A 57,671-nucleotide genomic window follows, 5' to 3' on the forward strand; every position below is an offset into this window, starting at 1 on the left:
ACCGACGCCAGCCGCTACCTTGGAAATTACAACCTTAGGGGAGAGTGAAACAGAAATTGTCCAATACCAACTCGGTGAAGACTCGAGAGCGGCTGGGCGACGTTTGTCTCAAATGGCGCTCCCCGATGGCTGTGTAGTGGCAATGATTTCTCGTGGCACGAAAGTGATTCCCCCACGAGGTTCAACTTTGCTGTTAGCGGGTGATCACCTATTCATTATGATGGCACCCAATATGCGCGACTTTGTCGATATCGCTTGTGCGAGCATTAATGATGCGCAGGACCCGACACTTTATAACACCGAATTACTGTTAAAAGGTTTTACTAAAATTAGTGATATTCAACATTCTTATGGCATCAGTTTACCGGCAACAGCACATTTATCTTTAGCCGAATTCTTACATCAATTATTTGAGGGTGAACCACAACAAGATGTCGCCAAAGAGTTTGAACAAGTCACTTTATATGTTCGTGATATAGTAGATAACCGAATTACTACCGTTGGCATCGTCATAAATGCTAACCCAAGAGACTAATCGATTGCTCGAATGAGCCAACCATTAAATATTCAACTTAGGAGAGATTTTGCTCACGATTTTAATTACCCAATTTGTGGTGTTATGGGCCGTTATTGACCCAGTTGGTACTGTTCCTATTTACTTATCTCAAACTCAGGGCTTATCCACCAAACAAAAACGTTTAGTCGCTCTAAAAGCGGTCGCGATTGCGACAGGGGTATTATTATTCTTCTTAATCATGGGGCAAATATTACTTGAAGCAATGCAAATCCCTCTGCCCGCGTTTCAAGCCGCAGGTGGCTTAGTATTATTGTTATTTGCGCTTAGTATGATTTTTGGTGAAGGCAAACCGGCTCAAGAAGCCAAGATGGGTGAAGAATTAGGTCGTTCTGATCTTGCCAATCTAGCCGTATACCCATTAGCGATTCCATCTATCGCCTCACCGGGTGCCATGATGGCGATTGTGCTACTTACCGATAATCACCGTAACTCGATCATCGACCAAAGCTTAACCGCTGGCGTAATGGTACTCGTGTTGTTGTCGACACTGGCGTTATTGCTTGGTGCCACAGGTATCCATAAACTGATAGGCAATGTCGGTGCGGCGATTATTAGCCGTGTGATGGGGCTTATCTTAGCGGCAGTGGCTGTGAATAACTTATTGATGGGTATCCGAGATTTCTATTTTTAACCCTGTGATTTAAATCACTTCAACGTTCCCTATTAGACCTTAGCCTAACCTTATTAGACCTTAGCCTAGCCCTTACTCAGAGCTAGGCTAAATTATTCCAACCGACCTCACAAAAAAGCCGCTAAGGTCTTAATTCTTCGACATTCTTGCCCGACTAAAGTTGAAAAGCTGCTTTCAAATACTACTGCTATTGTTTTCTCGTAACGTTTTATTAACAAAAGAGTTCACTGTTTATTGCAGTGAAAATAATTAAGTAAAACAAAGGAGAATGGCCATGGCGTTTGAATCTGACAAACATGCCCAAGCCTACTGGAAGGAAAACCTAGGCATTATGGCGACTCTACTGACCATTTGGTTTGTGGTGTCTTATTGTGCGGGCATTTTATTTGTCGATGCACTTAATACCATCCAATTTGCAGGATTTAAATTGGGATTTTGGTTTGCACAGCAAGGATCAATTTATACCTTCGTTGCGCTGATCTTCGTGTATGTCGCGCGCATGAATGCGCTTGATAAAAAATATAATGTACAGGAAGACTAAGAGGCTTATATGGATATTCAAACTTGGACGTTTATTCTCGTCGGTATCACCTTTGCGTTGTATATCGGCATTGCTATTTGGGCTCGCGCTGGATCCACCAGTGAGTTCTATGTCGCAGGGGGCGGGGTTCACCCAGTCGCCAATGGCATGGCAACCGCTGCCGACTGGATGTCAGCGGCATCTTTCATTTCAATGGCAGGTATCATTTCTTTTGCCGGCTACGATGGCTCGGTTTACTTAATGGGTTGGACTGGCGGTTACGTATTATTAGCACTTTGTTTAGCCCCTTATCTACGTAAATTCGGCAAGTTCACGGTTCCTGATTTCATTGGTGACCGTTACTATTCTCGTACCGCACGCTTAGTGGCGATCTTCTGTGCCATCTTCATTTCTTTCACTTATGTGGCAGGCCAAATGCGTGGCGTGGGCGTGGTATTTGCTCGCTTCTTAGAAGTCGACATCAACCTCGGCATCATCATTGGTATGGCGATAGTGTTCTTCTACGCTGTCCTTGGTGGCATGAAAGGCATTACTTATACTCAGGTTGCTCAATTCTGCGTACTGATTTTCGCTTTCTTAGTGCCGGCGATTTTTACCTCTATCATGATGACTGGTAATGTGTTCCCACAAATTGGTATGGGTTCCACCATTTCAGGTTCGGATGTGTACTTGATGGACCGTTTAGAAGGCTTAACTCAAGAACTTGGGTTCACCTCCTACATTAATGGCTCGAAAAGTACCGTAGATGTGTTCTTCATTACCGCCGCGTTAATGGTGGGTACTGCAGGTCTACCACACGTGATCATCCGTTTCTTCACCGTGCCTAAAGTAAAAGATGCGCGTATTTCTGCAGGTTGGGCATTACTGTTCATTTCTCTGCTTTACACCACAGCACCTGCTGTTGCGTCATTTGCTCGCGTAAACCTAATCGAGACCATTAATGGTCCAGATCAACAAGGTGTTATGGCTGAGAACGCACCAAGCTGGTACCACAACTGGGAAAGCACTGGCCTTGTTTCTTGGGAAGATAAGAACGGCGATGGTAAAATGTTCTACTCAGGTGATGAACGTAATGAGATGAGCATCAACCGCGATATCATCGTACTGGCCTCTCCAGAACTTGCAAAATTACCTAACTGGGTAGTGGCGCTGCTGGCAGCAGGTGGTTTAGCGGCCGCACTATCGACCGCCGCAGGCTTATTATTGGTTATCTCGACCTCAATCTCTCATGATTTATTGAAGAAAGAGTTCAAGCCCAATATGACCGATAAGCAGGAACTGCTATTTGCTCGGGGAGCCGCCGCATTAGCGATTATCGGGGCTGGTTATCTAGGTATCAACCCTCCAGGCTTTGTGGCGCAAGTAGTGGCCTTTGCCTTCGGCTTAGCCGCCGCCTCCTTCTTCCCTGCCATCATCTTAGGTATTTTCTATAAGAAGATGAACAAAGAAGGTGCGATTGCTGGTATGGTGACCGGTATCGTATTTACCGCTGCGTACATTATTTACTTTAAATTTGTTAACCCAGCGGCTAGCACACCAGATAATTGGTTCTTCGGTATCAGCCCAGAAGGCATTGGTACTCTAGGCATGTGCTTAAACTTTGTGGTCTCAATTGTGGTGAATAAATTTACCGCAGAGGTACCGCAAGATGTACAAGATATGGTTGAGTCAATCCGCTTCCCGAAAGGCGCAGGCACAGCACACGACCACTAATAAGTTAGGATAAACATCCTTAAATAAACAAAGCCCGAAGCGTTTAAATGCTTCGGGCTTTTTGCATTGCTCGTTGCTCGTTGTTCGTTGTTCGTTGTTCGTTGTTCGTTGTTCGTTGTTCGTTGTTCGTTGTTCGTTGTTCGTTGTTCGAAAATAGGTTAAAGATACCTGTCGTCCTGTCAACAAACACAAACTGCTTTTTCGATAAACGAGAAGCGAAGCGCCCAAGCCACAAGAAACGCTACACCTAGAAACTAGGGACTATAACCCCCTTAACCTTTCTCAACCTCAAGATCCAACACTTGCGCGACGGCTTCAAGTTCAACTAAATCTTCCACAAACAACAAGGCATTTGAATCATCCACCGCAAGATAAAAGCTCCCTTTGCCATCAGGCGTATTAATAGCAATCGCGTGAATATTCTCCACTTTATCCGCGACCACTAAACCGCCCATCGCAATGCGCACTTGCCCCTGGAAAATCTCAACTAACACACCTTGTTTGGTTTGGTATTCACCCATCATATTCGTACATCCTTTTATTATTCATTTTGCGCACAGTACCAAGATCTATAAACGATTCAATACCGCTCTTAATTTCAATGGTTTGACTGGTTTAGCTAAGAACTGAAAACCGCCGGATTGAATAGCTTGATTCACTTCTTCTGAGCGATCAGCACTGATCACAACCCCAGCAAAACTATCACCAATTTGCTCTCTTATTGCCAGCAACACCTCTAACCCTGTACGACCATTATCTAGATGGTAATCAGAAAAGACCACTTCTGGGCTCCAATCTTGTTCTAGTGCACTCAAACTTTGTTTTAAATCGAGCGCAGTACGAACTTCACATCCCCAACGCTCTAGTAAGGTTTTCATGCCCAATAAAATCTCTGGCTCATTGTCAACGCACAAAACTTTTATATTCGCCAGAGGCTCGTGCTCTACCGCTTTTGCTTTCGCTTCAACCACCGGAAGTTGATGGCAGCGCTTCAAGCTTACTGAAAAGACGGTGCCTTGTTGTGGCCATGAACGTAACTCTAAAGCATGCCCTAGTAAACGAGTGATCCCGCGAGCTATCGCCAAGCCAAGCCCCAACCCTTGATCGGCGCGGTTTTCATCGACACGGGTAAATTCATCAAAAATTTCACCTTGTTTCTCAAGCGGAATGCCAATGCCGTTATCCCACACTTCAATCCGAATATCGTCCTTAGTTCGCCTCACACCAAGCAACACTTTGCCTCTGCGCCCTTCTTGTTGACTATAACGAAACGCGTTAGTGAGAAGATTTTGTAGTACCCGTCTTAGCAGCTTAGGGTCGGATTCAACCATCAATTGCGTCGGTACTCGTTCAAATTCAATATTTTGCTCTGCGGCCAGTACACTGAATTCCGCATCCAATTTATCGAGCACTTCTCGCAATTCAAAACAACGAACATCGGTCGGCACTTTGCCGGATTCTAAACGAGAAATATCCAATAAATCGCCGATCAGATCTTCTGCCGCGCCCAAGGCACTTTCAATGTGTGCTGAAAATTGTTTGGTATTGGTATCATTGGCGGTTTCACTGAGCGATGAGGCAAATAAGCGGGCCGCATTGAGTGGCTGCATTAAGTCATGGCTCACCGCGGCGAGTAATCGACTTTTCGATTGAGAAGCATGTTGCGCATCTTGAGTCGCCGCCACCAATTTGGTGTTCAATTTTTCTAACTCATGAGTTCGTTCTTGCACTCGATCTTCTAAGGTTTCATTGGCTTCTTTTAATGCCTGTTCAGCGCGACGGAACGCGGTAATATCAGAAAAGCTCATCACGAACCCACCACCGGGCATTGGGTTGCCTTGCACTTCAATCACTTGCCCGTCATCACGGATTCGAGAAGAGGTATGCTTAGTACCGCGTTCCAAATGTTCGACTCGACGGCGTACGTGCAATTCAGGATCGCCCGGTCCACATAAACCTTGTTGAGCATTATGACGAATCACATCGGCAATCGGCCGTCCCACTTGAATCAAGCCTGGAGGAAAATCGAATAGCTCTAAATAGCGTTGATTCCATGCCACCAGCCGCAGTTGTTTATCGACGACCGCAATCCCTTGGCTCACATGCTCTATCGCCCCTTGCAGTAAACCACGACTAAAGTCATACAACTCTGACGCTTCATCGACGATCGCCGCCACTTCTTCCAACTGCATATTGCGACCTTGCAGCGCAGAAGTAAGCACTAAACGAGAAGACGATGCCCCAAATACCCCCGCCAACACCCGTTCGGTATGACGAATCAAAGAAGCCGAAGCTTGTTGTTGCGGCAATAAGGTTTCGCTTTGTTGTGACCAAAAAAGTTGGAAAGCATGGCGAGCCCGCTTACGCCCAACAAACCTAGAAGCCAACATTTCAAGCTCAGCCACACTCACTCGGCTTTGATATAAACTGACATCTTCACTTTCTGGAAAAGGTGTACCAACAAAAGAAGCGGCTTGCAGGCGATCGCTTAAGCTTGAACGAGTGATCAATGATACCAAAAGATACGCGGCACTATTCACGACTAAGCTCAATGCCATTCCCCAATCGGAAGACTTCAAATTTAAACTTTGCAACCATTCTGGTGGGGTTAAGAACCAGACCAAAAAGTTGGTTTCTTCACTGCCCGCCAACATATTGGTTTGCAGCATTAAGGTGGCCAGCCATACCACAAAACCAAGGATCAGGCCGACATACACCCCTTGCCGATTACCTTTACGCCAATACAAACCACCCAATAATGCTGGGGCAAATTGGGCTATGGCCGCAAAAGATAATAAACCTATCACCGATAATGACGGCACTCGATCCAGTATTTGATAAAAGCCCCACGCGCCCGCTAGCAACAAAGCAATTAAAGCGCGGCGAACATTGAGTAATAAACCTGAAATTTGCTTTGGCTTGGCATTGGATAAACGCATGCGACGCAACAGCATCGGCCATACCAAATCATTGGACACCATAATCGTCAACGCAATCGTCGAGACAATCACCATGCCACTGGCCGCCGAAGTGCCCCCTAGATACGCAAGCAAAGCGATGGTGTCTGCGTCGGCGGAAAGCGGCACACTAATCACATAAGCGTCGGCACTCGAACCTCCTAATAAATATTGCCCCGCCCATGCAACCGGCAATACAAATAACCCCATGAGTAATAAGTAAACAGGAAAGACTCGCCTTGCGACATGCAAATCACGAGCTTGGTCATTTTCAACAATGGTGGTATGGAATTGGCGAGGCAAACAGATGATCGCCGCCATGGTCAGCACCATATGAATGACTAAAGTAGGAATATTGGGGGCTTGATAATATTGCTGCGTCAGATCCGACATGCTGATGTCAGGCGCTTGGTAAATCAGGTAAACCACAAACACGCCAACCACGAGAAAGGCAAATAACTTCACTACCGATTCAAACGCCACCGCCATCATAATGCCACGATGGTGTTCCGTGCTGTCGATATGGCGCGTACCAAATAGCATGGTAAATACCGCCAACACCCCGACCACAAACCATGACACTTGCATATCTTGATAGCCAAGTTGCTGCATTAAATTAGGGGCAACCAGTTCCAGCCCCATGGTAATGCCTCGTAATTGCAAAGCGATATAAGGCAACACGCCAATCACCGCAATGAGTGTCACGGTAATGGCGAGCCCTTGAGATTTACCATAACGCGCGGCGATAAAATCCGCGATAGAGGTAATGTGCTCACGCTTAGTGATCAGAATTAAGCGTGCAAGAATGCGCCAGCCAAAAGTAAAGACAATGATTGGTGCGAGATAAATCGGTAAGAAGGACCACATATCAGCACTGGCTTGGCCAACCGTGCCGTAAAAGGTCCAAGAGGTACAATAGACCGCAATGGATAAACTATAGATCCAAGGTCGCCAGCGAAATAACCAGCTTTTTTGCCTATCGCCATACCAGGCAATTAAAAACAGTATCCCTAAATACGCCAGTGATACTGGGATCACTATCCATCCTTGCATATCGCCCTCAAATCATACATCCATGTATTTACAAGGATTGTGCTACGAGGGCGAGTGACTCTCAATCAATTTGATGTTGAAGTGTGGGCCAAGTGCAAAAACAACTTAGCGCAAAACAAATTAGTGCAAAAACAGATTCGTACCAAAGCGAGCTCAAGTACAACCTTAGACCACTAGCGTTAAAAATATCGTTGAGCTGATTTAGCGAGCCCGTTCATCCAATTTAACCAATAGCGCCAATACACCCATCGCAGCCATCACCCAAAAGATCCCAGCGTGTAAATATTCATAGCCCCATCCACTCAATGCTGTCATTGCCGCGACAAATGCCCCCAAAGGAATCGCGTTATACAGCGATTGTAATGGCACCATTTGGTTGTCATCGGCTTGTTGAATATAGCGAATAGTCGCAAAATGTGTCAGAGCAAAAGTGAGGCCGTGCAACGTCTGTAAACCCGCCAGCATCCAAACCTCATGGGTTAACGCTAAACCACTCCAGCGCACAATCACAGCCAATGACGCCAATAAAAACATGCTTCTTAATGACCAACGAGCAAACAAACGAGCACTAAACGCAAATAACAGCACTTCAGATACGACTGAAAAGCTCCACAAATAACCTATGGTCGACTCAGCAATGCCAGCTTCTTTCCAATAAATCGAACTAAAACTGTAATAAGCCGCATGTGAACCTTGCAACAAGGCCACCAACAACAGAAATTTAATGACCGGCCACTGCTTTAACAGTGCGAGCAAAGGCGGTCTGGCTTTCTTTGCATCTTCAGATTGCGTAACAGGCTTTTGTGATGGTTGACGTAACGACATCAATACCGTCACCAATAAACCCGCGGCTGCCGTGTAAATGATCATATTGCTGCCAAACCCATTAGCGAGATAACCGACTAAGGTGGAACCCACAATAAAGGCGACCGACCCCCATAAACGGCTGCGGCCATAATCAATCAATTTGAGTTTGCTGTAGTAATTGGCCACCGAATCCGACAATGGCATCCCCGGTCCAAAGCAAGTATTAAACCCAATCACGGCTAATGCCAACCACAAAAAACGCCCTCCTGCGGCTAAATGCAAACTGGTAAAAATCAGGCAACCCAACGTCAAAATGCGCAATGCAGGCAGCAAATATTCCACTTTATGCACACGAGGTGTCACCATCAAATTCACCACACAACGTGTCGCAAAACCCAGTCCTAGCAAAATCCCAATGTCTGCCGCAGACACCCCTTGATCTGAAAGCCAAATCCCCCAAAAAGGCAGGTACACGCCATAAACAAAAAAGAAACCGAAAAAGTATTGGGATATCCAACCAAAAGGCGCAGGCTTGAGCATGATTCCATCCAAGGGCTTGTTGAGAAACAAAAAAACAGGCGTCATTATGCCTGTTATCCTACACAGTGACTATTCCAGTCATGCGAAAAATAATCAGTCAACAAAGCAGCATCAAGTAAGAAGTCTATATAGACCAAAGTCGTCTAGCGTGACCCAATGAAAATCGCCACACTAAAATCTCCCATTTTTGTATGAGTGTGGTTGCCATGCCTGATAAATTTAATATGACATTAGCACCCTTTGATCGCTTATCAGAACAGCAACAGGCACAACTACGCTCAAATCTTGATGTGGCTTACTTTCGCCAATCTGACACCATTCTCACGCCCGGAAAATGCGATGAGAACCTGTATGTATTAATTAAAGGTGCGGTAGAAGAAACCAGTGATGATGGTAGAGAAGTGTTTGCTCACTACGGCCATGAAGACATGTTTGATGTGCGCTCGCTACTCGATGGCACTATAAAACATCGTTATACCGCCTTGGAGGACACGCTCTCTTATCTGCTTCCTCGACGTATTTTCCTAGCGCTATATAAGGAAAACGAGGACTTTGCCGCCTATTTTGATAACAATTTATCGGCTCGCCAGCAGCGAATTGAGCAAGCGCATAATCAACAAAATTTAGCGGAATTCATTCTCACCAAAGTCGATGAGGCGATCTACACGCCAGCACTGATACTCGAGAGCGATGCCAATTTAAAACAAGCCACCGAACAAATGCAACAACATGGTAGTGATGCCGCGTTAATCGCTCTACCCAAACGGCAATATACTGATTCACAATTGCCGTTTGGCATTATTACTCGCACCGATTTATTACACGCGATCGCACTGGAACAACAACCGCTTGATTGTCCGGCGCAACAAGTGGCGAACTTTCCGGTTCTGCATGTGCCTGAAGGCGATTATTTATTTGATGCCATGATCATGATGACTCGCTATAAGTGCAAACGCCTTGCGGTCACTCAAGGTCAACAAATCGTTGGCATGCTCAACCTCACTCAAGTGTTGAGCGCTTTTTCTACTCACTCACACGTATTAACCTTGAGAATTGCCAACGCGAATAATCTAGATGAGCTTATCGATGCCGCCAGTCGGCAACGAGAGTTAGTACAAACCCTACAACATAACGGCATTCGTACTCGATTCATTATGGAGCTTATTTCTGCGGTCAATGAACAAATCATAGAGAAAGCTTTTGCGCTTATCGTGCCAGCGCATTTACATGATCATTGCTGCTTATTAGTGCTCGGTTCGGAAGGACGTGGCGAGCAAATCCTAAAGACCGATCAAGACAATGCGCTAATCATCAAAGATGGTCTGCATTGGCATCAATTTGGCCCGTTAATGGATCGTTTTAGTGAAACTTTGCAACGACTAGGTTATCCACCTTGTCCAGGTAAAGTGATGGTCAATAATCCTGAATGGGTCAAGAGCCAACTAGATTGGAAAAAATGCTTACAACAATGGACCAAAGAAAGCTCATCCTCTTCGGTAATGAAGCTGGCCATTTTTTCGGACGCTCAAGCGATTGCTGGCAATAAAAGCTTACTCGAACCTCTGAAACAACAACTACACACGTTAATGCACAATAATGGACTAGGCTTAATGGAGTTCGCCCGCCCAGCACTAGGCTTTGCGGTGCCACTGACTTTTTTTGGCCAAGTTAAACAAAACAAACAAGGGATAGATATTAAACAAGGCGGCATTTTCCCGATCGTACACGGCATTCGCACATTAGCGTTAGAACATCAAATTCTCGCCAGCAATACTTTTGAGCGAATCGAGCAACTACAACAACAAAATATTCTAGAAAGCTTAACCGCGGATAATTTGTCGGAAGCCCTCAAGTTATTTATCAAATGGCGACTGTCGCAACAACTTACTTGCCAACATAGCCATAATCAACTGGATGTTCAAAGCCTCAATCGTAGTGAGCGCGATCTCCTGCGTCATAGCCTACATGTGGTTAAAAAATTCAAGCAATGGCTTAGCTACCACTATCAAATTCGAGAGTAACGCATATGAATGCTCTGCAACGTTTATATTGGTTTTATCGCCTCAAACATTCCCCATACCAACCTCTTTTTGGTGTCATACCGAAAGGAGAGTTTGTATCTCTTGATTGTGAAACCACCAGCTTAAACCCACAACAAGCGGAGCTAGTCACTATCGCTGCCACCAAAATCATCAATAATAAAATCATCACCAGTGAGCCGTTTCATATCAAACTCAAAGCGCCACAATCATTGAGCTCAAGCTCGATTAAAATTCATCAACTTCGGCATCATGATCTGGCCGGTGGTTATTCGGAAGCAGAAGGATTAGAAAAACTGCTCGCCTTTATTGGTAATCGTCCTCTAGTGGGTTATCACATTCGTTACGATAAAACCATTTTAGACCGCGCCTATCGAAAACACTTTGGCTTTCCGCTACCCAATCCATTGATTGAAGTCAGTCACCTTTACCATCAACAGATAGAACGACTATTGCCCAATGCTTATTGTGATTTAAGTTTAGAGGCGATCTGCCGACATTTAGAACTGCCGATTCAAGAGCGCCATGATGCACTGCAAGATGCCATCACCGCAGCACTCATTTATGTCCGACTCACCTATGGCAACATGCCAAACCCTAGCCTTGCCTATAAAAAACGTTAAGGCTGGCGCCACCAAAAACATCAGATCTAGCTCTCATTTTACTCGATAAAATCAGACGAAAAGCCTTTATTAACAACATCTAAGCCTAAAGTCTAATTGTGGAAGTCCCAACATAGGCAGAAAGTAGAAATCAAACAACAGCCAATAAATTTCTTCCGTACCGATTAAAGAATTGAGTCAGACTCAAGCAAGGAGAGCCCAATGAGTGAAGTTCATATTCATCCCGTTAAAGAGAACATCTTGCAGCAAACTCACGCCGACAATGACACCTATTTATCAATGTACCAAGAGTCGGTCAATGACCCGCAAGGTTTCTGGGCTAAACATGGAAAGATTGTCGATTGGATTAAGCCTTTTACTCAAGTCAAAAACACGTCTTTTGAACCTGGCAATATCAGCATAAAATGGTTTGAAGATGGCCAACTTAACGTTTCCGCTAACTGTATTGACCGTCACCTCGCTGAGCGTGGCGATGAAGTCGCGATTATTTGGGAAGGAGATAATCCTAACGATGACGCGCAAATCACCTTCAACCAATTACATGAGAAAGTCTGTCGCTTTTCCAATGTGTTAAAAGCACAAGGGGTTAAAAAAGGCGATGTGGTGTGTCTTTACATGCCAATGGTGCCTGAAGCCGCGGTCGCAATGCTGGCCTGTACCCGTATCGGTGCTATTCATACTGTGGTCTTTGGCGGTTTCTCTCCTGATGCCCTTGCCGGCCGTATTATTGACTCCAACGCTAAAGTCGTGATTACGGCCGATGAAGGGGTGCGTGGCGGACGCGCTGTACCACTCAAAGCCAATGTCGACCAAGCTTTGAAAAACCCAGAAACTAATATCAGCAGTGTGGTGGTTTTCCAACGCACTGGCGGCAATGTTGAATGGAATGCTGAACGCGATATTTGGTGGCATGAAGCAACCGAACAGGCTTCGCCTGAATGCGCCCCCGAGCCAATGAATGCAGAGGACCCACTGTTTATTTTGTATACCTCAGGCTCCACTGGGAAACCCAAAGGGGTGCTTCACACCACTGGCGGCTACCTTGTTTATGCCACCATGACATTCAAATATGTTTTTGATTATCAACCCAATGATGTGTTCTGGTGTACGGCCGATGTGGGTTGGATCACCGGCCACACTTACCTTGTGTATGGCCCGCTCTCTAACGGCGCAAAAACCATCTTATTTGAAGGGGTACCAAACTACCCGAACACCAGTCGCATGAGCGAGGTGGTCGATAAACATCAAGTCAGCATTTTATACACCGCACCAACGGCGATTCGTGCCCTAATGGCTAAAGGTGATGAGGCAATTAAAGGCACCAAACGTTCTAGCTTACGTATTATGGGCTCAGTGGGTGAACCCATTAACCCAGAAGCGTGGGAGTGGTATTACAAAACCATTGGTGATGAACGTTGTCCGATCGTCGATACTTGGTGGCAAACCGAAACGGGTGGCATTTTAATCACCCCACTTCCGGGCGCAACCGAGCTGAAAGCGGGTTCCGCAACCCGTCCATTCTTTGGCGTACAACCGGCGTTGTTTGATAACGAAGGCGGTGTCTTAGAAGGTGCCAATGAAGGTAATCTGGTCATTACCGATTCTTGGCCAGGTCAAATGCGCACCATTTATGGCGATCATGAGCGTTTCGAGCAAACCTACTTCTCGACCTTTAAAGGCGTATACACCACCGGAGATGGCGCTCGTCGTGATGAAGATGGCTATTACTGGATCACCGGTCGTGTGGATGATGTACTTAACGTATCCGGCCACCGCATGGGAACCGCAGAGATTGAATCGGCACTGGTGGCATTCGATAAGATTGCTGAAGCGGCAATTGTCGGCATTCCGCACGACATCAAAGGTCAGGCGATTTACGCTTACATCACGCTTAATGATGGTGAATTCCCATCAGCGGAACTCCACAAAGAAGTGAAAGACTGGGTTCGTAAAGAAATTGGCCCAATTGCCACACCAGATGTACTGCATTGGACCGATTCACTACCGAAAACACGTTCAGGTAAAATCATGCGCCGTATTTTGCGTAAAATTGCCACAGGAGATACCAGCAATTTAGGAGACACTTCAACCTTAGCCGACCCAAGTGTGGTGGATAAGCTGATTGAAGAAAAAGCCAACTTAATGTAATTGACACATCACCATACACCAAGGCCGCCATATGATATGGCGGCCTTTTATTTACCAATCATATAAGTCGTTTCTTTTTCATTACCATGACAACTTGTAAACTTAACTTTTCATTTTTAGTAAACAAATCGACTTTAAACTGGCAAAAACCAGTCATTAGACCAGTAAAATGCTGCGATTTGCGCTGATTTAGCTATAATCGGTCAAATTATTAGCTTCAGTGTCATTTTTTTTGCTATCTTACTTAGCAAAGCATCAAAATTATGACATGATGCATTTTACATTCACTTTAATGGATATTAGCCACACAATGTCAGCAAACTTACGAGTTCTAGTCTTAAATGGGCCGAATTTAAATTTGCTCGGGTTACGTGAACCGACGCATTATGGTTCTAATACATTGTCCGATATTGTTAATAACTTAGAGGCGCAAGCTAAAGAGTTAGGTATTGAACTGTCGCATTTACAATCGAATCGTGAATACGAATTGATCGAAGCGATTCATGCCGCTTACAACACTATCGACTTTATCATCATCAACCCTGCCGCGTTTACCCACACCAGTGTGGCACTACGCGATGCATTGCTTGGGGTGAAGATTCCATTTATTGAAGTGCACCTATCGAACGTTCACGCTCGCGAAGCTTTCCGCCATCATTCTTATCTTTCAGATAAAGCGGTTGGTGTGATTTGCGGGCTCGGCGCTCAAGGTTACCAATTTGCACTCTCGGCAGCGCACGCTCATTTAAGCCAAACGCCATCGGCTTAATGAATTCGCTACCAAGATTTCGCGCGTTCAAATTACTTGGACACGTTTACGACATTGGCAGTAGTTTTACTATTGTCGTGAAATGAATAATTAAACTAATAGAGAACACATTATGGATATTCGTAAAATCAAGAAGCTTATCGAGCTAGTAGAAGAATCTGGCATCGCTGAACTTGAAATCTCTGAAGGTGAAGAATCAGTACGCATCAACCGCTATAGCAATCAAGCGGCTCCTGCAGCTCCAGTTCAATATGCGGCAGCTCCGGCTCCAGCAGCGCCTGCGGCTGCACCAGCGGCATCTGAACCAGCAGCGCCTGCGGCTGCTCCTATAGAAACGGGTCACAAAGTACTTTCACCAATGGTTGGTACTTTCTACCGTTCTCCAAGCCCAGAAGCGAAATCTTTCATCGAGATTGGTCAAAGCGTACAAGAAGGTCAAACGCTTTGTATCGTTGAAGCAATGAAAATGATGAACCAAATTGAAGCTGATAAAACAGGTGTTGTTAAAGCTATCCTTGTTGAAGATGGCCAACCTGTTGAATTCGATCAACCGCTTGTTGTGATTGAATAAGTCTGTTGTTTCAAACAGATCTCACATCATTAACACGGTAACAAGAGGCAATAAAATGCTAGATAAATTAGTCATCGCGAACCGAGGGGAAATCGCCCTACGTATTCTTCGCGCATGTAAAGAGCTAGGCATTAAAACGGTCGCCATTCACTCAACGGCTGACCGTGATTTAAAACACGTACTACTTGCAGATGAAACCATTTGTATTGGTCCTGCTCGCAGTACAGATAGCTACCTAAACGTGCCACGTATTATTTCTGCTGCAGAAGTATCGGGCGCAGTTGCTATCCACCCAGGTTACGGTTTCTTATCTGAGAACGCCGACTTCGCTGAACAAGTTGAAAAATCTGGCTTCATCTTCGTTGGCCCGAAAGCTGAAACTATTCGCCTAATGGGTGACAAAGTTTCTGCTATCAACGCAATGAAAAAAGCTGGCGTACCTTGTGTACCGGGTTCTGATGGCCAGTTAGACGATGACGATGCGAAAAACCGCGCCTTTGCAAAACGCATTGGTTACCCAGTTATCATCAAAGCCTCTGGTGGCGGCGGTGGTCGTGGTATGCGTGTAGTACGTAAAGATGCCGATTTGGTTGAAGCAATTGCAATGACTCGTTCTGAAGCAAAATCTTTCTTCAACAATGACATGGTTTACATGGAGAAATACCTAGAAAACCCTCGTCACATTGAAGTTCAAGTATTAGCCGATGGACAAGGTGGCGCAATCCACCTAGGTGAGCGTGACTGTTCTATGCAACGTCGTCACCAAAAAGTGGTGGAAGAAGCGCCAGCACCGGGTATTACTGAAGAAATGCGTCAATACATTGGTGAGCGTTGTACGCGTGCTTGTATTGAGATCGGCTACCGTGGCGCAGGTACTTTTGAGTTCCTATACGAAAACGGCGAGTTCTACTTCATTGAAATGAACACCCGTATTCAGGTTGAGCACCCAGTAACCGAGATGGTCACTGGCATTGACCTAATCAAAGAGCAATTACGTATTGCGGCAGGTCAACCTTTATCATTCACGCAAAACGACATTAAGATCCGCGGCCATGCGGTTGAGTGTCGTATCAATGCGGAAGATCCAGTGCGCTTCCTACCTTGTCCGGGTAAAATCCAACACTTCCACCCACCAGGTGGCATGGGCGTTCGTTGGGAATCTCACGTGTATGCGGGTTACTCTGTACCGCCACACTACGATTCAATGATCGGCAAGCTAATCACATTCGGTGAAAACCGTGATGTAGCGATTGCTCGCATGAAGAATGCATTAGGCGAAACCATCATTGATGGCATCAAGACCAACATTCCTCTACAAATTGACATCATGAACGATGAAAACTTCCAACACGGTGGTGCAAATATTCACTACCTTGAGAAGAAGCTAGGTTTGCAGGACTAAGAGCAAGCTACTAGGAGCTAGTCCCTAGTTTCTAGAAAAAGACACAGAGACCGTGGCGAGAGCCGCGGTCTTTTTTTGTTTTTGGGTGTCGGGGCTCGGGCGCTGCGCTGCTCGTTTCACGAAAAGAAAGGGACGGGATTCGGGGACGCTTCGCTCGAGAGCCGAAAAGCATTCTTGTTTCGAGTGACGCGTCACGTGTAAGAGCGAGCAACCTCTCGCAATATTTTTTGCTCTTGCTTTTACTCGTAACACGAAGCGAAGCGCTCACGTAACTCGCAAGCATCTTTCGCTTTTTCGAGCCACGAGAAGCGTAGCGCCCTAGCGACGAAAGCCGCTCTCCTAGAAACCAGAAACTAGGAACTTATTCCCATTTGTCTTTCTTCCCATTGTTTGTAAAAATGCTTCCCCTCTTTCAGTTCACTAAAGCACCATTGCCATGAAAACACTACAAGCTCGTTATCGACAAGCACACAAAGAAGCCAAATGGGCAATTGGACTCGCATTAGCCTATTTTGTCTGGTGGTATGTTTCGGCTTATGGTTTAGCGCCTAGTCCAGAAAATATCACCGAGATGCCGACTCTCTACTTTGGTTTCCCACTATGGTTTTTAATGGCTTGTGTCGTCGGCCCTGTTGTTTTTACTTTGTTATGTGTCGCGATGGTGAAATGGATCTACCAAGATATGTCATTAGAAATCGAACAAGAAGATCATCATGAATAGCCAAATTCTTATTCCGCTAGCTTTATATCTTATTGCGGTATTCGGTCTCGCTTTTTGGAGCAGTCGCCACAGCAACAAACAAGGCTTTTTAAATGAATACCTCGTCGGCGGTCGCAGCATGGGCGGCTTTGTGCTTGCCATGACCCTTGCTGCAACGTATGCCAGTGCTAGCTCATTTATTGGTGGCCCGGGCGCCGCTTATCAGATGGGGCTTGGTTGGGTATTACTTGCGATGATCCAATTACCGGCCACCTGGCTGACCCTCGGGGTATTGGGTAAAAAGTTCGCGATTGAAGCTCGTCGTCATAACGCACTCACGTTAAATGACATTCTGTACGCTCGTTATCAACACCGTGGCGTTGTTGTATTTGCTTCATTATCATTATTACTGGCCTTCTTTGGCACTATGGTGGTTCAATTTGTAGGGGGCGCACGCCTACTGCAAACCGTGACTGGTCTTTCTTACACTCATGGTTTAATGATTTTTGCTATCACTGTGGGTTTATACACCACCATTGGCGGTTTTCGCGCGGTGGTGATGACCGATACGTTGCAAGGCATCATGATGATTATCGGTACCATCGCGTTACTGGTCGGCATCGTTCATGCTGGTGGGAGCATTGGAGAAATCGTCACTGACTTGCACACCATCGATCCCGCTTTAATCACGCCTTATGGACCAAATCATTTTCTTAGCGAACCCTTTATGATGAGCTTTTGGGTATTGGTGTGTTTTGGGGTAATTGGTCTACCTCACGCCGCAGTACGTTGCATGTCTTACAAAGACAGTGGGTCACTGCATAAAGGCATGGTGATCAGCACCATTATGGTGGCGCTGTTGATGTTAGGCATGCACTTAGCCGGCGCATTTGGCCGTGCCATCGTGCCCGATATCGCCAGCCCTGACCAAATCATGCCCACCTTGATGATCACGGTTCTGCCTCCGGTGGTTGCCGGGATTTTCTTAGCCGGCCCAATGGCGGCGATTATGTCGACCATCGACTCACAATTAATTCAAGCCTCGGCAACGCTACTCAAAGACTTATACATCAACTACATCAATCCTTCGATGGGCGAAGGTGAAAAAGCCGAGAAAACGCTACCTAAATTATCATTGTGGGTAACCGGTATTTTCGCCGCATTAGTCTTTGTGGCGGCGCTTAATCCACCGGATATGATCATCTGGCTGAATTTATTAGCCTTTGGTGGCATGCAAGCGGTATTCCTGTGGCCACTGGTATTAGGGCTTTATTGGAAAAACGCTTCAGCCACTGGCGCTTTTGCGTCGATGGTCGTCGGGCTGTGTTCTTATATTGCATTCAGCACTTTCAAACCCGATATGGGCGGTGTTCATGCTATCGTTCCCACGCTACTGCTGGGATTAATAGCCTTTATTATTGGCAGCAAACTCAAACCTAACCTTAAAACGCAAACCATCTAATGTGTCGCTGTCGTGCCCCCTCAAGCACGGCAGCGTTATCGGCTAGGTATAAACCTCTACAAAAAGTGGCTCATCTGCTAAACTTCGCCCCAATTTCTCGTATATTTCAATATTCATTAACCTAGTAGAGGCCAACCCCATGCCTTGGATTCAAATTAAAATTAACGCTACCAAAGACAATGCTGAAACATTAGGCGATATGTTAATGGAGCAAACTGGCGCTCTGTCGGTCACCTTTCTTGATGCTAAGGATGCTCCTATTTTTGAACCACTACCGGGTGAAACTCGCCTGTGGGGTGAAACCGATATCCTAGCGCTATACGACGCAGAAACCGATACCAACTGGGTATTAGAACAAATGCGCGCGAGCAACATGTTAACGGCTGATTTTGCCTACAAAGTAGAACAACTTGAAGATAAAGATTGGGAACGCGAATGGATGGATAACTTCCACCCAATGCAATTTGGTAAGCGTCTGTGGATTTGTCCAAGCTGGCGTGATGTACCCGATCCTAGCGCGGTCAACGTTCTTCTTGATCCGGGTCTTGCGTTTGGTACCGGTACTCACGCTACCACCGCTTTATGCTTAAGCTGGCTAGACAGCATTGACCTTACCGGAAAAACCGTCATCGATTTTGGTTGTGGCTCCGGCATCCTCGCCATTGCGGCCATAAAGTTAGGTGCCGCTAAAGTGATCGGTATCGATATCGACCCTCAAGCGATTGTGGCATCGAAAGATAACGCAGAACGCAATGGCGTGGCTGACCAATTAGAGCTCTACCTGCCTCAAAATCAACCGGAAGGATTAGTGGCCGATGTCGTGGTTGCTAATATTCTTGCCGCCCCTCTGCGCGAACTATCTGGTGTGATCTCTGGCTTAGTCAAACCATCCGGTTTAATCGCCATGTCTGGTATCTTAGATACTCAAGCAGAAGATGTTGCGTCATATTATCAAGAAGCATTCCAACTTGATCCGATTGCAGAGCAACAGGAATGGTGTCGCGTCTCTGGCCAAAAGAAGTCAGGTCAAAAAATACCGGCATAACACAGCGTTAAAAACTTTTTATTGCAACACTCGGGGCTAATTGACTGAAAAGTAGACAATTTCGTAAAGTATTTATGAAATGGTCAAATATTAGTCTTTTCACGCCCTGAAAAAATGCGTAAAATGCGCGCCCTTGCAGAGATGAAGTGTGATGCTGTTTTGAAAATCGGAAACTACACATTACCGAATAACCTTATCGTCGCCCCAATGGCGGGAGTGACCGATAGGCCGTTTCGAGAATTGTGCCTTCGATATGGTGCCGGTATGGCCGTCAGTGAAATGATGTCCTCGAATCCTAAAGTTTGGAACACATCAAAATCACTACAACGCATGGTACATGAAGGCGAATCGGGCATTCGTTCTGTACAAATTGCGGGAGCTGATCCTGATCTCATGGCACAAGCCGCGCAAGTCAGTGTTGAAAACGGTGCCCAAATCATCGATATCAACATGGGCTGCCCGGCGAAAAAAGTAAATAAAAAACTGGCAGGTTCCGCGTTATTGCAACGCCCCGATATTATCGAACAGATATTAAAAGCGGTGGTGAACGCAGTGGAGGTTCCCGTAACCTTAAAAACGCGCACAGGATGGGACACAGACAATAAAAACTGTGTCGAAGTTGCCAAGATGGCTGAGCAATGTGGCATACAAGCACTGGCACTCCACGGGAGAACTCGCGCTTGCATGTACAAAGGCGAAGCAGAATACGACACCATTAGAGCCGTCAAACAAGCTATCTCTATTCCCGTGATTGCCAATGGTGATATTGATAGCCCAGAAAAAGCGAAATTCGTACTCGATTACACTGGTGCGGATGCTCTAATGATCGGACGGCCTGCCCAAGGTCGACCTTGGATTTTTAACCAGATCCAACATTATTTACAAACCGGAGAACACTTGCCACCGCTTCCACAAGAAGAAGTGCAAGATATCCTGATTGGCCATGTTCAAGCTCTTCATGAATTTTATGGGGAGTTCTTAGGCCCTCGCATCGCTCGTAAGCATGTGGGTTGGTATCTAAAAGAACATGATGATGAAGGTGCGTTCCGCCGTATTTTCAATGCCATCGAAGACGCTTCACAGCAAATCGATGTGCTAAAAGGTTATTTTGTCTATCCAAGCTGATTGTAGGTGATCCTTTAACCAGCCGAATGATAGAGATAACGTTGCATTATAATTACCAGAAGAGCTAAGACTAATTATGTTCGAACAAAATCTGACTTCAGAACCACTAACAGTAACGACTGTCACATCACAAGACCAGATCACACAGAAGCCACTACGTGACTCAGTAAAAGCATCTTTAAAGAACTACCTTGCTCAACTAAACGGCCAGGATGTTAACGATCTTTACGAATTAGTATTAGCAGAAGTTGAACAACCAATGCTTGATATGGTTATGCAGTACACTCGTGGTAACCAAACTCGTGCAGCGAACATGATGGGTATCAACCGTGGTACGCTTCGTAAGAAGCTTAAAAAATACGGCATGAACTAAAGTAATTTGGTTTAAAAAAATAAAGGCTTACGTTCATTCGTAAGCCTTTTTTGTTATTGAACACTATCAAAATATTTCTCTCAATTTTTAATATCTTAAAAAATCACGTTTCGTAAATTAATCACACTATCCTTCATTTTCCCATTCACTTTATTTCCCTATCCGCGAATATGTAAAATAATCAAAATCACCACTCAAAATATCAGCTATAGTTCACTCTCTAAACCGTGATGATAACCATATTTCACTATTCAAGTAGAGTTCATGAAAAATACAGTGACGATCAAAGACATTGCCAAAAAAGCCGAAGTATCAACCACTACGGTATCGCTAGCATTAAGGAATAAGGGCAATCTTTCCCCTGAAACAAGAGATAAAGTCATTCAGATTGCTCAAGATATTGGTTATGTTCGTAACCACCTTGCCGCAAAATTACGTTCTAAATACAGTAAAACTATTGGCATCGTGGTGGGAGATATAAGCTGCAGCTACACATCCCACACTCTAAAAAGCTTGATTGATAAACTGCAAGCACAAGATTATCTGATAAATATCTATCAATGTGATCACCAATGGAAAACGCTCACCGAACAAACTCATCAGCTCATCTCCCAAGGCGTTGACGGTATTTTTTATTGTTTATCTTTATCCGGAGGCGCTTTTTATCAAGCGGCATTAGATTCTGTTCCGAATGATTTACCCATTATTGATTTATCAAAAAATAGCATATTTACCGATAACGTCGATTATCTCGGTGTCGACCACGCTAACTCAGGAAGAATGGCGACAGACTATTTCATCAATCAAGGTCATAGAAAAGTTGCCTATGTGGGAGGCGAAACTGGCTCTATGTGCCGAGCTGAGCGAATTTCAGGCTACTTTAAAGCACTTAATCACGCCAATTTATCCGCAAGTACTCATTGTGTTTTGGATTCTGAAGAAGGGTTATCTGAAAGAGTTTTTCACTTATTGAAAGAAGATGCCGCAATCTCGGCCGTGATCTGCCATGACCTTGAATCTTACGCTGAAGCATGTGTTGCCATTGAACGTTTAGGCCACAAAGTTGGTTACGATCAAGTCTTCGGTAAAGTCGTCTCCTTGATCTGCTTTGTGGATACAAAACCAACCTTCTATTTTAACGATTCATCATTATTTATTTCAGCCGACTTAGGGGAAATAGGTGTTCAAGCTTGCCGACGATTTTTTGAAGTCAGTCAAGAAATAGAGGGCTCTCCCAAAGAGGAATCCCCTTCCTTTCGCCTGATGATCCCGTCTAGCATTCATCATAAATAAGTACTTTATAAAAATTTTCGAGAAGTAAAACGTTTAACTAAAAAGTCGATTTATAAAGTAAAACGTTTAATTTTTAATAAAAACATCGCTTTATTTCGCTTACTTGACTCGGCCCTTCTTATAATCTCCTTGTCATGAATTCAAGGAGGAAATGATTTATGGACCTTATAAAATCACTCACTGGCGCCGTTTCCAGATTATCGTTAATTGGCCGAGCGTTAATGCTACCGATTTCACTCTTACCCGCTGCAGGCTTATTGCTCGCGTTTGGAGACAAGTTTGACCTACCATTAATGATGCACGCGGGTGGCGTAATCTTTGATAACTTACCCCTATTATTCGCGATTGGATCGGCAGTGGGCTTAGCGGGGGAATCGGGCATTGCAGCATTATCAGCTGCGGTTTCTATTCTCATCATTAACACCACAATAGGCACGATGCTAAATATCACACCAGAAATGGCAATGTCCGGTGGAAAATATGCGTTAGTGCTTGGTATCCCTAGCCTGCAAATGGGCGTGTTTGGTGGCTTAATTTCCGGTATTTTGGCAGCCTATTGCTACAATAAATTTCATGCAATACAGCTTCCTGAATTTCTAGGATTCTTTTCTGGAAAACGTTTTGTTCCACTCGCCACAGCGTTATTTTCCTTTTTTCTTGGTTTATTACTCCCTTATATTTGGGGGCATATTCAAGATGGTATCAATGCGTTATCTGGCATCGTTAATGGTGGTAATCAAGCACTATCCACCTTCATTTTTGGCTTAACAGAAAGGGCGTTAATCCCTCTTGGTTTGCACCATATTTGGTACCCTTCTTTCTGGTATTCATTTGGTGAGTACACCACAACAGCAGGGCAAGTCATTCATGGAGATCAGACTATATGGTTCAAAATGCTTGCCGAAGGTGTGAAATCTTTCTCGACCGATAGCTACCAAAATGCCGGTAAGTTTATGCAAGGCGAGTTTCCTTTGATGCTGTTTGCATTACCTGCAGCCTGTTTGGCCATGTACCATGAAGCCCACACCAAAAACAAAAAAATCGCTGCGGGTATCTTATTTTCTGCCGCATTAACCTGTTTCTTAACAGGCATAACGGAACCGGTAGAGTTCACTTTTATTTTTGTTGCACCTATTTTATACGTCTTTAACGCCATCATGGCGGGCCTGTCTTACATGGCGATGTATTTACTGGATGCTCATATTGCGAAGTCGTTCTCGGCGGGATTAATTGACTACATCTCATTTGGTATTGTTCCATCACTCAACGGTTTTGAAACCAATTATTTAAGCGGAGTGATTGTCGGTATCCCAATGGCAATCATCTATTATGGTGTATTCCGCTTTGTGATCAGAAAGTTAGATGTAAAAACACCGGGTCGTGTCACCATCACGACTAACATCGATGACATTTCAGACAATGAATTGGCCAATAAAGTACTCGCCAGCGTGGGCGGACTTGATAACATTCAATCGTCTACAGCTTGTATCACTCGATTACGATTGCAGCTTAAACAAGGTGATCTTATTGATAAAGATGGCCTCACTCAATTAGGTGCTAAGGGGGTTGTTTATGTCGGCGATACCGGAATCCAAGTAATCCTTGGCTCCAGAGCACAATTTATTTCCAATGAAATTGAAGGGCTATTAAAAGCATAACTCTTACTATTAGTTCAATATGAAAAGGCTTACGTTAATGCGTAAGCCTTTCTTTATATAAAACAAACTCTCTTCACATTTGAAATATGCTGTTGTAATCATGCGCATAACAGTCATACCCCAACAATGTATTGACTCATGTTTAGTGCAACGCCCTCTTCAATAATTCCTGCTGCGCTGCATGCTTTTCTGCTTTTGATTGTCCATCGGTGGTAAGTGCTTGCAGTTGCTTATCACTCATCTGTGTTAAGTAAGTAAAATCTTGCTGTTTGTCGCCAGATAATGCCTGGGTAAACTTTTTAAATAAATTCATAAGGTTTCCTTTGTCGAGGTGGCATTAATTTGTTGTCGGTAAGCGGCTGGGGTTAACCCGGTGTGCTTACGAAACATTTTAATAAACGCCGAAGCATCACTATAACCAAGTTGATAAGCCACTTGGCTAATTGAGTCGGGTTGCTTTAACAATTGCAGCGCGGTGATAATTTTTAATCTCTGGCGCCATTCATTAAAGCTCATGCGTAAGTGCTTTTGAAAGCGTCGATGTAAGGTGCGTTCGGTTGTAAAAACGCGTTTGGCCCATTCTGATAAAGGGCAATTATTGGCTGGGTTGGCTTCTAATTCTTCCAGTATGGGCTGGAGCAATGAATCTTGGGTGGTCGGTAGAAAATCATCAACTTGGTGAGCGCTTGCTAACCGCTCAAGCAATACATCGGTTAAGCAGGTATCTTGATGGCTTTCAATCTTATCCACTTTGCGCGCCACCAGATCATCAATAATCGCCAACACTAAAGGTGGCAGTGCAATCATGCAGGCTTGAGTGGGTAAATCGTGGGAACGTGTAACATCAATATTAATCGCGCAATATTCGATATCTTGGCGATTAAACGCTCGGTGACGAATTTGAGCCGGTGTCCAAATCGCAAAACCGGCAGGTGATACCATTTTTCGTCCATTGACTTCCATTTCAAGCACCCCTTGCTTAATCAGATGTACCTGCCCCCAGTCATGTTGATGAATCATGGTTTCCGTGCCACCGGCAATATGAAAATAATGCACAAATACCGCACTAGGCAACGCGTCCACTAGCTTGGGCATAAAGGTTGAGTTTGCGGTGTCTTTCGTTGTCATTACAAGATCTCTGCTCACTTGTCTGAATCGGCCGATTCACTGTCCGATCGAACCTATGGGTTCACCTATTTTTCGTGCCACACTCTCTACCTCAAAGGTAAAACGTTTTACCTACCCATTTTCATCCGTAGGTCATACATCATGAGGAAGCATCATGGCGACGATTAACCGAACATTATTTATTCAGTGTCTCTTTCCCATTTTTGCCGTTGCGATTTGGGCTACCAATGCCGTGGTCAGCAAAATGGCCACCGCAACGATTGAACCAGGGGCGATTGCGTTTTACCGCTGGTTTGTCGCCTTACTGGTACTCAGCCCTTTTTGTTTACTGCCAACAATAAAACAATGGGATGTGATTAAACGTCATTTGGTCAAGCTCACCGTACTGGCTTCTCTCGGTATGGTACTGAATCAAAGTCTGGCGTATTACGCGGCTTACACCACCAGCGCAACCAACATTGCGATCTTTTTGTCTTTGATGCCGTTAGTTGGGCTTTTTCTTGCGGTGCCACTACTCGGCTCTCAGCTACGTAAAACCACGTTAATCGGTGCGGTGATCTCCTTCTCCGGTTTGCTGTATATGTTGACCGAAGGAAGTCCTTTGCAATTAATGGCGCAAGGGTTAAAGCAAGGTGACATGCTGATGCTGGCTTCCACTTGTGCCTATGCGCTGTATTCAGTACTACTCAACAAATGGAAACTACCGTTAACCACTTGGTGTGCGGTGTATTGTCAGGTACTGCTTGGTGCTTTATTACAATTGCCATTATTGCTCTCAAGCCAACATTGGGGGATTGAAAGCAACGCTTGGCCAATGGTTGGCTTTGCTGCGCTGGCCGCCTCAATCATCGCCCCTTGGTGCTGGTTAAAAGGGGTCGCTTTAATTGGCGCGGAACGTGCAACCTTATTTATGAACTTAGTTCCTATCTTTACCGCCAGTATCAGTGTCTTATTACTGGGTGTGCACCCTACTCAGTTTCACTTAATTGGCGGAGGTTTGGTGTTTGTTGGCTTAACCTTGGCGCAATACAAACCGAAATCTCAGCCAACATTGTCTTCTAACCTAACCATCAACAAAGCTTAATAACGTTTGCCTTGTCAACTGAGGTCGCCCTAGTTATCTCCGCTAGGGCTTTTTTATCGATTATTACGCTTGTTTTAGGCTTTTAATCGCGGCAATCAGCGCCGTTAGGCCAGTTTCGACTTTACTGCGTGGACAACCGACATTCAGACGTACATACCCTTCGCCTTCTTTGCCATAGGTATCTCCTCGCATAATAGCGACCTTATGCTCTTCAATTAAAATACGTTGCAGCTCATCCATATCAATACCAAGCGGGTTCAAATCAATCCAAGCTAAATAGGTGCCTTGTGGGACTTGATAATTCAATTGTGGCAACTCACAAGCCAATTGCTCGGCGACATAACTCAGGTTGCCATGAAGGTATTGTTTTAGCGCTTCTAACCACTCTTCCCCTTGCTGATACGCGGCAATATGCGCGATCACCCCAAGAATCGAAGGCGATGACAAGCCATGCGCTGCTTTTAATTGAGTCAGATAAGCATCACGGTGATCTTGATTGGGTATAAACGCATAAGCCCCGGTTAAGGCTGGAATGTTGAACGATTTAGAACCCGAGCTCACTAACGCCCATTGATCGTTTAGCGCTACCGTTGACCACGGCACATAACGTTCAAACGCCATATCCATGTGAATATCATCGGAAATCACTTTCACTTGATGTCGCTGGCAAATATCGGCCATGCGTTGCAACTCATCAGGCGTCCATACTCGCCCAGTAGGATTCTGCGGGCTACAGAGTAGTAATATTTTGCATTGTGGTAGTGCAGCTTGCGCTTCAAATTGCGGCCAATTTATCTCATAACGGCTTTCAGTTTTGATTAAAGGGCTGGTTAACATTTGTCGATAATTGGCTGACAACATATTACCAAAGGCGTCATAAGCCGGAGTGTGTACTAACACACCATCGCCGGGCTTGCTCCAGAGTAGAATCAGTTGCGAAATAATATAGATCACCGAAGGACCATACACTAACGCCTCGGATGAAAGCTTGGCATCGTAGCGCTTAGCAAACCAATCCGTGACGGCACTTTTAAATTGGTCGTGATTCCAGCGGCTATAACCTAGCACTCCGTGTTCCATTCGTTGCTTTACTGCTTCAAGCACACAAGGCGCGGTTTCAAAGTCCATATCCGAAATGGTAAAAGGCAACAAATCAGCATACCCAAAGCGGTCTTGTACGTAATCCCATTGAGTACAAAAAGTGCCGTGACGATCCACCACGCGAGAAAAATCAAACATACGTAACCTCAAGTTTGAATAAAGACTAACAACAGATAAAGGGTAGAGAACTCCCTACCCTTTAAATAACGCGTGACCTTATGCTGGCGCTTTCATCAATGTTTGCATTTCATTTTTCACCATGTGCACTTGCGGACCAATCACCACCTGTAGGTTATGCTCATCAAGTTTCACAACACCTAGTGCACCATTGGCTTTCAGCACTGCATCGTTGACCAGTGACATATCTTCGACTGACATACGCAAGCGAGTAATGCAGTTATCAAGAGACGTGATATTTTTCGCGCCACCTAATGCTTCAAGGATAATGTCACCTTTGTAGCCTAACTTGCTTTCTTTAACTTCAGCAGCAAAAGCTAATTCATCATTGCTCTCTGCTTCACGGCCTGGCGTTTTTAAGTTAAAGCGAGTAATCGCAAAACGGAACACCCCGTAGTACACCGCAAACCAAACTGCCGCGACAACTGGAACCAAATACCATTCTGTCTTCGTGCCTTGCAGTACCCCAAAGATTAAGAAATCAATAATATTGCCGTCGGTATTACCAATCGTCACACCTAATAGACCCATCACCATAAAGCCTAGGCCAGTTAAAATAGCGTGTACGAAATACAAAACAGGCGCAACAAATAAGAATAAGAATTCAAGTGGCTCAGTAATCCCCCCTACCACACAAGCCACCACACCTGATAGCAATAGCGCTTTCACTTTGCCGCGATTTTCAGGGCGAGCACAGTGGTACATCGCCAATGCAGCACCAGGTAGACCACCTAAGAAAGTCGGCATTTTACCTTGTGATAAGAATGCGGTCGCTTGTGGGTCAAAATTGGTCACATCAGAACAAGATAGCTGAGCGTAGAAAATATTGAGTGCGCCGCTAACTTCTGCGCCACATACCGGCAGAGTACCACCGGCTTCGGTAAAGCGAATTAACGCCACCAGAATATGGTGTAAACCGAATGGTAATAACATGCGCTCGCCAGTACCAAACAAGAATGGGCCAAATGGACCAGCGTGAGAAATCACTGAACCAATGCCATTAATCCCCATCGCAAAGTAAGGCCATACAAGCGGTACAATCAGACCAACCACACCTAATAGCACAGCAGTCACGATAGGCACAAAACGAGCACCACCGAAAAAGGCTAATGAATCTGGCATTTTGTAGGTGTAGAAGCGAGCATGCAGCTTCGCCACGATAATACCCACAATGACCGCACCTAAAATCCCAGTATCAATCGACTGAATACCGATGATCGATTTGACACCATAAGCGGTTTCAAGCTCGGCATTGCCAATCACACCGGCAACGGTTAAGTAGAAATTTACCGATAAGTTCATCGCGGCAAAACCGACGAAACCGGCAAATGCCGCCACGCCTTTTTCTTCACGAGCTAACCCTAGAGGGATGGCAATTGCAAACATCACGGGTAAATAAATAAACGCGACCAAACCAATTTTGGTCATCCACATAAAGATCAGTTGAAGGATAAAATTATCAAGAAAAGGCAGGCTCTCCTTCACCGCAGAGCTAGAAAGTGAACTCCCTACCCCTAATAAGATCCCTGAAAAAGCAAGCAGTGCCACTGGTAACATGAAAGTTTTGCCTAAGCTTTGGAAAAACTCCCAAATAGTGGTTTTGTTCTTTGTATTGGACATAATTGTCACTCCAAATCATCACATATAGGTTGGTTAACCTGATAAAAAGACTGCTAAAACGTTTTATCAATTTGGTTATAAAAATGCCGACAGAAGGTAGATTCAAATAACTGTCGGCATAGTTTTTAATTTCGACACGGAGGATAAAACGTTTTACCTATATATTTTGCCAACTGGATCACGGTTATTTCCCGCTAAAACAAGCATTGTTTGATTTTGTGATCGAGATAAAAGAATCTATCCCCATACACTTTTTATTAATTAGCGGACCATGAGCATACCAAAACCTAAAATCACCGATGTCGCCAAACACGCTGGTGTGTCTGTTTCGACCGTCTCACTCGCTTTGAGTGGAAAAGGTCGCATTTCCGAAGCCACCATCCACAAAGTCAACCAAGCGATTGAAACCTTAGGGTATGTTCGTAATACTGCTGCCGCCAATTTGCGCTCTCACACTTCCAACTTAGTAGGGTTGGTGCTTAAAGATATTACCGATCCTTTTTATATGGGCATCACCGCCGGGTTAAGCGATCAGCTAGAAAAACAAGGCTATATGTTATTTCTTGCTCAATCTGGTAACGATAAAACCAAACAACTGAATTGCCTACAATCAATGATCCAACAAGGTGTAGCAGGATTAATTTTTTGCCCAGTAAGAGAAGGCGCACAAGCTAATTTCGATCTAATCAATCAAGCCAACATTCCAGCGATTAGCATCGCAAGAGCCGATATTAACGCAAGCATTGATTATATCGGCCCTGATAACACCCATGCGGCCACCCTCGCCACCAAACATTTAATTGAACAAGGTCATCGTCATATTGCTTATCTTGGTGGCACCGGCGATTCATTAACCCGCGCTGAACGAATCGGCGGATATTGTTCGACATTAATGCAATACGGTCTGCCGTTTAAAAATGAGTGGATTGTCGAATGTGGAAAAACTCAACAACAAGCCGCTGATGCCGCACAAGAGCTTTTGAATAAACACCCTAAAATTACCGCCTTATTATGCCATCGTTCCGCGACCGCGATTGGCGCAATATATGGCGCACAAGCAGCAGGAAAAACCATCGGTAAAGATAATTACATCGGTCAACAGGTGGCGATTTTAGGTTTTGATGGGGCAGCAGAAGGCGAATTAACCACTCCCTCTTTGAGCTTTGTAAATACTTCGACTCATAATATCGGCCAGCAAGCCGCATTGCAGATTTTACGAAAAATGCAGCAACCGCATTTGCCGCCACAACGTATTATTATCCCTCCTAAAATGATTCTGAGAGACTCGGCTTAACAAGAACACAACTACAGGTTATGATTTAATCACTTTAATATGCTCAAGGATGAAACATGAAAAGTATCACTCATCACTTTCTATTGTTATTGATGGCCGCCACCATGCTCGGTTGTGCTAGCCAAGACAAACAAGAGTTCAAAGAAAACGCCCGTGATGCCGCGCAAGCGACGAAAGAAGCGGGGAAAACCATCGGTCATGCCACCCGTGATGCCGCCAAAGAAACCGGTCACTTTTTCCGAGATATATTCAAAGACTAACCTTTTGATTTTTATCAACAAACAAAAAAGCCAAACGATTGCTCGAGCTTTTTAGTTTGAAGTTAGTTAGAATGTGCGCCATCAAATCTTGGTGTTTCGCGAATAGCCCATCGCCACTCTGAAACAATAAAGATTTTTACCAAAGTATGCTTGTACTCACTTTAGTATCGCTTTGGCAAACATCTTTCTTTGTTTTTAACTCCGTGATTTAAGGAATATGGAAGCCATGCAAAACGCTCGCCCAATTCGCCGCGCTTTAATCAGCGTATCTGACAAAACTGGTATTGTGGAATTCGCTCAAGCACTGACTCAACGTGGTGTAGAAATTCTTTCAACTGGCGGCACATTTAAGCTGCTGCAAGATAATGCCATCACCGCTACAGAAGTGTCTGATTACACAGGTTTTCCTGAAATGATGGACGGTCGTGTTAAAACGCTTCACCCGAAAGTGCATGGTGGCGTATTAGGCCGTCGTGGTACTGATGAAGCCGTAATGGAAGAGCACGGCATCAAGCCTATCGACATCGTCATAGTGAACCTTTATCCCTTTGCTGAAACCGTTGCCAAAGCAGGCTGCAGTTTAGAAGACGCCGTTGAAAACATCGACATTGGCGGCCCAACCATGGTTCGCTCCGCTGCCAAAAACCATAAAGATGTGACCATTGTGGTAAACGCTCACGATTACGATCGCGTGATCGCTGAAATGGATGCTAACGACAAGTCGCTAACGCTAGAAACGCGTTTCGATTTAGCCATTGCAGCATTTGAACACACCGCAGCTTACGACGGTATGATCGCTAACTACTTCGGTACCATGGTTCCTAGCTACGGCGAGAACAAAGAAGGCGATGCAGAAAGCAAATTCCCACGTACCTTCAATCAACAATTCGAGAAAAAGCAAGACATGCGCTACGGTGAGAACAGCCACCAAGCCGCTGCTTTCTACGTAGAAGCCAAACCACAAGAGGCATCGGTGTCTACTGCTCGTCAAATCCAAGGTAAAGCGCTGTCTTACAACAATATCGCCGATACTGACGCGGCGCTAGAGTGTGTGAAAGAGTTTAACGAGCCTGCGTGTGTGATTGTGAAACACGCTAACCCATGTGGTGTGGCACTGGGCTCTGACATCCTAGAAGCCTACAACCGCGCTTACCAAACCGATCCAACCTCTGCTTTCGGTGGCATCATTGCATTTAACCGTGAACTCGATGCCGCAACGGCTCAAGCGATTGTTGATCGTCAATTCGTAGAAGTCATTATTACTCCTTCTGTTTCAGCAGAAGCGATTAAAGTAGTAGAAGCGAAGAAAAACGTTCGCTTACTAGAGTGTGGTGAATGGGCAACGAAGACCACAGGTTTTGATGTGAAACGTGTCAACGGTGGTCTACTGGTTCAAGACCGTGACCAAGGCATGGTAACGCTTGATGACTTGAAAGTCGTTTCAAAACGTCAACCAACCGATGAAGAATTAAAAGACGCACTATTTTGCTGGAAAGTCGCGAAATACGTCAAATCAAACGCGATTGTTTACTCAAAAGGCGACATGACAATTGGTGTGGGTGCAGGCCAAATGAGTCGTGTTTACTCGGCTAAAATTGCCGGCATTAAAGCGGCTGATGAAGGTCTGCAAGTAGAAGGTTGTGTGATGGCATCAGATGCCTTCTTCCCATTCCGTGACGGTATCGACGCAGCTGCAGAAGCCGGCATTAAGTGTGTGATTCAACCAGGCGGTTCAATGCGCGATGACGAAGTGATTGCAGCGGCTGATGAACATGGCATGGCGATGATCTTTACCGGCATGCGTCATTTCCGTCATTAATATTTTCGTGTCTCGTTGCTCGATGTGTCGTTTTTGATTTTCCGAGCAACGAGAAACGAGTGTTCGAGAAACGCTTTTAACAAGAGATACGATAAATATGAACATTTTAATTATTGGCGCCGGCGGCCGCGAACACGCCCTCGGCTGGAAAGCGGCGCAAAACCCAACTGTAGAAACGGTATTCGTTGCTCCGGGCAATGCTGGCACCGCGCTAGAACCTAAGCTGGAAAACGTTAATATCGGCGTTGAAGACATCGATAGCTTAGTCGCGTTTGCCAAAGAAAAGGCCATTGAATTAACCATCGTTGGCCCAGAAGCGCCATTAGTGATTGGTGTCGTGGATGCATTCCGTGCCGCAGGCTTGCCTATCTTTGGCCCAACCAAAGATGCCGCACAACTTGAAGGCTCTAAGGCGTTCACCAAAGACTTCCTAGCGCGTCATAAGATCCCAACAGCTGATTACGCTAACTTCACCGAAATCGAGCCTGCATTGGCTTATGTGCGCGAGAAAGGCGCACCGATTGTGATTAAAGCCGATGGTCTTGCGGCGGGTAAAGGCGTTATCGTTGCGATGACTCTAAAGGAAGCAGAAGATGCCATTCAAGATATGCTGGCGGGCAATGCCTTTGGTGAAGCAGGAAGCCGAGTTGTTGTAGAAGAATTTCTCGATGGCGAAGAAGCCAGCTTTATCGTGATGGTAGATGGCTCAAGCGTACTGCCAATGGCCACCAGCCAAGATCATAAACGTGTGGGTGATAAAGATACTGGGCCGAATACCGGCGGTATGGGCGCTTATTCTCCTGCGCCAGTTGTTACCCCTGAAATCCACCAACGTGTGCTTGATGAGGTTATTTACCCAACCGTACGCGGCATGGATGCAGAGGGTTATCCTTATACTGGCTTCCTTTACGCAGGCCTGATGATCATGGCCGATGGCACACCAAAAGTAATTGAATATAACTGCCGCTTTGGTGATCCAGAAACTCAACCTATCATGATGCGTATGCAATCGGATTTAGTTGAACTGTGCTTAATGGCGGTTGATGAAAAATTAGATGAAGCGGAATCACATTGGGATCCTCGTGCCTCGATTGGCATTGTGTTAGCCGCCGGTGGTTATCCGGGTGATTACGCAAAAGGCGATGTGATTAACTTACCTACAGACGCAAGTGTTGAAGACCAAAAAATCTTCCACGCAGGCACGGCAAATAATGCTGATGGCGATGTGGTCACGGCAGGCGGCCGTGTACTGTGTGCGACGGCATTAGGTAATACGGTATCCGAAGCGCAACAACGTGCCTACCAGCTAGCCAAGCAAGTCAGCTGGAATGGTATGTTCCATCGCAACGATATTGGCTACCGTGCGATTGCTCGCGAACAAGAGCAAGAATAAATTCTCAGTCGAATAAAAAGCAAAAGCGCGCACTTCATAACAGTGCGCGCTTTTTTATATTCCAAGGATAATAAAGTTAACTATTAATTCATAATCAGGTGAGCTCGTTGAATACAACCATGAGTAGGTTCATCCAACGATAATAATTTCTCCACCGTCACAGTTTTTCTCTTTTTATCTTTATAACCAATAAATGCGGCATAACTGTTTAAACCATTGATGCGTTCTTTCACCGAGATTGGTAGATTGGCGGCTTGATCAAACTGCAAGTGGTTATATTGAACGCCATCACATGAATCGAAGGTACTACCATTCCATATACCTTGAATTAACTCAAAGCCTTGCTCATGAATATCATCGACTTTTTTAACTAACTCTTCGGCTTGCTGAGAGTAAAAATCTAAATCTTTTTGGTTTAATGGCAGTATTTGGTTATCTAAACGATAACGCTGATAAATCGCCTCACCTTCCGAGCTAAAGCGAATATGCACAAGAAATGGTTTTAAGCCATCACTACTTTGTTGCATTTCACCTTCACGAACGATCTCTTTAATCGTGCCATCTTGCCACTGATAGCTACTTTTATACCAAGCATTATCAGACAATTGAACATAATCAGATGCCACTTTCGGCTTGGATAGCGCTCGGGTATACCAATAGAAAGCTTTTGAACTGCCTTCTAATTCACCACCGGATAAATCGGCTGACTCAACCGAGCCTGAGAATTTACTGCTGATATGGTCTGCCCATGAGCCTGGCGATGAACAACCGGCAAGCAAAGACAAAATGAGAATTGAAAATAAACTACGCTTCATAAAAAACTACGCCGAGAAGACACTCAGCGTAGTATATACATAAACAACCGCTGGGTGCGAGTTGCAAATTATCAGGACAAAGTAAAATTATTTTACTGCGTCTTTAAGAGCTTTACCGGCTGTGAATGCAGGAACGTTTGCTGCAGAGATTTGGATCTCAGCACCCGTTTTAGGGTTACGACCTGTGCGAGCTGCGCGGTGATTAATTTTAAAAGTACCAAAACCAATTAGTTGCACTTGATCGCCATCTTTAAGTGCGCCAGTTACGCCTTCAAGAGTTGCTTCAAGAGCCGCTTTTGCTTGAGCTTTAGATAGATCTGCTTTTTCAGCAATGGCATCGATTAATTGAGTCTTGTTCATTCTAGGTTTCCCTTCTAATTGTTTTTTAGTGTCTGAATCCACTCTAAATCATAAATGCCCCGTCTGGCAAAGGTTTGTGGCACTTCTTTTGCTCTTATGACGAGAATTTAACCATAAATTGAGCTTTAACTCACATTTTGCATTTTTTAAGTAAAATCAATGACAAAAATGTGAATCTCCAGCTATAAGTCTTTTCTTACATTCTTGAGCAATTGATTCATTTTACGAATCAATAACAGTGCAACGGAGCAAGTTAATGTTCCACACTAATACCAATGTTACTGATGCCTTCTTCGCGTAACTCCATACGCAATTCTTTGATCAATTCAATATCACGCGTTTCCGACTCACGCAGCGGGCGGAATAATGCCCATTGAACATCCCACTCTTGGCAAACTGCTTCATTTTCTTTTTGGTTTTCATTGGTAATTTCATCACTACCTTGCGCTTCTTCAAGTTGCGCGACCGTCTTCACAGAGACTTGGCTTAAATCAATCATCGCTTCAAACATTTCTTCACGATCGAGTAGCGCATGCAGCAGAATCGATAAACCGATACAAGCATCAATCGCAGGGTAGACGGCATAGAATTGATAGTCTTCTGAGCTTGGGATCAACTCTTCCAACTTTTCCAACTGACGTTCAAAATTCACTTTAGCCGTTTTAACCGTTAGGATTTCCCAAACACTGTCTAAAATCTCACGATATTTGCGCGCATCGGCAAATTCAGTGTTTTCACAAAACAAAGCATAGTTTGGGTACATACGCTCACATAGGCAGGCCATGAACGTCATTTGTTGCCAAGGGACGAATTTTTCTAGACGGACTTGAAGGGGATTCTGTAGCATAATTAGGTTAACTCATTTCAATTAATACCAGACAAGGGAAGTGTACTTGATAACCGTATCGTTTACTTGAAAAAGCATTCGGTTTACCCAAAAAAAGCAAGGAGCTCACTGCAACGTTATGAAATCGACCGACGACGGACAATCCGCACCATTAAGCTTAACAGCACCATTATTGTATATCCTTTCCAATCAGGCCAAGGCTTATCAAGCGCTATTAGCGAACTCAACCCTCTCAAATATTGAGTTAACTTCCGATGCATCTCAAGCCACCATAGTGCTTGCCGACCCCCCTCTTTTATCCAAACAATTAGATGATTTCCCTAAGCTACTGTGGGCACAATCCACCTTTGCCGGGATTGATGCGTTAATTACCCCGTCATTGCGCCAAGATTATCAACTAACCAATGTGAAAGGGATTTTTGGCCAGTTGATCAGTGAATATGTTTTAGGTTATAGCCTGAGCTATTTCCGCCATTTTTCCGACTACCAACAACAACAAAGCGAACAAAAATGGCAACCTCATGCTTATCAATCGGTAGTAGGAAAAACACTGGTCATTCTTGGTACCGGTTCGATTGGGAACAAATTAGCCCAAGCCGCTTCAGCACTTGGTTTTATCTGTTTAGGTGTCAATCGCAGCGGCCAAACGCCACCGAATAGTCACTTCCAACAATGCTATTCCATGGAAAAAATTGACTGTGCACTAGAGCAAGCCAGCATTGTGGTGAATGCCCTACCAAGTACCCAACAAACTCGGCACATCTTAAACCAGCAGCACTTGTTTCATTGTCAAAATGCGCTGCTATTTAATATAGGTCGAGGCGATGCCGTGGATGAGCAAGGATTGGTATTGGCTCTTGAAAAAGGCTGGGTAGCGCACGCCTATTTAGATGTCTTTCCCGTTGAACCACTTCCACAAAGCAGCCAGTATTGGCAACATCCGAACGTGACGATCACGCCACACATTGCCGCCACCAGTTTTCCTGAGCAAGTGTTTGAAATTTTTGAGCAAAACTGTCACCGCTGGCTGACTCAGCAACCGCTGCTCAATCAAATCGATTTTGATTTAGGGTACTAACCAATGGCCGGCCAATTTGATCAATTAATGACACAAATAGCGCAGTGCCAAATTTGCGCCCCACATCTTGAGCATGGTTGCCGCCCAGTAGTGCAAGCGCATCCCGATGCCAAAGTATTGATTATTGGCCAAGCGCCAGGGTTGAAAGTACACCAAAGTGGCAAGCCGTTTAATGATGCCAGTGGTGAGCGTTTACGCCAGTGGATGGGTATTGATGAAGGTCGTTTTTATGATCCGCAGTTTCTAGCCATTATACCGATGGGATTTTGTTATCCCGGTAAAGGCAAAAGTGGTGATTTACCACCACGTCAAGAATGTGCCCCGCACTGGCATAAACAGCTGCTGGATCAATTACCCAATATTGAATTGATATTGTTAATAGGCCAATACGCGCAAAATTACTACCTAGAGAATAAACCCAAAACGGTCACCGAAACCGTTCAAGCTTGGCAGCAGTATCAACCTAAATATCTACCGTTGCCGCACCCTTCGCCACGCAATAATATCTGGTTAAAGAAAAATCCTTGGTTTGAGCAAGCGCTCATTCCGCATCTGCAAAGTATTATTGCTGAACTGTAACGCTAGTCGATGTCGCTTTACGCTGTATCAGCCACCATGCTAATCCGCCATAAATAGCGGCTTGCCCCCAAAGATGCCACACATAAGGAAGGATCTGCTGGAAGCTTGCTCCCATTTGATTAACACGCAAAAAGCCATTAATTGCAGGTGTCGAAGGCGCTAATTGTGCTAACCACTTGAGCAAACTGGGCAACTCCGAAGTCGGCCAGACAAAACCGGCACAAAAAACCAAAGGCAACGAACTCAGCACCACAATTAACGTCGCCAGCTCTTTGCGAGGGATTAGCTCGCCCATCACCATCCCCAAACCTATGACGGCCAATAAAAATGGAATTATCAGTACAAATAAATGGGAAATAGAAGCCAAGCGGCTAATACCATAAAACTCAAAGCTAAATCCGAAGTAATACATCACTAGGGGAAGATAAGTCAGCAATAAGATCACTGCTCGTGCCGACCACATATCAAACGCCGAACAATCTTGCCAATAACCCGATTGATTAGTGCGACGCTGCTCATTCATCCCACCACCTAACAACCCCGCTGCAATCAATAAGGTTTGATGCAAAATCAGCACAAACACTGCAGGTACAATGTAATTGATATAACCATTGGTCGGATTAAACACCGGTTGCATCGACAGTGTAATAGGTGAATATTGCTGCGATGCTAACACCAGGTTCTTACCAGACATCACCATTCGCGATACTTTTGCCTGCGCCGATAAAGTGCCTCCTGCGGTCGCTAAACCTTCGACTACTGTACCGTAAATCAAGAAATAAGCCGCATCCCCTGCGTAAGCTAAGGTCGGGCTTTTTCCCAATAATAAATCACGACTAAAGTGGCGAGGGATCAATAAAATCCCATGGACCTTACCTTGATTAAATAATGCTTTTGCATCTTCGAGACTATAAGCATGCTCGGTGATCTGTACCTGTGGCGTGGCATCCACCATTCTTTCTAATTTTCGACTAGTGGAAGTGTTATCTAAATTTATCACCACAATCGATTGCTCACGTGGTAATTGTTGGCTATAAGGCAAAGGGTATAAAAATGAATACATCACGACTCCGCCAAACACAGTGAGCAGTAACGCCGAATTGGTGTAAACCGACTTTAATTCACAACGAAACACTTGCCACCAGCTCATGATATCTTCTCCAGCTTACTGGCTGACACCAAAACTCGCGCTCTTAAATATACCACACTCAATAGTGCCAAAAATAAACCAAGTGCCAACAATGGGACCGCAGCTTGCGCTAATTCGACACCGTTATTTACTTGCATCACTTGCACATCAATATAATGGCTGACCGGTAATAAACTGCGCCAAATCTGGCCTAATAATGGCATGTCACTGGTTGGAAACGTGATTCCCATAAAAGCGAATGCAGGGGCAGTAAAAGCGGCAACAAAACTCATTGAACGGGTCGCATCAAGAGTGAGCATAAAAAATAATGCGCCAACGCTTTGGCAAGCGAACACCATCAATATTTGAGCACCCAACAATATTCCCCAACTGCCATGCATTGGCCAATCCAACCCTCCATACATCACCACTAAAAATCCAATGCCTTGCGCTAGATACACAGGTGAATAAGCCAGCAGCTTAATGACAATAGCCTGAAAAGGATGAACCCCAAGCCAAGTCTTCATGCCTTGGGTTCTTTGCTCGAATGAAAAACTTAGTACGGTAGTCGCGACAATAAAAATCTGCCATAAGGCTGGAATCGCAGCAGAAACTAAGAATTGGCCATAATGACTATTACTATTAAATAACGCGGTGATTTGAGTTTGAACTGGCACGGCTTGAGCAAGTGCTTGCTGCGGCACAGTATCGCCTTTGCTCATGTTTTTTGCCGCTTCAATTCGAGCATTAAACGTACCTTGCGCCTGCTGCATTGCCGCGCTGACTAATTTCCCAATCAAGATAAATTGGCTGTTATAGAAAGTGGTAATAGTAGGAGAATGCCCAAGTAAGACATCTTGAGTAAGGTTATCTGGGATCACGATTAAGGCGTAAATCTTACCCGATTGCAGATCTTGCTTACCTTCAAGTACTGAAGTGTAGCTTTGAGTCACTTTTAAAGTAGGGCTAGCATCGTAATAACGCACCACTCCACGCGACATACTTGAGTGCTCAAAATCAACCACACCTATTGCAAGATCTCGGGCACTTCCAGCAGAAAATATCCACCATAAGGCAAAAAACATCAATACCGGCAGCCAAAACAACATGGCGTTTAACCAAGGTTGTTTCACCATCAACTGCCACTCTCGCCGCCATGCTTGACGCTTAAACATGATTAATCTGCCGTATGCTCAAGCAAAACGCTCATACCAACTCGCAAACCGTCAATCGGCTTACTTGGCCTAGCCTCCACTTCAAAAGTGCGCATATCAAAACCTTGGTTAGCATCGGTAGTACGCCAAGTCGCAAAATCCCCCATGACTGCGACATGAGAAACCACAAAGGTATACTGCTCATCGCCTAGAGCAGGAATGGTAACATTCAATTTAGTGCCTTGTGTAAACCATTTCAGCCTATCTTCACGAACGTGGAAAATCGCCCATGCATCCTGCATATCTAAAATAGTCACGACAGGAAAACCTTGTGGTGCCAACTCACCTGAACGTAATAAAATATCGCTCACTTCGCCATCATGCCAGCTGGAAATTTGAGTATCCGCAGCATAGGCTTCAACCTCAGCGACCGCACCGGCGGCTTGCTTTTCTTGCTGTTGAGCGGCGCGCTTGGTTTCATCTCGAGCCCCTTCTTGCGCCATTTGATACATTTGATAAGCAGCACGTTCGGTATAAAGCGCCGCTTGCCATTGAGTATACGCTTCGTCACGTTTTTGCTCAGCCACCACCCCGTCTTGATATAAGTTTTGCACGCGTTGGTAGGTTTTTTCCATCAAACGAGAAGCGGCTTTGGCTTTACGCCATTGATCTTGCGCGGCAGCAATTTCTTGATTACGTGCGCCTTTTTCGGCTTGCTCCGCCATCGCCCCTGCCGCCCCTTGTGCCGCTTTTGCTTGGGCGAGTTTTGCTTCTATTTCTGGACTCAATAACGTAAATATTTGCTGACCCGACTTCACTTGATCGCCTTTTTTTACTAAAACCTGATCAATTCTCCCCGGTACCTTAGATGAAATCAAATATTGCTGGGCTTCAATTTGCCCTTGGAAACGTTGTGGTTTGGGTTGATAGGCTAGCCAAAAAGTATAGGCTAACCAACTGACTATCAAGGCAATAACAAGGGTAAAAACCATCGATTTTGATATGCGCATTATTGAACCTCTAATCCTTGATATTGTTGGTATTGATTGAAACTATCAACTTCGCCGCTTACCGCTAATAAGCGCGATAACGAAAGAACATATTGGTAGGCAGCTGCCGAGCGTTGTGTTTTGATGCTATTGAGATACATTTCCGCATCCACTACATCCAATGACGTAGCAAGCCCTTGGCTAAAGGCTTTCTTTTGTAGACGAATATTTTCATTAGCCATGCTGACATTCGAGGCCAAACCATTGTATTCCTCTAAAGCTTGATTGGCTTCTCGATAGGTTTTTTCCACTAACAATGATAAATCTTGTTTCGCTTGAGCACGTAAGTACCCCACTTTTTTGATGGCACTATGTGCCGCACCCACTTTTTCTGAACGACCAGAGCTATCAAGTAAAGGAATGCTGACCCCAACCCCAACCAACCAATCCGGAGTATTATCGCCGACTAAAGTGTCATCTTGATACAGATTGTAATTACCGTAGACATAGACTTCAGGGTAATACTTGCCTTTTTCTACATCGACTAACCCGCTCGCTTGTTTTTCTTTGGCATCAAGAATGCTTAAGCCAGGATAATCTTGCAGTGTTTTATCCATAAACGCCTGCATTGGAGGTAGGCTTTTATTAATAAATAAATGAGTGGAAGGATCGACTAAAGATGGTGATTTAATCAAATTGGTCAGCGCCATTTGCGCTATTTCAACATCTCGCTGCGCTTTTTTGGTGTCGACTTTAGCTTTTTGATAAGCGGCCTCAGCTTGCAAACGCTGTACTCTGGCAATTTGACCTTGTTGCTCCATTTTAACGGCGTGGTCAAAGTGTTCTTTCAAGCCTTTTTCGACTTCTTGTCTGGTTGATAGCACTTGTTGAGATAACACCACACCAAAGTAATATTTAGACAAATCTTCAAACTTGCCTTGCTGCTTCATGGCAAATAAATATTTAGCTTCTTCTGATTTAGCTTTAGCAATATCTTGCGCAGCAGAAATACGCCCGCCAGTAAAAATAGGCCAAATGGCGCGAATAGAACTGGTAAACACATCTTTCTCGACGAGAGTGGAAGTCAGCATGCCATCAAAGGCTTGGGTTAATGCACTCGCACCAACAGAGGTACTGTCGGCAAGTTCAGAAGGCGACACCGTTATGTCGTCATCTAGGCGGGTATAATTAGCACTTAAGGTAATACTCGGCAAATTCATCGCACTCGCCGCTTGCTGTTTATATTCGGCCTGCTCAACACTGGCTCTTTCCGCAGCTAGCCCGTCATTATTGTTCAATAATGATTGCCACGCTTGGTAAAAGGTGACCTCTTGCGCCAAGCTTGAAAAGGAAGGAAGCAACAAAAAAAAACCAATACAAGTGGTTAACTTCAATTTAATCATAACCTTATCAATTCATCCTTAAGCCAAATAAGCATCTTGGCATACAGCTTAGAGTGTGTACTCTAAAACTGCAATAGACTGATCGGATCTGTGCTAGTAAGTTGTTCGCTCAGGCGATAAAAATAAAAAAGCGCAGACTATCGGCTGCGCTTAGTAATGGATTCATTGTACGTCAATTATCCGTTATTTATGATAAGGCTTAGACAATTCGTGCACCGCGTCAACAAATACACCGGCATTTTCAGGTGGAACATCTAAATGGATACCGTGACCCAAGTTAAAGACATGGCCAGTACCTGCATCACCGAAACCTTCTAAGATCGAAGCCACTTCTTGACGAATACGTTCAGGCTGAGCATACAGAATTGACGGATCCATATTGCCTTGTAGCGCCACTTTATCCCCCACACGAGCAACCGCATCGGCGATATTAATCGTCCAATCAAGGCCAACCGCATCACAACCTGTCGCAGCAATTTTCTCAAGCCACATGCCACCATTTTTGGTGAAGAGCGTCACAGGGACACGGCGACCGTCATTTTCACGGATCAACCCATCGACAATTTTATGCATGTACTGCAATGAGAAATCATTGTAATCACGTGGGGTTAATACGCCGCCCCAGGTATCAAAGACCATAACAGACTGCGCACCCGCTTTGATTTGGGCATTCAAATATTCAATGACACTGTCAGCCAATTTGTCTAAAAGCGCATGAAGGATGGTAGGATCGGCATACATCATTTTTTTGATTTTAGTGAAAGCCTTAGAGCTACCACCTTCCACCATGTAAGTCGCTAATGTCCACGGGCTGCCAGAGAAACCAATCAGCGGCACTTCACCTTGCAAATCTTTGCGAATTTGACGAACCGCGTTCATTACATACTGCAATTCGCCTTCTGGATCAGGCAAACCAATTTTATCAACATCGGCTTTGCAGGTAATTGGGCGTTCAAATTTAGGGCCTTCACCGGCTTCAAAGTACAAACCAAGTCCCATTGCATCAGGAATAGTTAGAATATCAGAAAACAAAATTGCCGCATCAAGAGGAAAACGACGTAATGGTTGAAGCGTCACTTCAGAAGCTAATTCGGCATTTTTACATAAAGACATAAAGTCACCCGCGACACTGCGCGTTTGACGATATTCAGGTAAATAACGACCCGCTTGGCGCATCATCCATACTGGCGTGTAATCTACAGGCTGTTTTAATAACGCACGTAGATAGCGATCATTCTTCAATTCAGTCATTTTTCTATCCTAAAAATTGGGCAGTCTTTATTTTGCTTATATTCTAACATTACACAGCGCACATTTTGCTAATGGTTTGTAAGACAGATCATGTTCTTGAACATTAAAATCCATCGCTATTTGCCTCAATTGAGCTATTTGTTAATACTTTGTGCGCTAGCAAAATTATAACGAGCTTGAACACATGAATGTTCAGCATCTCATAACGACATCTTACTTACCCCTCCGGCAATCCCGGAGGTTTTTTTTATTCCCTTCGCAATTGAAGCTTCAACGTCGTTGACTGCATTTATTCGCCCCTATCATTTAGACAAACTAAAATCATGGAGCCTCACTCACTACTTATCGCCTATCTGTTACTCCAATTTCTTTGGGAATAATCGTTAAGCATATGGAATAAAATTATGCTGTTATTCAATTTCACAACCTAGTGTATGTTCGATCAAAGCGCGTGCAATCGTACCTTTTGGTGCAACAGGAGGTAATTCATCGGCGTTAAACCAACCCGCTGACGACAATTCAAAATCATCAACTCTAATCTCACCACTTTCATAGTCAGCTAAAAAAGCCATCATCATGCTGGATGGGAATGCCCAAGGTTGACTACCAAAATAACGAATATTAGTGACATTAATGCCCGTTTCTTCTTTTATTTCTCGAGCGACACATTGCTCTAGTGTTTCCCCTACTTCGACAAAGCCTGCAATCACGGTATGCATGCCGCTTTTATGTCGAGCATGTTGCGCCAATAAAATCTTATCGTCTTTGCGGATCGCGACAATAATACAGGGAAAAATTCTTGGGTAATGTAAAGTACGGCAATCATTACACTGCATCGCCAGCTGGTTATGATTAAGATGATTTCTCCCGCCACACTGTGAGCAAAAGCGCTGAGAAACGGCCATGTAACCATACTGTACGGCTCGACTCGCCATAAGAAATATCGTTTCCGATAAACACAACAGCTCTCGTAACGGCGTCATTTCGAGCTCAAAATCCAGTTCACTGGCATTGATCCACGCACACGGAACACCATTCAGATCACCAATTATCACGGCATGTTCTGTCGGTAAATTTAATTCTTCAGCAGATCCATAAGGCAATGTTTTGTCTTGTAAATGTAACGCACTGCCATCAACGATACACCAGTTTACTTTTTGATCTTTTTTTAACATCGGCTCATCTCATTGCTTGAAGTTCCACCATTTTACTGGCAATCTAATTTCATACCAGTGCTTATCGATTTGCTGTCTATAACCACTCATATCACTACATGGTATACACTATCAAAAAGGACCCTCTATTGATAAAAAAGTAGAGCGGCTAAACGCCAATAACGCGTTAGCTATTATGAGGATACAGCCATGCTAAATAAACTAAAACAAACTCAAGCACAATTTGGCGGTTCCAGTGAAGTCATCGACCATTGGCTCGACACTAGACAAAACTTGATTGTTGAATATTGGAAATTGGCGGCACTAAAGCCAAGCCAACATAAAAAAACAGCAATAGAGAAGCTCCCTTCTCCGGAAGAATTACAAAACTTCTGCCAGCATGTGGTGGATTATATTTCTGAAGGGCATTTCAAAATTTACGATATGGTGATGCAAAAGTGGGAATCAACCGGCTTTTCTCCAACCGAAGAAATTAATAATACTTACTTTCAAATCGTAAACACCACCGACCCGTTACTCAATTACACCGATAAGTATGCCGATGTTGGGGCTGAAGATGAACTCGAAGATTTTGATTTCGATTTATCACAAATTGGCGAAGTATTAGAAGAGCGCTTTGAAGTGGAAGATCAGCTCATCCAAATGATCGCTGAAAGCTTAGAGATTCCACCAGGGGCATAAATGACACCCCCTTAGGATTATCACTCGCTCTGATAATCCTTATTTTTGTGGCACTTTTGCCATCATAGGTTTAGTGTCGCGGCTTCGCTGAGTCAAAATCACACCACTAATAATCATCGCCATTCCGGTATAATCAAACCAAGAAAGGCTCGCCCCTAACAACCAACTAGCAAAAACAGCCGTCACTGCGGGCATGAGATTCATAAAGATCGCGGCTCTATCTGCGCCTAAGTGTTCAATGCCCATCATCCAACACCAAGGTGCAATCACGGAAGCAAGCAAACCTGCATACAGTATCAATGGAACAGTTTGAGATGAAAACTGAGTAGGCTTACTTAAAATAAATAATGGTAACAATAACACCAGCGCAAAACACACCTGAACATAAACAGACTGCCAATTAGAAATCGGCATGCGCCATCGCTTGATCAGCACCACATACAGCGCGTATGCCAACGTACCAAGTAATACCAAAACATCTCCTCGGTTCATCCCATGAGCAAACAAAGCTTGAATATCTCCATGGGCTAGCATGATGATCAGGCCGGCAAACGAGACACTTGCTCCCAAAACGGCATACACTGTCAGTTTTTGTTTAAGCAATGGAATACTAAGAAACAATCCCATTAAGGGAACTAATGACGTAATTAACGATAAATTTAAGGCTGTCGTGCTCAAACCTGCGTAATAACCGAGAGACTGATTCAGCACCATTCCAAGCAAAGATAAAAAAGCTAATTTGGATAAATAAGGGAGTAAATATTTTCGGTGCTTCCAAGTAGACAAGGCTAAAAATGGCGTAAGTAAAATAAAAGCAATGAGCCAACGATAAAAAGAAATCGCGCCAGGATCGATCACCGTCGAGGCCATTTTATTTATGATGGCATTTCCTGCCCAAATAAACACGGTGATGATGGGGAAAAGATAATACATTCAGTAAACCAAGAACCTAATAAGCGGTATCGCGAGTATACGCCTTAACAACATCACCAAAAACAAAAAAGGCACCCTAAGGTGCCTTTTTAACAGTCTTGACTTACGTCAGCCTCTTCAGAAATTAATCTTCAGAGAAACCAGCGTTAAGTAATGCTGCAAGGTTGTCAGTAGCTTGTTCAGCTGAAGGACCTTGTTCTTCACCTTCACGTTGCTTTTGACGCTCTTGGTGATAAGCATAACCAGTACCAGCTGGGATCAAGCGACCCACGATAACGTTCTCTTTCAAGCCACGTAGTTCATCACGTTTACCAGAAACTGCTGCTTCTGTTAGTACACGCGTCGTTTCTTGGAACGATGCGGCTGAGATGAACGACTCAGTTGCTAGAGACGCCTTAGTGATACCTAGTAAATCACGCTCAAAACGTACAAGTTCTTTACCTTCAGCTTCTAATTGACGGTTAGCAATCTTAACTTGTGCGAACTCAACTTGCTCACCTTCAAGGAATTCTGAATCACCTGAATGAGTGATCGTACACTTACGTAACATTTGACGAACGATAGTCTCAATGTGCTTATCGTTAATCTTAACGCCTTGTAAGCGGTAAACTTCTTGAACTTCGTTTGCAATGTATTGAGTAACTGCATGAATACCACGTAAACGTAAAATGTCATGCGGTGTTTCAGGACCATCAGAGATCACATCACCACGTTCCACTTTTTCGCCTTCAAACACGTTAAGCTGACGATGCTTATGAATCATTTCTTCATAAACGTCACCGCCTTCGCGAGTGATTAATAGACGACGCTTACCTTTGGTTTCTTTACCAAACGACACAGTACCTGTGTGCTCAGCAAGAATTGCAGGCTCTTTCGGCTTACGCGCTTCGAACAAGTCAGCTACGCGAGGTAGACCACCGGTGATATCTTTGTTTCCGCCAGATTTCTGAGGGATACGAGATAATGTGTCACCAATACCTACTTCTGCGCCATCTTCGATGTTTACAATCGCTTTACCCGGTAAGAAGTAGTTCGCTGGCATATCAGTACCAGGGATCATCACATCGTTACCTTGAGCATCAACAAGCTTGATTGCTGGACGCATATCTTTACCAGCTGATGGACGTTGTGCTGGGTCGACTACTTCACTTGAAGATAGGCCAGTTAAGTCATCAGTTTGGCGAGAGATAGTGACACCATCAATCATGTCTACGAACTGGATACGACCTGCCACTTCAGTGATGATTGGCATGGTGTGCGCTTCCCAGTTAGCCACAACTTCACCAGCCGTAACTGCATCGTTGTCGCCTTTGCTTAGCATAGAACCGTATGGAAGTTTGTGTTTCTCTTTCGTACGACCGAACTCATCAATGATGGTCATTTCAGATGCACGAGAAGTGATAACAAGCTTGCCGTCTTTATTGGTTACATACTTAGCGTTGTGAAGCTTAACGGTACCAGTCGTTTTCGCTTGAATGCTGTTTTCTGCTGCTGCCGTTGATGCTGCACCACCGATGTGGAAAGTACGCATGGTAAGCTGTGTACCAGGTTCACCGATAGACTGAGCAGCAATAACACCCACTGCTTCACCTTGGTTAACCTTGTGACCACGAGCCAAATCACGACCGTAACAGTTTGCACAACAACCGAAGTCAGCTTCACAAGTTACGACTGAACGTACTTTGATCTTATCAACAGAGTTGTCTTCAAGGATCTGACACCACTTCTCATCAAGTAGAGTATTACGTGGGATCAATACTTGTTCAGTACCTGGCTTAACGATGTCATCAGCGACAACACGACCTAGCGCAAGCTCAGATAGTGCCACTTTAACATCACCACCTTCGATATGAGGCATCATATCTAGGCCTTCATAAGTACCACAGTCATGTTCCGTTACCACAACATCTTGCGCTACGTCTACTAGACGACGAGTCAAGTAACCGGAGTTCGCAGTCTTAAGTGCCGCATCGGCAAGACCCTTACGAGCACCGTGAGTTGAGATAAAGTACTGAAGTACGTTAAGACCTTCTTTAAAGTTTGCAGTGATCGGCGTTTCGATGATTGAACCATCTGGACGCGCCATCAGACCACGCATACCGGCTAACTGACGAATCTGCGCTGCAGAACCACGAGCACCGGAGTCAGCCATCATGTAGATGCTGTTAAACGATTCTTGTTGTTCTTCTTCGCCATCGCGGTTAGTCACAGTTTCGAAAGAAAGGTTATCCATCATAGCTTTTGCTACGCGGTCGTTGGTAGACGCCCAAATATCGATAACTTTGTTGTAACGCTCACCCGCAGTAACAAGACCTGATTGGAATTGTTCTTGGATTTCACGAACTTCTTCTTCCGCTGCGGCAATTTCAGTGTATTTCGCCGCCGGTACAACCATATCGTCGATACCAACAGAAACACCAGAAAGTGCTGCGTATGCAAAACCTGTGTACATGATTTGGTCAGCAAAGATTACAGTGTCTTTCAGACCAAGTTTACGGTATGCCTCATTAAGTAGGTTTGAAATTTGCTTCTTACCTAACTTTTGGTTCACGATGCTGAAAGGTAGACCTTCAGGAACGATTTGCCAAAGCATTGCACGACCAACAGTGGTATCAACCATGCCAGTATTTGTTGTGCGATTACCGTCTTCATCAACCACGGTTTCAGTGATACGTACTTTAACGCGAGCGTGAAGCTCAGCAGTCTTAGTACGGTATGCCTTTTCAGCCTCAGCAGGGCCAGCAAGGTACATACCTTCACCTTTAACATTGATCTTGTCACGAGTCATGTAGTAAAGACCCAATACAACGTCCTGAGAAGGTACGATGATCGGATCACCAGATGCTGGTGAAAGGATGTTGTTGGTTGACATCATTAACGTACGTGCTTCAAGCTGCGCTTCCAATGTTAACGGTACGTGTACCGCCATTTGGTCACCATCGAAGTCGGCGTTATATGCCGCACACACAAGTGGGTGAAGCTGAATCGCTTTACCTTCGATAAGTACAGGTTCGAATGCTTGAATACCAAGACGGTGAAGTGTTGGTGCACGGTTTAGTAGAACTGGGTGTTCGCGAATAACGTCATCTAGGATATCCCAAACAACCGCTTCTTCGCGCTCTACCATTTTCTTAGCCGCTTTAATCGTCGTCGCCATGCCACGAGACTCTAACTTGCTGTAGATAAATGGTTTAAATAGTTCTAGTGCCATCTTCTTAGGAAGACCACACTGATGTAGACGAAGGTATGGACCTACTGTAATTACAGAACGACCAGAGTAGTCTACACGCTTACCAAGTAAGTTCTGACGGAAACGACCTTGTTTACCTTTGATCATATCAGCCAAAGATTTAAGAGGACGCTTGTTAGAACCTGTGATCGCACGACCGCGACGACCGTTATCGAGTAGCGCATCAACAGATTCTTGCAACATACGCTTTTCGTTACGTACGATGATATCTGGAGCAGCTAAGTCTAAAAGACGCTTCAAACGGTTGTTACGGTTGATTACACGACGGTATAAGTCGTTCAGATCTGAAGTCGCAAAACGACCGCCATCTAGTGGTACTAGAGGACGTAGATCTGGCGGTAAAACTGGAAGTACAGTCAAGATCATCCACTCAGGATTATTGCCTGACGCGATGAACGCTTCTACCAATTTTAGACGCTTAGTCAATTTCTTGCGTTTAGTTTCAGAGTTAGTGGTTTCTAGCTCTTCACGCATTTGCTCAGCTTCTGCGTGCATGTCCATGGTGTGTAGCAGATCTTTGATCGCTTCAGCGCCCATTTTCGCAACGAACTCGTCGCCCCACTCTTCTAAACGGTCTAGATATTCTTCTTCCGTTAGCATTTGACCTTTTTCAAGATCAGTCATGCCTGGTTCCGTCACTACATACATTTCGAAGTAAAGTACACGTTCGATGTCACGTAGCGGAATATCCATTAATAGACCGATACGAGATGGTAGTGATTTCAAGAACCAAATGTGTGCCACTGGAGAGGCTAGTTCGATGTGGCCCATACGGTCACGACGAACTTTAGTTTGTGTAACTTCTACGCCACACTTCTCACAGATAACACCACGGTGTTTCAAGCGCTTGTATTTACCACAAAGACATTCGTAGTCTTTTACTGGACCAAAAATACGCGCACAGAACAAACCATCACGCTCAGGCTTGAACGTACGGTAGTTAATAGTTTCTGGCTTTTTAACTTCACCGAAAGACCATGAGCGAATCATGTCTGGAGAAGCTAGACCGATTTTGATTGCATCAAATTCTTCGGTCTTATGCTGTGCTTTTAGAAAGTTCAGTAAATCTTTCACAATCAGCTCCTGTAAGGAGTTAAGAGACGCTCAAGTTGAACGCCTCTTTTCTACCGGGTTAAATCCGAGAGTTCTTTGTTATCAATAGCTGCCGTTGTTTTTAAGAGCACAACGGCATTTCTATAAATAATAATTACTCTTCGTCTTCTAGCTCGATGTTAATACCTAGCGAGCGAATCTCTTTCAACAATACGTTGAACGATTCTGGCATGCCAGGCTCCATGCTGTGGTCACCATCGACGATGTTTTTATACATCTTCGTACGGCCATTCACGTCATCAGATTTAACAGTTAGCATTTCTTGTAGCGTGTAAGCGGCACCATATGCTTCAAGTGCCCATACTTCCATCTCACCGAAACGCTGGCCACCGAACTGAGCTTTACCACCAAGTGGTTGCTGAGTTACTAGGCTGTACGAGCCAGTTGAACGTGCGTGCATCTTGTCATCAACCAAGTGGTTCAGTTTCAGCATGTACATGTAACCGACAGTTACAGGACGCTCAAACTTATCACCAGTACGACCATCGAACAGATCCAATTGGCCTGACGTTGGAAGATCAGCAAGGGCAAGCAATTCTTTAATTGCTGGTTCGTTTGCACCATCGAATACAGGTGTCGCGATCGGTAGACCACCACGCAAGTTTCCGATCAGAGTACGGACTTCATCATCAGACAATTCAGCAATATTCACGTCTTGGCGAGTATCGCCTAAGTCATAAACTTTCTGTAAGAACTCACGGAACTTGGCTAGTTCTTGTTGCTCTTTCACCATCTGATTGATCTTGTCGCCGATACCTTTCGCTGCAAGACCTAAGTGAACTTCAAGGATCTGACCGATGTTCATACGTGATGGTACACCCAGTGGGTTCAACACGATGTCAACAGGTTGACCTTTTTCATCGTAAGGCATGTCTTCAACAGGGTTAATCTTAGAGATTACACCTTTGTTACCGTGACGACCCGCCATCTTATCACCCGGTTGAATGCGACGTTTAACTGCAAGGTAAACCTTAACAATTTTCAGTACGCCCGGTGCAAGATCATCACCTTGAGTGATCTTACGACGCTTAGTTTCAAACTTCTTATCAAAGTCAGCTTTTAGCTCATCCCACTGCTCAGCAAGTTGCTCAAGCTGAGATTGCAGTGCATCATCTTCCAGTGTTTGTACTAACCACTGCTTACGATCAATCGAGTCTAGTTTTGCTTCAGAGAAGCCACCAGAAATCAACAGAGAACGAACACGTGCTAATAGACCACCTTCGAGAATTTGGAACTCTTCAGTTAAGTCTTTCTTCGCGTCTTTCAACTGCATTTGTTCAATTTCAAGCGCACGCTTGTCTTTTTCTACGCCATCGCGAGTAAAGACTTGAACATCAATGATCGTACCTGAAATAGAATTCGGCACACGTAGTGACGTATCTTTAACATCCGATGCTTTTTCACCGAAGATTGCTCGTAGAAGCTTCTCTTCAGGAGTCAGTTGCGTTTCACCTTTAGGGGTTACTTTACCAACTAGGATGTCACCACCCTTCACTTCAGCACCAATGTAAACGATACCTGACTCATCTAGTTTAGATAGAGCAGACTCACCTACGTTTGGAATATCAGCCGTAATTTCTTCGCTACCAAGCTTGGTATCACGAGCCACACAAGAAAGTTCTTGGATGTGAATCGTAGTGAAACGGTCTTCTTGAACAACACGCTCAGAAACCAAGATGGAATCTTCGAAGTTGTAACCATTCCAAGGCATAAATGCGATACGCATGTTTTGGCCAAGCGCTAGTTCACCAAGGTCGGTTGAAGGACCATCGGCAATAACATCACCGCGAGCACAGCGTTCGCCAGGCAGTACGGTTGGGCGTTGGTTAATACATGTGTTTTGGTTCGAACGGGTGTACTTAGTCAAGTTGTAGATGTCGATCCCGGCTTCACCAGGTACTAGCTCATCTTCATTTACTTTAACTACGATACGAGACGCATCGACAGATTGAACTGTACCGCCACGTTTAGCAACCGCAGTAACACCTGAGTCAACCGCTACGTTACGCTCAATACCAGTACCTACTAACGGCTTATCAGCACGTAATGTAGGAACCGCTTGACGTTGCATGTTCGCACCCATCAATGCACGGTTCGCATCATCGTGTTCTAGGAACGGGATAAGCGAAGCAGCGATAGATACTACTTGGTTTGTTGCCACGTCCATGTAGTTAACATGGTCACGTGGGAGAAGACCCGACTCACCTTTTTGACGAGCTGTGATTAGCTCATCGGCAAAACGACCTTCATCAGTCAAGTGTGCGTTCGCCTGAGCGATAACAAACTGACCTTCTTCAATAGCAGAAAGGTAATCCACTTCTTCAGTCACAACACCATCAACTACGCGACGGTACGGCGTCTCTAGGAAACCGTATTCATTACAACGAGCAAACGCTGATAATGAGTTGATCAAACCGATGTTTGGACCTTCTGGCGTTTCGATCGGACATAGACGACCGTAGTGAGTTACGTGAACGTCACGTACTTCAAAACCGGCACGCTCACGTGTCAAACCGCCAGGACCTAATGCAGAAATACGACGCTTGTGCGTTACTTCTGACAACGGGTTGTTCTGATCCATAAATTGAGAAAGCTGTGATGAGCCAAAGAACTCTTTCACTGCTGCCGAAATCGGCTTAGCATTGATAAGATCTTGAGGCATAATCGCATCTAAATCACCAAGACTTAGGCGCTCTTTCACGGCACGTTCAACACGGACTAGACCAACACGGAATTGGTTTTCAGCCATTTCACCAACAGAACGGATACGACGGTTGCCAAGGTGGTCAATATCATCCACTTCGCCAATACCGTTACGGATACCGATCAGTTTCTTCATTACCGCAATGATATCCGTTTCATCAAGGATACCTTGGTCTTGCGCATCTTCGCGGTCGATAGAGCTGTTAAACTTCATACGACCAACAGTCGATAGGTCGTAACGCTCTTCAGAGAAGAATAAGCTTTGGAATAAAGATTCTGCTGCTTCTTTCGTTGGTGGCTCGCCAGGGCGCATCATACGGTAAATTTCTACAAGTGCAGAAATACGATCCGTTGTGCTGTCAACACGTAACGTGTCAGACATGAATGGGCCATGGTCTAAGTCATTAGTAAACAATACTTCAAGCTTTTTGTAGCCGGCTTGAGAAAGGTTCGCTAATGCTTCTAATGAAATTTCTTGGTTCGCTGCAACGATCAGTTCGCCAGTTGACTCATCAACATAATCTTTTGACGACACTTTGCCTACGATGTACTCAACTGGTACTTCGATGAATTCGACACCATCTTTTTCAAGGTTACGAATGTGGCGAGCTGTTACACGACGACCAGCTTCTACGTATACGGTACCATTTGATTCAATATCAAATGATGCGGTTTCACCACGTAGACGATCTGGTACCAACTCCATTAATAGAGTTTGGTCTTTCACTTCAAAGCGCACTTTTTCAAAGAAGATATCTAAGATTTCTTCTGTTGTTTTATGCAGCGCACGCAAAATAATTGATGCAGGAAGCTTACGACGACGGTCAATACGCACGTATAGGTTATCTTTCGGATCGAATTCAAAATCCAACCACGAACCACGGTAAGGAATGACACGTGCGTTATAAAGCACTTTTCCTGACGAATGGGTTTTACCCTTATCGCTGTCGAAGAACACGCCTGGGCTTCGGTGCAACTGGGATACGATAACCCTCTCGGTACCATTAATTACGAAGGTACCATTGTCTGTCATAAGTGGAATTTCACCCATGTAGACTTCTTGTTCTTTGATGTCTTTTACGGTACCTGCTGGTGCGTCTTTATCAAACACCACTAAGCGCAGTTTAACGCGTAGCGGCTTCGAATAAGTGACGCCACGGATTTGACATTCTTTAACATCAAATACAGGCTCACCAAGACGGTAGCTAACGTATTGCAGCTCAGAATTGCCGTTATAGCTCTGAATTGGAAAAACAGAACGGAAGGCAGCTTCAAGACCATATTGACCTTCAGGATCCTGTTCAATGAACTTGTCGAATGAATCGAGCTGGATCGATAGCAAATATGGAACGTCCAAAACTTGTGGACGCTTACCAAAATCCTTACGGATGCGCTTTTTCTCGGTATAAGAGTAAACCATGGGGTTCCTCAGCTAGCTGATAAGTGACCCGAACTACCCAATCTCATTGCCATCAATCATATTGATAGAATGGGGATAGTGACTAACAACACTGTTTTCTCTGGACACCCTAACCTCATCTGAAAGAAGACTTCAGCAGAACCTTAGTAGTGTTTTTTGCTTGAATATAGACATCTAAACAGCGGGAAAATTAGTCTATACCCTACAGCGCAAAAAGGCCGGTGGTTAATTAACCACCAGCCATTAGCCTTTCGGCTAAGAAATCAAGTATAAATTACTTAACTTCAACAGAAGCACCAGCTTCTTCTAGTTGTGCTTTAAGAGCTTCAGCTTCTTCTTTAGAAACACCTTCTTTAAGCGGAGCTGGAGCACCGTCAACTAGACCTTTAGCTTCTTTAAGACCTAGGCCAGTTGCGCCACGTACTGCTTTGATAACAGCAACTTTGTTACCGCCAGCAGCAGTTAGGATTACGTCAAATTCAGTTTGCTCTTCAGCAGCGTCACCGCCAGCTGCGCCGCCAGCAACAACAGCTGCTGCAGCAGAAACGCCGAATTTTTCTTCCATAGCTTCGATAAGCTCAACAACTTGCATTACAGACATTTCTGCAACTGCGTCTAGGATTTGCTCGTTAGTAATAGACATAACAATTCTCTTTTAAGTTAACAATAAGTTTATTTAGCAATCAATAAAAAGCAAGGCTTATGCAGCGTCTTGTTTTTGATCGCGAACAGCAGCGATAGTACGTACCAACTTGCCAGCAGAAGCTTCTTTCATACACATCATTAAGCGTGCAATTGCTTCGTCGTAAGTAGGTAGTGTCGCTAGTACATCAGCGTCAGCTAATGCGCCTTCAAATGCAGCAGCTTTGATCTCAAATTTTTTGTTCTCTTTTGCGAAGTCTTTAAAAAGACGCGCAGCAGCACCTGGGTGCTCATTAGAGAAACCGATCAAAGTAGGACCAACGAATACGTCTGCTAGACATTCGTAGTCTGTACCAACTACTGCACGACGTGCTAATGTGTTACGAACAACTTTCAAGTAAACACCCGCTTCGCGAGCTTGTTTACGTAGAGAAGTCATCGCGCCAACAGCAACGCCACGAGAGTCAGCAACAACTGCAGAAAGTGCACCACTGGCTGCTTCGTTAACTTCAGCAACAATTGCTTGTTTGTCTTGAAGATTTAAAGCCATTTGGATTTACTCCTGGTTGTAGTTACACCACTCACTGATAATTCAATGAGCGTTCTTACGGTGCATTCCCAAATGAATATTTCTTTACAAAAATACGACCATCCGTTCGGGCACCATCTACGTAGGCAGTATTAAGTTAAACAATATATTATTGCTTAACGCCTACGGTCTTGGATGGAAGCATCATTTGCTCTGCCTTTGTCGAAAAAGACTTAGGCAAAATAAGTAACACTCCAACCATAATTAGGCGCAAAATTATACACAAATTCTACGCCTAAGCAAATTAATTAAGCAACTGTTGTTTTAAGAGTCGCTTGATCAACTGCAACACCAGCACCCATAGTGGTAGAGATGCTTACTTTCTTAAGGAAAGTACCTTTCGCTGAAGAAGGTTTTGCTTTCTTAAGCGCAACTAATAGAGCTTCTAAGTTCTCTTGTAGTTGGTTTGCTTCGAAAGTAGCTTTACCAATTGTAGTGTGGATGATGCCATTTTTGTCGTTACGGTAACGAACCTGACCAGCTTTAGCATTCTTAACTGCTTCAGCAACGTTAGGAGTTACAGTACCAACTTTAGGGTTAGGCATAAGGCCACGTGGACCTAAGATAGTACCTAGTTGACCAACAACACGCATTGCATCAGGAGAAGCAACAACAACGTCGAAGTTCATTTCGCCTTTTTTCACTAGCTCAGCTAGATCTTCCATACCAACGATGTCTGCGCCAGCTGCTTTAGCGGCTTCAGCGTTTGCACCTTGAGTGAACACTGCTACGCGGATGTCACGACCAGTACCATGTGGAAGTACAGTTGCGCCACGAACGTTTTGGTCTGATTTACGAGCATCGATGCCTAGGTTGACAGCAACGTCTACGCTTTCTACGAATTTAGCTGTTGCTAGTTCTTTTAGAAGAGCGATAGCTTCGTTGATTTCGTATTCTTTAGTCACATCCACTTTGCCGCGGATAGTTTTCATACGCTTAGTAAGTTTTGCCATGATCTTATCCCTCTACCACTAGGCCCATTGAACGAGCAGTACCCGCGATAGAACGCTTCATCGCTTCGATGTCTGCGCCAGTCATATCTGCAGCTTTAGTTTCAGCAATCTCTTGGATCTGAGCATCAGTAATAGTACCAACTTTCTCAGTGTTCGGACGGCCAGAACCAGACTTAATGCCAGCAGCTTTCTTAAGAAGAACAGCAGCAGGTGGAGTCTTAGTTACAAATGTGAAAGAACGGTCGTTGTATACAGAGATAACAACTGGAGTTGGAAGACCTTTCTCAATAGATTCTGTTTTTGCGTTAAACGCTTTACAGAATTCCATGATGTTTACACCATGTTGACCTAGTGCTGGACCAACCGGTGGACTTGGGTTTGCCATACCAGCTGCAACTTGCAGTTTGATATAAGCTTCTACTTTCTTAGCCATTTTAATTCCTAATTTTTTGGGTACAAACGCTAATCGCTCGATCAGCTCCCCGCTAGCTTTACATTAATACCTGTAAAAAGGCGCGAAATTATAGTCAAACCTCACGCCAAAAACAAGTCTTTTGATGCTTTATTAAACAAACTTATTAGTCTGCTTTTTCAACCTGACTGAATTCAAGCTCAACGGGAGTTGCACGACCAAAGATCGATACAGACACTTTCAAGCGGCTTTTTTCATAGTCAACTTGTTCAACCGTACCATTGAAATCAGC

The 57,671-nt window shown here is 44.6% G+C and carries 49 protein-coding genes (2 of these 49 running past the window's edge); 25 read left to right on the forward strand and 24 right to left on the reverse strand.

The genetic code is table 11. The annotated features are described in order from the left end of the window. From VRUMOI_RS12060 to VRUMOI_RS12075, 4 genes are all read left to right on the forward strand, one after another. On the forward strand, nt 1-535 hold the 3' end of the coding sequence (locus VRUMOI_RS12060; protein ID WP_089137678.1) for a potassium/proton antiporter. The gene continues 1,187 nt to the left of window position 1, outside the view; only the last 535 of its 1,722 coding nucleotides appear in the window; its start codon lies off the left edge, out of view; the stop codon is at nt 533-535. A 49-nt stretch (nt 536-584) separates the two neighbouring features. Beyond that, nucleotides 585-1,208: a MarC family protein gene (locus VRUMOI_RS12065; protein WP_089137677.1), complete on the forward strand. Its 624-nt coding sequence runs from the start codon at nt 585-587 to the stop codon at nt 1,206-1,208. A gap of 274 nt (nt 1,209-1,482) precedes the next feature. Further along, nucleotides 1,483-1,749 carry a DUF4212 domain-containing protein gene (locus VRUMOI_RS12070; RefSeq protein WP_089137676.1) on the forward strand — a complete coding sequence of 89 codons (267 nt, stop codon included), beginning with the start codon at nt 1,483-1,485 and terminating at the stop codon, nt 1,747-1,749. 9 nt (nt 1,750-1,758) lie between these two features. Further along, nucleotides 1,759-3,462 (forward strand): sodium:solute symporter family protein, encoded by a 1,704-nt coding sequence (locus tag VRUMOI_RS12075; protein ID WP_089137675.1) that lies wholly within the window; start codon nt 1,759-1,761, stop codon nt 3,460-3,462. Nucleotides 3,463-3,734: 272 nt separating this feature from the next. On the opposite strand, the gene VRUMOI_RS12080 is transcribed toward VRUMOI_RS12075, so the two are convergent. The 3 genes from VRUMOI_RS12080 to VRUMOI_RS12090 form a co-directional block, all read right to left on the reverse strand. Beyond that, nucleotides 3,735-3,986, reverse strand: coding sequence for a hypothetical protein (locus VRUMOI_RS12080; RefSeq protein ID WP_089137674.1), 252 nt, complete (start codon nt 3,984-3,986; stop codon nt 3,735-3,737). A gap of 45 nt (nt 3,987-4,031) precedes the next feature. Then, nucleotides 4,032-7,472 carry a hybrid sensor histidine kinase/response regulator gene (locus VRUMOI_RS12085; protein ID WP_089137673.1) on the reverse strand — a complete coding sequence of 1,147 codons (3,441 nt, stop codon included), beginning with the start codon at nt 7,470-7,472 and terminating at the stop codon, nt 4,032-4,034. 201 nt (nt 7,473-7,673) lie between these two features. After that, nucleotides 7,674-8,819 carry a 3-phenylpropionate MFS transporter gene (locus tag VRUMOI_RS12090; protein WP_089137672.1) on the reverse strand — a complete coding sequence of 382 codons (1,146 nt, stop codon included), beginning with the start codon at nt 8,817-8,819 and terminating at the stop codon, nt 7,674-7,676. 206 nt (nt 8,820-9,025) lie between these two features. Between VRUMOI_RS12090 and VRUMOI_RS12095 the strand changes: the two genes are divergently transcribed. The 13 genes from VRUMOI_RS12095 (at nt 9,026) to VRUMOI_RS12155 (ending at nt 24,027) form a co-directional block, all read left to right on the forward strand. Continuing rightward, nucleotides 9,026-10,840: a DUF294 nucleotidyltransferase-like domain-containing protein gene (locus VRUMOI_RS12095; protein ID WP_089137734.1), complete on the forward strand. Its 1,815-nt coding sequence runs from the start codon at nt 9,026-9,028 to the stop codon at nt 10,838-10,840. A 5-nt stretch (nt 10,841-10,845) separates the two neighbouring features. After that, the gene (locus VRUMOI_RS12100; RefSeq protein WP_089137671.1) at nt 10,846-11,481 is read left to right on the forward strand and encodes a 3'-5' exonuclease; all 636 of its coding nucleotides are present in this window, start codon (nt 10,846-10,848) and stop codon (nt 11,479-11,481) included. 201 nt (nt 11,482-11,682) lie between these two features. Further along, entirely contained in the window at nt 11,683-13,629 is a 1,947-nt protein-coding gene (acs, locus tag VRUMOI_RS12105; protein WP_089137670.1) for an acetate--CoA ligase, read from the forward strand. A 310-nt stretch (nt 13,630-13,939) separates the two neighbouring features. Then, nucleotides 13,940-14,398, forward strand: coding sequence for a type II 3-dehydroquinate dehydratase (gene aroQ / locus VRUMOI_RS12110; protein WP_089137669.1), 459 nt, complete (start codon nt 13,940-13,942; stop codon nt 14,396-14,398). A gap of 112 nt (nt 14,399-14,510) precedes the next feature. Next, entirely contained in the window at nt 14,511-14,969 is a 459-nt protein-coding gene (gene accB, locus VRUMOI_RS12115) for an acetyl-CoA carboxylase biotin carboxyl carrier protein (RefSeq protein ID WP_089137668.1), read from the forward strand. Between the two features lie 55 nt (nt 14,970-15,024). Next, entirely contained in the window at nt 15,025-16,371 is a 1,347-nt protein-coding gene (gene accC, locus VRUMOI_RS12120; RefSeq protein ID WP_089137667.1) for an acetyl-CoA carboxylase biotin carboxylase subunit, read from the forward strand. A 436-nt stretch (nt 16,372-16,807) separates the two neighbouring features. Beyond that, nucleotides 16,808-17,092, forward strand: coding sequence for a YhdT family protein (locus tag VRUMOI_RS12125; RefSeq protein WP_089137666.1), 285 nt, complete (start codon nt 16,808-16,810; stop codon nt 17,090-17,092). Continuing rightward, nucleotides 17,085-18,533: a sodium/pantothenate symporter gene (gene panF, locus VRUMOI_RS12130; protein WP_089137665.1), complete on the forward strand. Its 1,449-nt coding sequence runs from the start codon at nt 17,085-17,087 to the stop codon at nt 18,531-18,533. The genes VRUMOI_RS12125 and panF overlap by 8 nt, the downstream gene beginning before the upstream one ends. A 139-nt stretch (nt 18,534-18,672) precedes the next feature. Further along, nucleotides 18,673-19,578, forward strand: coding sequence for a 50S ribosomal protein L11 methyltransferase (gene prmA, locus VRUMOI_RS12135; RefSeq protein WP_089137664.1), 906 nt, complete (start codon nt 18,673-18,675; stop codon nt 19,576-19,578). Nucleotides 19,579-19,737: 159 nt separating this feature from the next. Further along, complete coding sequence (dusB, locus tag VRUMOI_RS12140; protein ID WP_162598392.1) at nt 19,738-20,703, forward strand: tRNA dihydrouridine synthase DusB; 966 nt, start codon at nt 19,738-19,740, stop codon at nt 20,701-20,703. Nucleotides 20,704-20,779: 76 nt separating this feature from the next. Then, nucleotides 20,780-21,076, forward strand: a complete 297-nt coding sequence (gene fis / locus VRUMOI_RS12145; protein WP_086962384.1) for a DNA-binding transcriptional regulator Fis — start codon at nt 20,780-20,782, stop codon at nt 21,074-21,076. A gap of 264 nt (nt 21,077-21,340) precedes the next feature. Further along, nucleotides 21,341-22,369, forward strand: a complete 1,029-nt coding sequence (locus tag VRUMOI_RS12150; RefSeq protein ID WP_089137663.1) for a LacI family DNA-binding transcriptional regulator — start codon at nt 21,341-21,343, stop codon at nt 22,367-22,369. A 158-nt stretch (nt 22,370-22,527) separates the two neighbouring features. Continuing rightward, nucleotides 22,528-24,027, forward strand: a complete 1,500-nt coding sequence (locus tag VRUMOI_RS12155) for a PTS transporter subunit EIIC (RefSeq protein ID WP_089137662.1) — start codon at nt 22,528-22,530, stop codon at nt 24,025-24,027. 142 nt (nt 24,028-24,169) lie between these two features. Here the strand turns inward: VRUMOI_RS12155 and VRUMOI_RS19250 are convergent, their stop codons facing one another. Then, nucleotides 24,170-24,340, reverse strand: a complete 171-nt coding sequence (locus VRUMOI_RS19250) for a hypothetical protein (RefSeq protein WP_162598376.1) — start codon at nt 24,338-24,340, stop codon at nt 24,170-24,172. Then, nucleotides 24,337-25,155 carry a helix-turn-helix domain-containing protein gene (locus VRUMOI_RS12160; protein ID WP_089137661.1) on the reverse strand — a complete coding sequence of 273 codons (819 nt, stop codon included), beginning with the start codon at nt 25,153-25,155 and terminating at the stop codon, nt 24,337-24,339. The genes VRUMOI_RS19250 and VRUMOI_RS12160 overlap by 4 nt, the downstream gene beginning before the upstream one ends. Nucleotides 25,156-25,309: 154 nt before the next feature. On the opposite strand from VRUMOI_RS12160, the gene VRUMOI_RS12165 reads away from it, so the two are divergent. Continuing rightward, entirely contained in the window at nt 25,310-26,239 is a 930-nt protein-coding gene (locus VRUMOI_RS12165; protein ID WP_089137660.1) for a DMT family transporter, read from the forward strand. Between the two features lie 63 nt (nt 26,240-26,302). Here the strand turns inward: VRUMOI_RS12165 and VRUMOI_RS12170 are convergent, their stop codons facing one another. Both VRUMOI_RS12170 and malX read right to left on the reverse strand, forming a co-directional pair. Next, nucleotides 26,303-27,478: a MalY/PatB family protein gene (locus VRUMOI_RS12170; protein WP_089137659.1), complete on the reverse strand. Its 1,176-nt coding sequence runs from the start codon at nt 27,476-27,478 to the stop codon at nt 26,303-26,305. Nucleotides 27,479-27,556: 78 nt separating this feature from the next. Then, the gene (gene malX, locus VRUMOI_RS12175; protein WP_089137658.1) at nt 27,557-29,137 is read right to left on the reverse strand and encodes a maltose/glucose-specific PTS transporter subunit IIBC; all 1,581 of its coding nucleotides are present in this window, start codon (nt 29,135-29,137) and stop codon (nt 27,557-27,559) included. A gap of 271 nt (nt 29,138-29,408) precedes the next feature. Between malX and malI the strand changes: the two genes are divergently transcribed. The 4 genes from malI to purD all read left to right on the forward strand — a co-directional run bounded on the left by malI (nt 29,409) and on the right by purD (nt 33,903). After that, a complete protein-coding gene (malI, locus tag VRUMOI_RS12180; protein ID WP_089137657.1) occupies nt 29,409-30,431 on the forward strand; it encodes a Mal regulon transcriptional regulator MalI in 1,023 nt (340 codons plus the stop codon). A 56-nt stretch (nt 30,432-30,487) separates the two neighbouring features. Next, nucleotides 30,488-30,691 carry a hypothetical protein gene (locus tag VRUMOI_RS12185; protein ID WP_089137656.1) on the forward strand — a complete coding sequence of 68 codons (204 nt, stop codon included), beginning with the start codon at nt 30,488-30,490 and terminating at the stop codon, nt 30,689-30,691. A gap of 226 nt (nt 30,692-30,917) precedes the next feature. Further along, complete coding sequence (gene purH / locus VRUMOI_RS12190; RefSeq protein WP_089137732.1) at nt 30,918-32,510, forward strand: bifunctional phosphoribosylaminoimidazolecarboxamide formyltransferase/IMP cyclohydrolase; 1,593 nt, start codon at nt 30,918-30,920, stop codon at nt 32,508-32,510. A gap of 97 nt (nt 32,511-32,607) precedes the next feature. Then, nucleotides 32,608-33,903 carry a phosphoribosylamine--glycine ligase gene (purD, locus tag VRUMOI_RS12195; RefSeq protein ID WP_089137655.1) on the forward strand — a complete coding sequence of 432 codons (1,296 nt, stop codon included), beginning with the start codon at nt 32,608-32,610 and terminating at the stop codon, nt 33,901-33,903. Between the two features lie 83 nt (nt 33,904-33,986). Here purD and VRUMOI_RS12200 read toward each other — a convergent pair whose 3' ends face one another. The 3 genes from VRUMOI_RS12200 to VRUMOI_RS12210 all read right to left on the reverse strand — a co-directional run bounded on the left by VRUMOI_RS12200 (nt 33,987) and on the right by VRUMOI_RS12210 (nt 35,925). Next, nucleotides 33,987-34,718: a DUF1481 domain-containing protein gene (locus tag VRUMOI_RS12200; RefSeq protein WP_089137654.1), complete on the reverse strand. Its 732-nt coding sequence runs from the start codon at nt 34,716-34,718 to the stop codon at nt 33,987-33,989. A gap of 87 nt (nt 34,719-34,805) precedes the next feature. Beyond that, nucleotides 34,806-35,078, reverse strand: a complete 273-nt coding sequence (locus VRUMOI_RS12205) for an HU family DNA-binding protein (protein ID WP_027695367.1) — start codon at nt 35,076-35,078, stop codon at nt 34,806-34,808. Between the two features lie 253 nt (nt 35,079-35,331). After that, nucleotides 35,332-35,925, reverse strand: a complete 594-nt coding sequence (locus tag VRUMOI_RS12210) for a YjaG family protein (RefSeq protein ID WP_089137653.1) — start codon at nt 35,923-35,925, stop codon at nt 35,332-35,334. 118 nt (nt 35,926-36,043) lie between these two features. On the opposite strand from VRUMOI_RS12210, the gene VRUMOI_RS12215 reads away from it, so the two are divergent. Further along, the gene (locus VRUMOI_RS12215) at nt 36,044-37,003 is read left to right on the forward strand and encodes a D-2-hydroxyacid dehydrogenase (protein WP_089137652.1); all 960 of its coding nucleotides are present in this window, start codon (nt 36,044-36,046) and stop codon (nt 37,001-37,003) included. Between the two features lie 3 nt (nt 37,004-37,006). Continuing rightward, nucleotides 37,007-37,582: a uracil-DNA glycosylase family protein gene (locus VRUMOI_RS12220; protein ID WP_089137651.1), complete on the forward strand. Its 576-nt coding sequence runs from the start codon at nt 37,007-37,009 to the stop codon at nt 37,580-37,582. Here VRUMOI_RS12220 and VRUMOI_RS12225 read toward each other — a convergent pair. The 6 genes from VRUMOI_RS12225 to nudC form a co-directional block, all read right to left on the reverse strand. After that, a complete protein-coding gene (locus VRUMOI_RS12225; protein WP_089137650.1) occupies nt 37,566-38,732 on the reverse strand; it encodes an ABC transporter permease in 1,167 nt (388 codons plus the stop codon). The two genes, VRUMOI_RS12220 and VRUMOI_RS12225, sit on opposite strands and share 17 nt — an antisense overlap. Further along, nucleotides 38,729-39,886: an ABC transporter permease gene (locus tag VRUMOI_RS12230; protein WP_089137649.1), complete on the reverse strand. Its 1,158-nt coding sequence runs from the start codon at nt 39,884-39,886 to the stop codon at nt 38,729-38,731. Before VRUMOI_RS12230 ends, VRUMOI_RS12225 begins: the two co-directional genes overlap by 4 nt. A 2-nt stretch (nt 39,887-39,888) precedes the next feature. Continuing rightward, the gene (locus VRUMOI_RS12235; protein WP_089137648.1) at nt 39,889-40,875 is read right to left on the reverse strand and encodes an HlyD family secretion protein; all 987 of its coding nucleotides are present in this window, start codon (nt 40,873-40,875) and stop codon (nt 39,889-39,891) included. Further along, nucleotides 40,875-42,257 carry a TolC family protein gene (locus VRUMOI_RS12240; protein ID WP_089137647.1) on the reverse strand — a complete coding sequence of 461 codons (1,383 nt, stop codon included), beginning with the start codon at nt 42,255-42,257 and terminating at the stop codon, nt 40,875-40,877. Before VRUMOI_RS12240 ends, VRUMOI_RS12235 begins: the two co-directional genes overlap by 1 nt. Nucleotides 42,258-42,440: 183 nt before the next feature. Further along, nucleotides 42,441-43,508 carry a uroporphyrinogen decarboxylase gene (gene hemE / locus VRUMOI_RS12245; RefSeq protein ID WP_089137646.1) on the reverse strand — a complete coding sequence of 356 codons (1,068 nt, stop codon included), beginning with the start codon at nt 43,506-43,508 and terminating at the stop codon, nt 42,441-42,443. A gap of 410 nt (nt 43,509-43,918) precedes the next feature. Then, nucleotides 43,919-44,683, reverse strand: a complete 765-nt coding sequence (gene nudC / locus VRUMOI_RS12250; RefSeq protein ID WP_089137645.1) for an NAD(+) diphosphatase — start codon at nt 44,681-44,683, stop codon at nt 43,919-43,921. Nucleotides 44,684-44,872: 189 nt separating this feature from the next. On the opposite strand from nudC, the gene rsd reads away from it, so the two are divergent. Beyond that, nucleotides 44,873-45,364, forward strand: coding sequence for a sigma D regulator (gene rsd / locus VRUMOI_RS12255; protein ID WP_089137644.1), 492 nt, complete (start codon nt 44,873-44,875; stop codon nt 45,362-45,364). 39 nt (nt 45,365-45,403) lie between these two features. Here the strand turns inward: rsd and VRUMOI_RS12260 are convergent, their stop codons facing one another. The 8 genes from VRUMOI_RS12260 to nusG all read right to left on the reverse strand — a co-directional run. Further along, nucleotides 45,404-46,297, reverse strand: coding sequence for a DMT family transporter (locus VRUMOI_RS12260; RefSeq protein ID WP_089137643.1), 894 nt, complete (start codon nt 46,295-46,297; stop codon nt 45,404-45,406). Between the two features lie 124 nt (nt 46,298-46,421). Beyond that, nucleotides 46,422-50,621, reverse strand: coding sequence for a DNA-directed RNA polymerase subunit beta' (gene rpoC, locus VRUMOI_RS12265; RefSeq protein WP_089137642.1), 4,200 nt, complete (start codon nt 50,619-50,621; stop codon nt 46,422-46,424). Between the two features lie 133 nt (nt 50,622-50,754). Further along, nucleotides 50,755-54,783, reverse strand: coding sequence for a DNA-directed RNA polymerase subunit beta (gene rpoB, locus VRUMOI_RS12270; protein ID WP_089137641.1), 4,029 nt, complete (start codon nt 54,781-54,783; stop codon nt 50,755-50,757). A gap of 274 nt (nt 54,784-55,057) precedes the next feature. Then, the gene (gene rplL / locus VRUMOI_RS12275) at nt 55,058-55,426 is read right to left on the reverse strand and encodes a 50S ribosomal protein L7/L12 (protein WP_089137640.1); all 369 of its coding nucleotides are present in this window, start codon (nt 55,424-55,426) and stop codon (nt 55,058-55,060) included. Nucleotides 55,427-55,483: 57 nt separating this feature from the next. Continuing rightward, on the reverse strand, nt 55,484-55,975 hold the full coding sequence (gene rplJ / locus VRUMOI_RS12280; protein ID WP_089137639.1) for a 50S ribosomal protein L10: 492 nt from the start codon (nt 55,973-55,975) through the stop codon (nt 55,484-55,486). 287 nt (nt 55,976-56,262) lie between these two features. Continuing rightward, the gene (gene rplA, locus VRUMOI_RS12285) at nt 56,263-56,967 is read right to left on the reverse strand and encodes a 50S ribosomal protein L1 (protein WP_089137638.1); all 705 of its coding nucleotides are present in this window, start codon (nt 56,965-56,967) and stop codon (nt 56,263-56,265) included. Nucleotides 56,968-56,971: 4 nt separating this feature from the next. Beyond that, nucleotides 56,972-57,400 carry a 50S ribosomal protein L11 gene (gene rplK / locus VRUMOI_RS12290; protein ID WP_089137637.1) on the reverse strand — a complete coding sequence of 143 codons (429 nt, stop codon included), beginning with the start codon at nt 57,398-57,400 and terminating at the stop codon, nt 56,972-56,974. Between the two features lie 145 nt (nt 57,401-57,545). Continuing rightward, on the reverse strand, nt 57,546-57,671 hold the end of the coding sequence (gene nusG, locus VRUMOI_RS12295; protein WP_089137636.1) for a transcription termination/antitermination protein NusG. It continues 423 nt past the right edge of the window; only the last 126 of its 549 coding nucleotides appear in the window; its start codon lies off the right edge, out of view; it ends in the stop codon at nt 57,546-57,548.

The sequence above is a fragment of the Vibrio rumoiensis genome, assembly GCF_002218045.2.
Lineage (GTDB): Bacteria > Pseudomonadota > Gammaproteobacteria > Enterobacterales > Vibrionaceae > Vibrio > Vibrio rumoiensis.

Coding starts and splice junctions, on each gene's coding strand:
- VRUMOI_RS12070 (WP_089137676.1), top strand. CDS start 1,483: ATGGCGTTTGAATCTGACAAACATGCCCAAGCCTACTGGAAGGAAAAC.
- VRUMOI_RS12075 (WP_089137675.1), top strand. CDS start 1,759: ATGGATATTCAAACTTGGACGTTTATTCTCGTCGGTATCACCTTTGCG.
- VRUMOI_RS12080 (WP_089137674.1), bottom strand. CDS start 3,986: ATGATGGGTGAATACCAAACCAAACAAGGTGTGTTAGTTGAGATTTTC.
- VRUMOI_RS12085 (WP_089137673.1), bottom strand. CDS start 7,472: ATGCAAGGATGGATAGTGATCCCAGTATCACTGGCGTATTTAGGGATA.
- VRUMOI_RS12090 (WP_089137672.1), bottom strand. CDS start 8,819: ATGCTCAAGCCTGCGCCTTTTGGTTGGATATCCCAATACTTTTTCGGT.
- VRUMOI_RS12095 (WP_089137734.1), top strand. CDS start 9,026: ATGCCTGATAAATTTAATATGACATTAGCACCCTTTGATCGCTTATCA.
- VRUMOI_RS12100 (WP_089137671.1), top strand. CDS start 10,846: ATGAATGCTCTGCAACGTTTATATTGGTTTTATCGCCTCAAACATTCC.
- acs (WP_089137670.1), top strand. CDS start 11,683: ATGAGTGAAGTTCATATTCATCCCGTTAAAGAGAACATCTTGCAGCAA.
- aroQ (WP_089137669.1), top strand. CDS start 13,940: ATGTCAGCAAACTTACGAGTTCTAGTCTTAAATGGGCCGAATTTAAAT.
- accB (WP_089137668.1), top strand. CDS start 14,511: ATGGATATTCGTAAAATCAAGAAGCTTATCGAGCTAGTAGAAGAATCT.
- accC (WP_089137667.1), top strand. CDS start 15,025: ATGCTAGATAAATTAGTCATCGCGAACCGAGGGGAAATCGCCCTACGT.
- VRUMOI_RS12125 (WP_089137666.1), top strand. CDS start 16,808: ATGAAAACACTACAAGCTCGTTATCGACAAGCACACAAAGAAGCCAAA.
- panF (WP_089137665.1), top strand. CDS start 17,085: ATGAATAGCCAAATTCTTATTCCGCTAGCTTTATATCTTATTGCGGTA.
- prmA (WP_089137664.1), top strand. CDS start 18,673: ATGCCTTGGATTCAAATTAAAATTAACGCTACCAAAGACAATGCTGAA.
- fis (WP_086962384.1), top strand. CDS start 20,780: ATGTTCGAACAAAATCTGACTTCAGAACCACTAACAGTAACGACTGTC.
- VRUMOI_RS12150 (WP_089137663.1), top strand. CDS start 21,341: ATGAAAAATACAGTGACGATCAAAGACATTGCCAAAAAAGCCGAAGTA.
- VRUMOI_RS12155 (WP_089137662.1), top strand. CDS start 22,528: ATGGACCTTATAAAATCACTCACTGGCGCCGTTTCCAGATTATCGTTA.
- VRUMOI_RS19250 (WP_162598376.1), bottom strand. CDS start 24,340: ATGAATTTATTTAAAAAGTTTACCCAGGCATTATCTGGCGACAAACAG.
- VRUMOI_RS12160 (WP_089137661.1), bottom strand. CDS start 25,155: ATGACAACGAAAGACACCGCAAACTCAACCTTTATGCCCAAGCTAGTG.
- VRUMOI_RS12165 (WP_089137660.1), top strand. CDS start 25,310: ATGGCGACGATTAACCGAACATTATTTATTCAGTGTCTCTTTCCCATT.
- VRUMOI_RS12170 (WP_089137659.1), bottom strand. CDS start 27,478: ATGTTTGATTTTTCTCGCGTGGTGGATCGTCACGGCACTTTTTGTACT.
- malX (WP_089137658.1), bottom strand. CDS start 29,137: ATGTCCAATACAAAGAACAAAACCACTATTTGGGAGTTTTTCCAAAGC.
- malI (WP_089137657.1), top strand. CDS start 29,409: ATGAGCATACCAAAACCTAAAATCACCGATGTCGCCAAACACGCTGGT.
- VRUMOI_RS12185 (WP_089137656.1), top strand. CDS start 30,488: ATGAAAAGTATCACTCATCACTTTCTATTGTTATTGATGGCCGCCACC.
- purH (WP_089137732.1), top strand. CDS start 30,918: ATGCAAAACGCTCGCCCAATTCGCCGCGCTTTAATCAGCGTATCTGAC.
- purD (WP_089137655.1), top strand. CDS start 32,608: ATGAACATTTTAATTATTGGCGCCGGCGGCCGCGAACACGCCCTCGGC.
- VRUMOI_RS12200 (WP_089137654.1), bottom strand. CDS start 34,718: ATGAAGCGTAGTTTATTTTCAATTCTCATTTTGTCTTTGCTTGCCGGT.
- VRUMOI_RS12205 (WP_027695367.1), bottom strand. CDS start 35,078: ATGAACAAGACTCAATTAATCGATGCCATTGCTGAAAAAGCAGATCTA.
- VRUMOI_RS12210 (WP_089137653.1), bottom strand. CDS start 35,925: ATGCTACAGAATCCCCTTCAAGTCCGTCTAGAAAAATTCGTCCCTTGG.
- VRUMOI_RS12215 (WP_089137652.1), top strand. CDS start 36,044: ATGAAATCGACCGACGACGGACAATCCGCACCATTAAGCTTAACAGCA.
- VRUMOI_RS12220 (WP_089137651.1), top strand. CDS start 37,007: ATGGCCGGCCAATTTGATCAATTAATGACACAAATAGCGCAGTGCCAA.
- VRUMOI_RS12225 (WP_089137650.1), bottom strand. CDS start 38,732: ATGAGCTGGTGGCAAGTGTTTCGTTGTGAATTAAAGTCGGTTTACACC.
- VRUMOI_RS12230 (WP_089137649.1), bottom strand. CDS start 39,886: ATGTTTAAGCGTCAAGCATGGCGGCGAGAGTGGCAGTTGATGGTGAAA.
- VRUMOI_RS12235 (WP_089137648.1), bottom strand. CDS start 40,875: ATGCGCATATCAAAATCGATGGTTTTTACCCTTGTTATTGCCTTGATA.
- VRUMOI_RS12240 (WP_089137647.1), bottom strand. CDS start 42,257: ATGATTAAATTGAAGTTAACCACTTGTATTGGTTTTTTTTTGTTGCTT.
- hemE (WP_089137646.1), bottom strand. CDS start 43,508: ATGACTGAATTGAAGAATGATCGCTATCTACGTGCGTTATTAAAACAG.
- nudC (WP_089137645.1), bottom strand. CDS start 44,683: ATGTTAAAAAAAGATCAAAAAGTAAACTGGTGTATCGTTGATGGCAGT.
- rsd (WP_089137644.1), top strand. CDS start 44,873: ATGCTAAATAAACTAAAACAAACTCAAGCACAATTTGGCGGTTCCAGT.
- VRUMOI_RS12260 (WP_089137643.1), bottom strand. CDS start 46,297: ATGTATTATCTTTTCCCCATCATCACCGTGTTTATTTGGGCAGGAAAT.
- rpoB (WP_089137641.1), bottom strand. CDS start 54,783: ATGGTTTACTCTTATACCGAGAAAAAGCGCATCCGTAAGGATTTTGGT.
- rplL (WP_089137640.1), bottom strand. CDS start 55,426: ATGTCTATTACTAACGAGCAAATCCTAGACGCAGTTGCAGAAATGTCT.
- rplJ (WP_089137639.1), bottom strand. CDS start 55,975: ATGGCTTTAAATCTTCAAGACAAACAAGCAATTGTTGCTGAAGTTAAC.
- rplA (WP_089137638.1), bottom strand. CDS start 56,967: ATGGCAAAACTTACTAAGCGTATGAAAACTATCCGCGGCAAAGTGGAT.
- rplK (WP_089137637.1), bottom strand. CDS start 57,400: ATGGCTAAGAAAGTAGAAGCTTATATCAAACTGCAAGTTGCAGCTGGT.